Genomic DNA, 57,671 nt, shown 5'->3' on the forward strand with positions numbered 1-57,671 from the left:
TCAGTTGGTTCTGCCAATGAAAACTTTAAGCGCATTAGAAAATCTTCGATTTTAGGTTGTTTGGAATAAGTATAATCACCGGGTATAGCAGGGCGATCAGGTAAGAAGATGCTCGTAATGTTGGTAAATACTTCATTGGCGATTATTGTACGGTTATGTCTTGCGCCCCATACCGTATTATTATAATAGTTGTAATCGGTTTGTGTTAACTCTTGAGCACCTAACGATGGTTTTGCTGCAGCATAAGGCGTGATATAAATTCTATCTGCAGCTAATGTATTATTGGATAGTGCTTGAACAAATGGGACCAACCAATTGCTGCCTTTAGTCACGCCAGCTGAAACATTAGATCCTGCGACAAAACGGATAATTACCTTCGCATGAGGCCAATCTATTTTTAATTGGCTTATTTTACTATGAAGCTGATCCATGCTTTGCAAGGCGGTTAACATAAAAGTGCCGATCATGACGTTATTATAAGGGATAGGATACGTTTTATTGCCATTAAGAAAGTCGTTTTGTAAAGAGGCCATATCAAACGATAATTTTTCGTTCAATACATCACTCATATAATTGCCTGCCATAGAACAGGCATAATCAATCATATTATGGATTGTAGTGAGATGAGGCTTCCAGGCTGGCGCATTGACTTGCTCCAGCCAATTATTGGGTATTTGTGCATTGATTACTTTTACTGCCTGGATATCCTTAAGTAAATTTTCCATTTGTGATTTCCAGCTTGCATCGCCATTTTCTTTAATTTTTGCGAGATACATCAGAGCTGGACCAATATGTGATATCGCAGTCATCTCAGTGAATCCTGAATTTGGCGCAGTACGCATCAATTGTTTTAGCTCAAGCTGACGGTCACTATTATAAATATACAGTGTTGAGTTGATAAACAGGATTAATTGGCCTTCATTTTGCTGCGCCAAGCTGCTGTTTTTTTTCATTTCTGACTGAAATAAGGTTTGGGAAATATTAATTTTACCTTTGGGATATCCTGGAGTTTGATCTCCGGTGAAATCAAAATATAAATTCCAAAAAGCCTGAGGTGTGACATAAATGTTATTGGGTACGTTGCTGCCCACACTGTTGTTAGCCGAGGCTGATAAAACTTGATTATTGGTATTATTAGTATGAGCAAAAACAATAGGCTTAAAAGGCTGTGAAAATAATATTATGAGGGAGAAAATGCAGGTCATTAAGGTCTTCATGATTCAATCCTTGGTGGTTTGGGCTGTGTTCCTAGCAAATTAAAGCCACAAATTTACCGGAAAATTATATTGATAATCGTTACGGAAATCCATCGACACTCATGGGTTAGGACCTGGGAAATCGGCTTGTAGTTATTCTTTATTTCTTAATCGCTCTCGTTAGGTTCTGGCTATTCTTAACAGGCATGTACTATGAGTTTTATTCTTATGATGCTCATCCGGGCTTAATATCAGTCTGTATAAAATGTATTCATATCCAGGTTGGAGAATTGATATGAAGACAGAAAATTTACCACAGACTGGTCAAGAGGCTCAAATTGACAAAAAAATTCATTTTATATGGGTTGGTCATATTATGCCTCAAAAAAACATCCAGGTTGTCTCCGAATGGGCTGAAAAGAACCCTGGCTATGAAACGATTGTTTGGGTAGATAAAAAAATCGCTCCTTCCAAAGAACTTGAACTGTTTATTCAAGACATGAAATCCAAAGGCATCACGGTAAAAGATATTAATGATGAAGGTGTGTGCCGGGATAGTATACGTCACGAACTCGATCAGGAATCTCCTAATTATGGGATGGCGAGTGATATGTTGCGATTAAACATCTTGGCTGCAGAGGGAGGGATTTATCTGGATTCAGATATCTTATGTTCCACGCCTTTCCCTGATGAAATTCACGCGCCTTTTGGTTTTTTATTGTCTCCCTGGTCTCAGGGAGCAAATAATGCTCTTTGCAATGACATCATTTTATGTAGCAAAGGAAATCAAATAATCCAGCAATTAGCAGATGCGATCGAGCAATCTTATATTGCGAGAGATTCTTTTGAGTTCACTCATGAATATGCATCAATGAAGGAAACAAAAGGGGAGAGAGTTGCTAAAACATTAGGCGTAACTGGCCCAGGATTTTTGTTTCATCAGTTAAAAAAAATGGGAGTTTTGAATGACAAAAGTGAACTTAGTGCGGTTCATTGGGAATTACAAGATCAACGTTATTTAATCAATGGGAGTGTGGAGGCGCCAGATTATTTTTATGTACCACAGAACAATAAAAATGACGCCAGTTGGGTTCCCAGTATCAAAAGGCCGGGGATAGAAAACATGAGTTTTCAAGAAAGACTTGAAAATGCAGTCCAACTGATAGCCTTTAATATTCAAAAGACTGGTTTATTTAATTTGGATCATTATGCCAATGAACTAAAAGTGAAACAAAACAGCTGGTGTATTGCTGCAGAAACACCCTCTGAGTTAAAAACGGATTCCTATTTGTTGATTAGACCCAGGGATAAAACTGGGGAATGGGCTCTATATTATGTTGATGAGGATAAAAAATTAAATCCTGTGACATTACCAGTTATTAAAGGAGCTATTAAACTTTCAGAACTCTCAGATCCTCTCAGAAAATTTCATATAGTATTAAGTCAGGTTTCTGACCCTGTAAATCCAACAACTCATGAATTAAAGCAAATTGGAAGAGCCTTAATGGACCTTAAGCCTAAGCAAAATGAATGGCAATGCAAAAACAAATGGCCTGGTGTTGAGGAGATTGCGCAGGAGCTTTGGCAAAGAGTTACTTCAAATGAAACGTTAAGAGCACAAATTAAACAATGCTCCACTCAATTTGAATCATTAAAACCAAGGGTAGCTGAGTTAGGTTTAACAAGAGTCTCTGAAGCGGAAACAGAAGTTGAAGAGCATGAGTCTACTGTTAAAGAACAAGAAATTATCTCGCAGAAAACTGTTGTAGAGGAAGGTACTCAAGAAAAGAGTTCTTCTCAAACAGCTTCTGAAAACCCATCTGAGGAGAAGATTAAAAACGCTCATGATTTAATTGATGAAATTATTCAGGATGTGATTCAGCTAGATGGAAAATTAGGTCTATTGGGTGGAAATACACGCCAGCTGGAAAATGGGAAGGTTATTAATATACCTAATGGCGCAGCTATGATATTTGATGATTATAAAAAATATAAGCAAGGAGAGTTAACAGCTGAAGGTGCGTTAGAATCTATGATAAAAATCGCAAAACTGTCTAATAAACTTAATCGGCATACTTTTTTTAATCAAAGGCAACCAGAAACTGGGCAATTCTATAAAAAAGTGGCTGCAATTGATTTACAAACAACCATTGCAGCGGAATACGATAACAATCATGGGTTAAGAATGTACTTTTTATATAAACAGTGAATTGGTTTCAACTTAATCTGATTGCCCATAGCCAATAATTTTGCAAAATGATTATTCCTCATTTTGCAAGATATGAAGAAATTCTCTCATCCAGGGGCATTTCCTAGCCATGTTGCTCCCGTAACCAATTTACCATCAACCACAACACCATCCATCCCTGTGTCGATAAAATGTCCTCCTGCTTTTCGAACATCCGGTTTACATTTATCAGAACAGATATAAGTAAGAGAGTGGTTTGGTTGTGGGATTGGTTCTTTTCTTCCGGAAAAATAATGAGATGCTGGAGCTCCATTTTTCTCTATGGAAACAAATTAAATTTCATAGCAAATTACATGGCGAGAATTTACTAATTTTCATCAGATTGTTTATTGCATTTCTGTCTTGTCTCGGTGGAAAGAACAGGGCTGGGTTGGTCATCAGGGATGATTTTTTGGCGATTTTTTGTGGAGCAAGTCCCAATTCACCGTCTGAATTACACCCACATAAAGCAAGAATCGTCTGATTTTTCATGTTCCGCCCACAAATAACAGTATGATAGGTGCCTGCTTCAATATAATCGACAGTTGTAATATCCTCGGGAATCCTTATGGGGGTTAAGCAGAGCCGGTTCTCTTCATCGCCTGTACCCAGCTGCCCATAACCGTTGTGCCCACAGGTTGCAACCACAGGCTTGCTATTTATGTCTTTGCCCACAACGACGGTATGTTTCACTCCAGTGGCGACCATTTCTACTGATTTCATATTTTCTGGAAGTTTGACGGGAGTCAATATGTTTTTATTATCTTTATCCCCGCTTCCCAATTGGCCATCAGAGTTATAACCACAGCTTGCAACGATAGGGTATCCATTTTTATCAAGCCCAGTGGCAATGGTGTGAAAAAATCTGGTTTGGATTTTATGGAGTGTATGCATTTCAGGGGGAAGCTTTGCCAGGGTGGGAGTATCTCGGTTTTCCCAATCCCCTGTACCTAATTGACCATCGCAGTTTTTTCCAAAGCTAGCAATTTGAGGCCGGTTGTGTTGATCATAGCCTGCAATGACGGTATGCCACACCCCTGAGTTTATTTTTGTTACTGTTTTGAACGTTTCAGGCAATGGAATGGGCAACTGGCAGTCTCTATCCTCAATTGTGGTTTCCAATGGAGCCTTGCTATTTATTTTATGTAATTGAAGACTCAATTGCCCTGCTACATTGCGGGATAAGAGAAAAATAGGGTTAAAAATATAGTTCTCTTCATTATTCCCGACAGATACCAGAGAAATGTTATTGTTGCGTAATGGAAGGGGAATCAGCTGATTGTGGCTGGTTTCTTGTTTTGCATAATCCTGATTGATTTTATTTGTTACCACTATAATTTGGTTGTGATTATCACGACCTACAACAACAGTGTGTTTGAATGTTGATTGAATGGATTCAATAAAAGAGATGTTCTCTGGCAGTGAGATGGGCATTAATAGTGGGGTTATGTTATCGCTATCCACTGCACTCCTAAATAATCTTTGTTTGCCATTGAGGCGCGCAAACAGGAAGGTGGAACTGTGTCCTGTAAATACTTTCAGAATTCCCAATGTTTTTTTTCGGTTCAATTGCTCAGATTGAGTATGCTGAGTTGTGAAAAGTCGGTTCAGGCGATTGTTGACTTCAGACAGATTAACAACATCCTGTGGTTGAAGATAATTGATAAGAATGTCAAGCCAGATGTCATCTGGAATCTGGTTTGCATCAGGTTTGCCGAGAACATCAGGCATGTTTATTTTTATAAACGGCTGGTGACAGATGGTTTCATTATAACCCACGATCTTTGGAATGGAAAAGAATTATGCATCGGGCAGAATCAGCAGCTTATTGCGTTTCCTATAGCCTAAGTAGCAAATCACGAATGTGATTCTTCAATTTAAGCTCATTTTCTTTAAGCAGTAATCGGTGCTTAAACAGTTCCTGGTAATGGAAGTTTGCATCATTTTTACTTAAGAAACAGAGTTCTTCGTGAGTAATTCCAAAGTAATCCTGAATTAAGGCTGTCCAGGATGGCTTAACACCAAAAAATCCAAGATCATGTTTTGATACGATTGACATTTTTCCAATGGTTTCGAGGTTGAGATGCTTGCATATCAAATGACTTCGCAGGTCAGCTGTAAGAGTCTTGTCAGACAGGGGGTATTTTTGCAACTGGGCATCACATGATCCTTATCACGATTGTTTTTTGCAATAGTGTTTGTTTGATATAAATTGAAATGCTTTTACCAAATTTTATTTTAGATGGCTACTATTACAAGTAAGTCTGGAGAGGATAACTAATTTAATTAAACAGAGAGGAATAAAAAACCCGTATTAGCCTATGTCAATACGGGTTTTTTGCATACTGCTGCTTGATCATTATTAGATTAGCAACATGGTTTTGAATCTTTGTTAGACATTGCCAACGTATTTTAAGCCTATGTAGGGGCCAGATGCAGAGAAGTCGGTTTCCAATGAAGCCCCTAATCCAACATTCACGGCAGCAGTATTATGTAATGCATTGAAGTAATTAAACCACATGTAACCAACGTCCAGAGTCAAATCGCCTTGGGCCATTGCATAGGTATAATCTGCTCCCAGCTTCATTTCAACTTCTGGCACAATTGCATTTTTGGAACCATAAGAATATCCACAGACAGTACAGTTATCCAGGAATTTACTTGTACCAACCAAGATAGCAACAGCTGATTTTGCATAAATACCAAACCCGTTACCGAATACATAATTCATATCAAGACCGGTACGGGGACCAAATCCATTGAATTTCGAATTGAAGTTATCTAAAAAGAAGCCGTTTAAATGACGATTAACGTCTGTTTTGATGTAGGCATACTGAACACCGCCATGGAAGCGCATTTTTTTGTTCGCACTAAAATCGACAAATTGGCCCAGTTCAGCATTCACAGCATCCCAGGTAATATCGTAGGCGTGCAATTGATCAACAAACGCCCAATGATCGGTGTCGGCATCCAAATGGTACCAATTGACATTGATGTCGTTGCCTGTGTTGAAGTGATAAGAGCCTTCTAGTTTAAAGCCCCAATCCCATTCTAAATCAACGTCATGCCAATTTCTCCAGCCACCAACATCAGTAAAACCATTATAGCCCCAATCAGCATCATAAACTGGCTGCAGATAGAGCGCGGTAATACCAACATCCCATGCTGTTCTCTCGCAAGGAACAGTTACGTTGCCTGGAGTACATACTGGTCCCATCGTACCGGCAAACAAAGCACTGCTTCCTAGAGCAAGTACAGCCGCAGTTGTTTTTTTCAAACTAAACATATCCTGTTCTCCACTGATTTATTATTGTTATTCCTTTGAACATCTAGGATAAACCAATTCTAACAGAATCAATTTGATTCTTCATCAAATAATAGAGGTAATTTTATTAAATTAAGATTATCTAACTCATTGATTTAAGCATTAAATATAGGATTTGATCAGTATGTGCCGTTGTTGATTTATACTTCAACAATTAGCCTGCTTTTCCCTTGGACTTTGAAGTAACGGGTGGAGAAGCACATGATGTCAGGGAGTTTACAATGATAGACAAAAGCCATGATAGCGGAGAGATTTAAGATATCATTCGAAAAAATCATTAAATCCTGTCATTTCAGGAAAATGCTATTTTAAAAATTGGCAACATAAATATGGATTAGTGCCTTTTTAAATACAGAGATCCTGAGTCAAGTCTGTAGAGTACTGCGGACAAAGCCGCAGTAGGTCAGCTGTCGGAAAAATGTCAACAGCCTCTAGTGCTTTGTTTTTTTCTTAATGCCGCCTACTAGCCAATCCTTATTCACCTCAAGTTCATCGGCAATTTTTTGTATTGAGTTGGCATCAATAGCAATGACACCATTCAATAAGGCTTCCATTTTGAATTTAGGCAAATTAAATAGTTTGGAACAAACTTGCACGCGCTCGGTCATTAGACATGGAACACCAAGTTCATCCAGCTCATTATTCAAGCGTTCAGTTAATATTTTATTAGTCATGGTATTCTCCTTCTCGTTTTATATCAGTGTAAAACACTAAAGCTTAAGGATTGATTAACAAATTAATTTTTGTCAGATAATTAATTGAAAGCCTAATCCCTGTCTCTGAAAATAGAAAAAATTCAATGGCGAATTGTTTGATGATTTGAAATGGATGTCTGTTTGAGTAGATAAAACAGAGTCTATTATCTTTTAGGCCAAACACTGCGTCTGGTTGTTATCTATTTTCAAACAAGCTGAGAATCAGCGAATGCTGTCTTCATGAAGTATATCTGCAGCGCCATTTTTGAGAAATAACTGAAATTATTTTAGGGCATTTTTAGTTTAAAGCACTTTCTTTGAATGCGGAAAGCAAAGCTCCAATCTGGATTGTCAGTATTTTCAGATTATTTTTCTAAGTGACATTATTTACTGATGAGATGTATTGAAATTGTATGATTTAAAAGGACAGGATTGATTAACTTTGAATAAAAATATCATAGTTCCACTGCAAATTAGCTTGACTTTACTGGGTTCCTCCTTTTTCTATTCATAGACTGCCTTTGGTTTACCAAGAAATTTCTTGAAGGCCAGGACGTAAGCAACGTGCTCATGTTGGTTTTATTTTACTGCATATCCTGTTGCCTCATAAATAAATGTTACCGAAAGGGTAAAAACTCCACTCCTTAAAATATCTGCGCTTTGTCCTAAAATAACTTTAGTTTATGCAAAAGGTCTATTCTATCAATGTTAATTCAATTCATTATGCCATCTTTTGTCCTTATTGATTTTTTTAAGCTCTAATAGTTTTAATGCGATCACAAAAGATCAAATATTTACTGTTTGGTTTTATTTTTATATAATCAAAGCCCTTTATTTTCCAAAATGTGAGCTAACTAATGAAAAGACTGATTATCTGTAATGGCAATAAATTAACAGTATGTACACAAGCGATTTCTTCTGGTGATATAGTTGAGAAATATACACCCATTTTCAGTCTTACAAAAGAATCCGACAATGAGCACACATTAGAATTGTCTGGAATTGCTAGAGGATATTATATTATTCCTTCGGACTTAAGTTCTTCTCAGGAAAAAGCAGCACATCTTATTACACTTCTTACTCGTGCAGAAGAATCTCAAGTTACGGATATGCATAAAATACTTAACTCGTTTGTTTCGGGAAAAATCACGTCAAGCAGCATGTTTAATTTTGAAAATGATGGTTCATTTAAGAGAGAACCTGAAGAAGCTTATAACTTAATAAACAAAATTTGATAAGCTTTCTAATAAGCCAGGGATGGCTCTATATTTTCTGAATTATTGAGACTGATTATCTCAATTTGTAAATAATTTAAGAGTTTGTATCGTCTTTTCCTTGCTTATCATGGCTGTTTTCTTTCCAGGCACGAATTAAAGTGAGGCATGAAATTTCTTCCTTTCTGTTTGACAAACAGCAAAATACTAAATAATTTTAATTTCTTACCATTTTAAGGAATATAAAATTATGAAAGCATTGTATACAACAATTGCCAAGACCCATGGTGGACGAAACGGCCATGTAGAAACTACAGATGGGCTATTAAAACTTGATTTGGCAATGCCGAGAGAGCTAGGGGGGGAGGGTGGTGCCACTAATCCAGAGCAATTATTTGCCGCGGGATATGCTGCTTGTTTTGAGAGTGCCATTCGTCATGTTGCCAATGTGCAAAAAATTTCTTTAGAGGATGTTTCCATGACTTCCGAGGTTTCTTTATATGCTACCCCAGAGAAGGGTTTTAAACTTGGAGTTGCATTACACGCCTATATAACAGGCCTAAATCAGAATGAGGCTGAAGCATTAGTTGCAAAAGCGCATGGGGTTTGTCCTTATTCCAATGCAATAAGTGGTAATGTTGAAGTGAAATTGAGTGTTAGTATCAAGTGATAGATAACTTCCATCAATTAATAAGGATATCTTAATGTATACACTTTATTCATTTGGGACGCCCAACGGATTTAAACCCACTATTATGTTGGAAGAGTTGGCACAGTCTTACACCATAAAACTGATTGATATTACTCAGGGTGAACAATTTAATCCTGATTTTTTAAAAATTTCACCAAACAATAAGATACCGGTTTTGCATGATCAAACCAATGATTTTTACCTAATGGAAAGTGTTGCTATTTTGCAATATTTGGCTGAAAAACATAGACAGTTTTTGCCTGAAACGACAAAGGAGAAATATGCCATTATCCAATGGTGTTATTTCCAGGCAGCACACATAGGCCCTATGTTAGGGCAATTTGGTCATTTTCATCGTTATGCTCAAGAGCAAGTACCCTATGCCATGAAGCGATATGCTGATGAATCCATGCGACTTCTAAGGGTCATGGAAAAGCAACTGGCCAAAACGTCATTCATTGGCGGATCAAATTATACTATTGCCGATATGGCTATCTGGCCCTGGATTTGGTGTTTTCAATTCATATATGAACAGACTATTGATGCGAAACTGTTTCCCAGTTTAATGTCCTGGTATCAACGAGTTAGTGAAAGGCCTGCTGTTAAAGCGACTCTAGCCGCCTATGGGCGACTATGATTATTGGAACCTATCGATAAATTAATTGCTCCCAATTGCCATAATGCTGGCAATTGGGATGTTTTACCTTGTTATTGCCTCAATAAATTGTGACATTAGAAAAATTGAGATTATGCAGCTGTCAATCAAATAATCTCTATTGTCTTTCATATCTATTTAAAACTAAGTTTATTCTCTAACTCTGTTATTTTGATAAGTCTTAACAATTCCTTAACAATCTCTTAACAATTCCTTAACATTTGTCTGCCATAATGCCCTCAGTTTAAACAAAAGAATAAAATAAAGGAGGATTTATCACACTGCTTTGAATAGAACTAGGAAATGTAATCTGTATTTTCAGGGGGAGCAAATTTCTTCTGCATCATGCAGCGATTCACATTAACAGTTTCAATAAACGAGTTCGTTAATAATATAATTACTGAGGAGTCACGAGTCATGGCGTTATCAGAAATCATTATCAATGATGTAGTTCAATATCAAACTAACGCAGTCATTGGCGAATCAAATTACCATATTCTTCGCCAATATCTCCTGGAGAGAAAGCCTTTATCAAGAGTACTCAATCCAATCAATTCTCTGCTTTCTGAGCATTGTGATAAGGATAAACAAGCAATAATAAACCACTTAACTCAACTGGCCTGTGAATCTCAAAGAAATTATGATATTCAAGAGGCAATAAGTGATGAACAAGAGACAGTCAATGAAAACTCTTTAATGATTAATTACAGGAGCGAGCTGCTTACCCTGGAAAATACATTGAAGCAACTGGATACAAAATGCTTTCAACAACAACGCCAATACAATCAAGTGAGCAGGCAATTTAATGAACTTAAAGTCAATCTGACCCACATTAATCAAAGTATTGATAGAATCCGATATGAACGCCAATTGCTTGACCAACAGCTAAATCATCCTTACTCGGATGGTAATGTGTATACTAATCCTCCTACTACCACACGTATCTATCCCGATCTTTCACTACCCCAGGCTCCGCTTGCGCGAGACCGACTGCTGCAAGAAGAAAATAGATTGATTGAGGAGCGCCAGCGGCTGATGCATCTTGTCAATTCAAAAGAGGCTGAAAAAGACAAAGAAGAACAAAATTTAAATAGACTTCATAAGGAGAAAAAAGAGACTGAAGGGCGTTATAGTGAAGTAAAACATCAAATCGATATTGCTTTGCCAAATAGTGAACAACAACGCCAAATCAGAAATCAAGAGCGTCTTGCTCGAGAACAGGCCAGAGCAAGTTATGATCCGCACCTATTGCAACTATCACATAAAAATCTTGAAGCATTGAAGCATGAGATTGAAATACAGACTCGAGAACTGGATGAGCGGCGAAATCAGTTAATGAGCGAAGCGAAAGAAATGAGTTATAAAATTTATCTAACTCAATTGGAACAGGTTCTTCAGGAATCAGAAAATGGGCCTCAAATCACGTTCAATGAAAATAATGCCTTAAAGATGATTTTAGCCATGATGAAAAATATGGAGGAAATGGCGGAAAAAGAGAAAGATATAACAAGCTCAATTGAAAAAGAGCGACATAATCTTCGTTCATTGCAAAAAAGCCTTGTAGCCTACACTAGGCAACTAGAGCAGTATCTGACGGCAGATCCCCATTTGGTGAAACAAAACAAGGCTCTTACTGAAGAAAATGCGCAGTTACAGCAGTATAGTGAATCAGCTGCCAGCTGGAGAACGAAAGCATTCTATGCGTCTCTTTTCAGTATTGGGGGTAGCTTAATAAGTACCGGAATATTGAATACATTCATCATTAGTCCTGTATTTTTTGCGATTCCCGGCGCTCTTGCTACGCTTGGTGTAGTTTCCATTGTTGTCGTTGTAGTCTCTCATTGCCAGAAGTACTTTAGTGATGTGCAAATGGAAATAAATGACCAAAAGATTGAGAAAAATGAATTAGTACTAATGAAGCAATGGAAAAAGGCTAATGAATTAAGTTTGTCTACTATTCCAGGCCTGAACGCTAAAATAGAAAAATCAGAGAAAGAGCTGTATGCGCTTGAACAAAAATTACAAGATCAGCAGCACGCAATGGATCTGCTGTTGAATAAAGCGCAAAATATTACCAGCAATTATTACAGAAGCAGCAATTTCTTTGGTAACACTACTGGTAATGTGCTCTATTTACCTTCTGCCCCTCTACATGAGGACTCTCCACTTTATCCTGAGATTGAAGGTGAAAGAGTAAATTACGGCTACTAATAAACTAAAATGACTGGTCTTTAATTTGGTTTCAATTTGAAGACCAGTATCTCTGATTATTCAAATTCTGAATTGCTCTTTAGAATCTGCTTTGTAAAAATATTTTGATCATACTGGATTTAAAATGAAGTTAAGGCTGGGTGGTTTATGAGGGCTGGAGCTGATTTCAGGACTTACGAAAAATCCCAATCTCTTTGTTAAAAAAATTTTTAATTCAGTCATTTAGTTTATCTAAACTCCCTCATTAAAAACATTTTTTGCCTTGATCTTGGGATTTTTCATAAGTCCTGTTAAAGGCGGTATTTTTATTGCAGCCTCATTAATGTGCTAAAATTGTACACATGGGTAACCTGATATCATTGCTTGAATGCTAAATTACATTCCCTTATTGAAAAGGATTTCCATATGAAAACAGTCCTAATATTAATTATTTTTTTATGTTCTTTTCAAATACAGGCGGCATGCAAATGCAACTGTGACCCGACAGACAATAAGATGTGTGCCAGTCAGAATGATCTGGAGCATCCTTGCCCTTCAGTTTGTGCTTCGCCAGCACCTGGTATGGCGCCTTCGTTTACAGCATGCCCTGTATCAAGGGTTACTGATCCAGTCACAGGAGTTACCAGATGGGTCAATATGTGTAATTAATATCAAATAATCCATTATTTTCAGGAAAGAATTTTATCTTTAATTTACCTGACTGATTAGATGTTGGTTATCACTTTCAGGCTTTTAATGTGGGGTAAGACGCCTTTTTCCCATCCATTTTTAATCAAGAGTTCAGAGTGATTTTTTAAAGATAGTGCGACTTTTCCTGAAAAATGAGCTTTCTGACCAGACTCATCTGAGAACGCATCAAAAATAGCAAATGTGTTGTCATTCAGCTGTAAAGCAAACCAGAAAGCTGTTTGAGGCTCAGTTTTATCAACGATCTCGGCGGCATTGCTTAATAACGCAGCAAGTTGCTCTGATTTACCATCGTTGGCAGTGAATTCAATGTAGTTGGCAAGAGTTACTTGAACTGATCTTGCAGGTAATTTAGAGGCGAGCACTTTACTGTTTACAATATTTTTTAATACGCCATTTTCCCAACCTTCAAGAACCAATTGTTCAGAATTGTTTTTAAGAGCATTGGCAACTTGACCGGCAAAATGGGCTTCTCTTCCTTTAGAGTCATAAAATGCATCAAAGATCATCAAGGAATTATCATTACCCTTAAGGGCAAACCATACTTTTGTATCAGGTTCAGTTTGCTTTACCAGTTGACCGCCAGATTTCAAAAATTTTTCAAATTCAGAGGAATTTGGTAATTTGCTTTTCATTTTTATCATGGTTGCTGCATTTGTTTGATGATATTGATTCATAGGTGTTTCTCCTTTTGCATGTATATTGATCGATGTTAAAAACAACATTATTGTTGTAAAAGCTATAATTTTTGCTTTGACTTTATTCATATAATGTTTCCCCATAAAATTCTATCTACTAATAGATAGTTTTGAGTGTTAAAAAAAATCACTTTATTGTTTGATCAATAAAGCGCCGAACTCCTTCCAGGAAGGTTTCATCTCCATATAATCTTGCTAATAATAACCCGCCTTCAATCAAGGAAATAATTTGTTTTGCGATAGATAATGAGGATTCATTATCATAACCATTTGCTTTAAGAACTCCTTTAAGCCATTCAATGATAAGTTCAAAAAATTTTTTTGCCTGATTTTGAATTGAAACGGGTAATGATTGAAAATCAGAAGCAAACATACCTCCGAGGCACATTTTGTTTTCAGCGTTATAGGTGATTGTTAAAATGGCATCAAAGAATTTTTGAATTTTTTCCTTGGCTGATAACGACGAATTATTGCTTATGTCAGATAACACAGCAGCAATTTTATCGGCATGCCAGGATATAACTGCCACACCAAGATCTTCTTTTGAAGGAAAATGATAATGGATGCTGGCAGTTTTAATATTGATGGCTGTTGCAATATCTTTGAAACTAAAGGCGTTATATCCGTCTTTTTGGATCAATGCTTCTGCAACTGCTAATATCCGTTCTTTCGTATTACTTATATTCATAGGGACGAATTTTACCTACTCATAGATAGATTGTCAAACTTTTTATAGTTTTCTATATCAAATTAAAATAACACTTGTTTATCTAAATAGAAGTGGATGGTGGACTGCTCATTCATTAATTCATTCTGATCTTTATTGGGTTGATTTATCGGATCAATATTTTGGTACATCGGCATGTTAATTGGCCTTAAAGACTTTATGTTTTTATTGATCTCGAAAAAAACGGGAGGTAATATGTGTGCATAAGTTCACAATAGAGGTCATTATGTTTTTTAAAAGATCAAACCCTCACGTAACACCACAAGATTTACAAAAAGTGATTCAAAATTTAAATGCACAACGTGAATTAACAGAGCGTCAATTGAAAGAGGGTTCTATATCGCAAAAAACAGGGCAAGAAGAGACGCAACGTTTATCAAGCCTGATTGGAGCATATCAGAATAATCTGATGGCAGCATTAGACGATCAGCAAAAAACTAATTGCCCTAAGTAGCTAATTTTTTTGAGATATAAAAGGGCAGTCATTTTGATTAATGGCATAATCCACTCATAATCTGAATGGTCATTTACGTGTTGACAGGATTTTGAGTACGCTCTGCTATTCTATGTACCAAGAAAACAGGGATGTTATTTACTGCCCTATCAATGTATCCGAAGGCTTTCCCAGACCTTTACTTTAAATGATGTTCATGAGTCTATTTAAGGGATTGGAAATAAAATAGATTATTGAAATTTATGAATAATTAACCCAGAAAGTACTTGCTTTATTCAATATGTACAGGTATTTCTATTCAATCAAAGCCCATTCTATTGAGTAAGAGAGTATTAAATGATAAGGGACATTCTCAATACAATAGCCAGTCTTATTGAGGAAAACGCAGAGGTATTTGCCGGTGAATCTGAAAAACAACTTGTACAGAAGGTTAAAGTTGATCTTGAATCGTTTAAGCCTATTAATTTTTATGCGTTGGATGCAGAAAAACAAATAGCAGACTTGCTTTTACTAATAGAAAGCTATTACATTGAAATGAGCAGAAAATTAGATGAATTAAATCATCAATATCCAATCTCTTTAGTCAATAAAAAATTGATTAGCAAAATAGAAAATATTTTAACTGAATTAAAGAACAAACAAAACAAAATAACCCAGTTACGAGACAAAATTCCAGAAGGCATACTTGATATCAAGCGAGCATTATATATTGCAGAAAGTTCCTTTCTTAGCGAATCACAAGCTGAGGAAACAGAAATTACATCAAAGTTTAAGCTCATTAAAAAATTCATGAGTAACTTAGATAGAGAGTATCTTGATTTAATTAAAAAAGGGGGATTGTTAAACTCTATTTTACTGGATACCACAACTCTATATTGGATTAAGTTACGCGAATATTCTGTGTTACTAAAAGAGTGTTGTATTAGCTTACAAAAATCACATCAACTCACTGAAGAAGGACGATTAGCACTTCGTTGTTTTAATAGGGCTATTCAAAAAATGCCATCACAGAAACACATTATTAATGCATTAAAAATATTGAGCAAGCCAGGTAACAAGACAGAAGCGATTGAAAGAATAGGTTTTTTTTCGCCTAATGGTAGAGAAGCCTGTATCCAACTAAGTCATTGGGGGAAAAAATTTTTTTACATACCCCGAAGTGAGGAAATGTATCATTTTGATTATGATCCTAAAGAGGATTTGAATGATACTGGCGGTAATTGCTTTGGTGAATCAATGATGTTTATTCATTTTTTATCTAAGGGGGTAATTAGATGGTTGTGTCCCGAAGCGGGGTTAATTAATTTTCAGTTAGATCAGACAAGAAATTTAAAGTTTAAAAAAACAATTCTAGGTGAAGGGGAAACGGTGGTATCGGAGAGTAGCCCCCATGACTCTATACAATGGGAAGATATGGTGCATCTGCTTTTGGATAACCCTTACTTTAAACCAGACAGTCTTTGTGGTGTCATATTTTCGATGAATGATTATACAAAAGCACAAAGAGAGTTTACCGCAGGGCACATTATAGTGCTTGCCAAGCTGGATACCAAGTTAAATCCTTACAAATACATTGTCTGTGAAAAAGATTTTGGAGCATTTGGATTAGCAGACGATGAGTCCTTGGAGTATCTAATCAATAAACAAATATTACCACTCTATAGAGGTTTGAATTACTCAAAAGTTAAATTGGTTAAATATGGTAAAGCTTCAACTGATACCTATGATCTTTTAAATGAAATTAAGCCTCAGACAGGTATTCCACAAAAAGAGTCGACAGCCAGTAATTCTATAAATCCCCATTTTGATAATGCATTTTTTAAATTATCTAAGGAAACCAATAAAGAGAATGAAAGTGATCAAGCCAATGAAACTAATGCAGTCAGGTCTCGATGTAATTGAAGCAAAAGGTTAATGAGGAAATGCTAAAACCTCAGAGAATAAATAAAATGTCTTGTCAAAGCTGTTCTGTCGAGGAGCCAGTTCATTAATTCGAATTGCATGCAAGCTACATTTTTGATGTATGGCAATATAGAAATCCTTTCTTACAATACCGATTATTACAAGAACTGGCTGCATATTTATCTTTGAATGGTAATGTTTTCAATGACTACAGGCGATATTGGCTTATCTTGCGGATCAGTAGGCATCTTGCTAATTTTATCAACAACTTCTTGTCCAGAAATGACTTGACCAAAAATATTGTAGTTGCCCTGCAGTTCAGGTGTTGGCGCAACGGTAATAAAAAATTGGCTGCCATTCGTATTGGGGCCTGCATTAGCCATTGCAAGTACGCCAGGTTTGTTAAAACTGGCATTAGTATTTTCATTATCAAATGTGTAACCTGGCCCACCGGTCCCATTTCCAAGCGGGTCTCCGCCTTGAATCATAAAACCAGCAATCACACGATGAAAGGTTAAGCCATTGTAAAAAGGGCGTTTAACCATTTTGCCAGTTTTTATGTCTTTAAATTCTTTTGTTCCAGTTGCCAGCCCTACAAAATTTGCAACGGTATTGGGAGCTTCTTTTGTAAATAATTCGCAGGTTATGTTGCCCTCTGAAGTTTTAATAATTGCAGTTTCTGCATACGCCGACATGATGCCTACTGCTAACAATAAGTTGCTGAGTAAACAAATAATTTTATTCATAAGAGGCTCTCCATAGAATGGCTAAGATCAGTATAACAGTATTATGTCTTATTAAAATGGTTTTTAAATGAAACTCACAATTTCGGCTTAAGCTGAATTAGATTGGATTTGTACTATAATTAAACAATATTAAGTTATTATAGGAGAGTTTCATGAACGATTCTGAATCTGATAGCGATTCTGAATCTGAATATGAGCTCCGTACGCTACCATCAAAAATACATTTTGTTTGGGTTGGAGGCCCTATTCGAGCTCAATATTTACGCACTATTATGGATGTTGCTGCAGTAGCACTAAAAAGTGGTTTTGAGGTTAATTTATGGGTTGATAATGAAATGAATTACATTAAAACATCAACTCAAGAAGGAATAGACATACCTAATTTAAGAATAAGGAATATTCATGAATTAGAAGAAGGGATGAGAAATGATCCTTTTTACGAAGGGGACAGGTACAAAAAATTTTGGGAATATGTCAATAGAGAAAGAGTCGGTTTCAGAAATCTTGCTGCAGCTGCAGATTTTTTTCGTTTTGAAATTTTAAGGCAAGAGGGCGGTTATTACTTTGATACCGATACCGTTTTTAATTTGGATGAAAACTCATACTTTGTAGCGGATGAGGTTGCTTTTGGTATAAAAGCCCACGTAGATTTGTACACAGGATCATGGAGGGAACCACGTGGAGGAGGACCTACTACCCATTATGTCACTACTTTAGGGGATGTCAATAACGATATTATTGCTGCGATTCCTGATCATGAGGTCATGGAGGATGCAATCTTAAATGCTATGCAACGCCATGAAGAGTATGACTCATCGCCTTTGCCCCGGGAATCTCTTAAAAAAAGATTCGGTCCATACGGCAATCTGATGGATGCTAAACGCACACCTTATCAATTGGAGGGACCAATGGATTTTAGAAAACATCAAACCATTGCAGCTGGTCCCGGTGCTTTACACGAGGCATTGCGTGATTACATGAAAGGTGTTGAGGTAGAAGATTCCAACTTATTAATGACCTTAAAGGTTGGCAATCAAAGCTCGAGAGTAGCAAATGATAAGGATAAAAAACCGATCATGGGAATCGAAGTGGTTAGTAAGTGTGATAAAACATGGCTCACTAACACAAGAAAAGCTAAAAAAAGAAAAGCCAGGCAAAAAGCTTTTGATACCGATTCGTTAGCTATAGAGCCAGCACTCTCAAAGGACTCTGGGCAGACAGCAAGTAAGAGAGAGGCCAACTCTGATGAAGAAAGCGAGTATGATGGTGAGTTTACAAAAGAAACCGAATTCCAGGGCAACTTACGTAAAGAACAATTTATTAATGAATTGAAAGATTACATTATCATAAAAAAAGAAGAAGCAAGGCAGGCTTTGGAAGTGAAAGAGAATGAAGAAGGCCATGATTCTGAGGAAAAAATTCTAAGTAAGCATTTTAAAACACGTCACATAGAGATAACCAAAGGGTTCTCTGTTGAACAGAAAATTGCTGCCGTAGAGAAGCTTATTAGTTTACTGCAGGAAAAAGATGGAGCGGAACTGCTTAATGCAATTGATTATGCAGCGCTTACCAGTTCTCGCCTGGGTAAGTTAGTCGAAAGATACTATGATTTGATACTTAAAGAATATGTTTTGCCTAATGAGTACGGGGAAAAACCATACTGAATTCAAATGGATTGAATTGAATTAGTTCAAACTTATTTTGATTTTGGCATGAGAATATTTTCAATTTTCTCATGTTTTTCATAATGTTCTGGCGGATTTTCCAGTTTTTTTTGTAATTTTTCCTTGTTTTCTTCTGTTTTGCCTTTTTCAGTTCTTTTTTTTATTACCTCTCTTAACACAGGAAAAATTTGATTCTCGTCGTTTTGAATATGATCGGAAAGCCATTCCGGGGATCTGGAGTCTATCTCTCCTAATTTATCGATAAGTACATCCCAACAAGTAAAAGGATAATTAGGATTCGAAGAATCTTGGTGCCCTAGTTTTTTATAAATTCGGCCACAAATCTCACTAGTAGATATGTTTTCAAGAAAACTGCTGTCTTTCTTTTGTTTCAATATGATTAAACACCATTGAATGGCATGGGTCAGCTCACCATGGGATGATGCTCTTAGGCTGCTGTCCTTTAACATAAATCCTGACGATACTAAAAACATAAAATCTTCTTTTTTTAATGGCTTATTCCCTATTGTTTGTAACATTCCCGCTCTAAAGCCAGCCTCGGTTAGTATTTCCTGTATTAGTGTTCTTAACTGCTTTGTTGCTCCTTTTTCGCCGAGTTTGAGTCCTTTTTCCTTTAACCTCATTGTCAGTTGTTCGTTTAATTCAATAAGTTGCTCGTTTACAGCTTCGGTATCCATCAAGTAGTTTTCTATTTTTGTACATAGTTGTATAAAGGTCTCATCTTGTAATAATTCACCTTGAAGAGCTCTTTTTATTGGATTTTTTTCATCTTTAGAGAAAAACATATTACCTCCAACGCGCTAATTTTTTTAAGTATAGATTATTTTTAATAAATATTGTTTATAAATATTTATTATTGTCTACCTATTAGTTGATTTGAGTATTTATTGGCACATTGTTTAAGCACATTTACATTAATCTTGCCATTCAGTATCAACGATAGCCCAATTAGTGGGGTCAATGAATTCATTAAATGGATACCCTATGATTATTTATCATATCTTGATTATTTTGTTCAGACGAACTCTTGAAAATTAGTTGAAGTAGTTCGCTTCTTAACAGCGCATTTATAGGTTCATTTAAATCAGCTAATTGAGTAGCAGATAAACGATCGGCCATGTAAGAAATAAAAAACTGATTGGTTTTCATATCATTTAAAAGCAAAGCCAAATGATTAGAAAATTGCGATAAATTAGAATGCATTGATGGGTGGTTTCCATAAATTTGTTTTAAAGCATCAACTATAAGGTGACTAGAGTATGGTTTGATTGAATCAAGCAAATGGGCATGTATTTTTGGTGATTGTTTAAAAAAACCTCTAATGAACTGACTGATAGGTAACTTATTTCTGGTTGTAAGGGTGTAAAGTTTTTTACTGTGTAAATCTACAGGGCGATTAGTGATGGTATTTTCCATCAATTTCTCGTTGTTTATTAGCTGGAGGCATTGATCAAAGCAGTTAAATAATTGAAGAAAAATCTTTTGCATCTCGGCTGAAAAAACAGCTTGACCAGCAGCATGCAAACAATGCTCACATAAATTTTTCAAGATCGTTTTTCTCTGTTTTCTTTTATCTTTTACGGCTGCCCGCATGTCATTTTCGGGGTGTACAATGATGTCTGTAAAGAATGGTTTTTTTGAGGTTGCTATTTTTTCTCCCTTGGCTTGTAAAATCAAAAGATCTTCTTCAGGGATCATCCGCACAAGCTTTGCGAAATCAATATTTGTTTTTGTTAAAAATAGACCCAATTGAACTAAAATAAATAACAATAAAAAAAGGAGAATGAGCAAGTATGGCATTAAACCAGAATAATATTTGTAACCTGGAAGCAATCTCGAGCAATCTTGTCCGTTTGAGCGTGAAAAATCTCTGGCTCTCGAGAGTGTTTTAAAGTCTACGAAATTGATGTACTTTTGAGAGAATCTGTCAACGATTAACTTAAATGGGATTTTCTGATGGGATAGCGTATGGGCCGCTAAAATCATATGTGCAGCCCCGCCACACATTCCATACAGTACAATTTTTTTGTTTTTTTGTCTGAAATGGTTTGCGAAAGCGATCACATCCCTGGCTATCTCTTCAGTACTGTTGGCAAATTTATTGGACCGATTGGAATAATTTCTATGATTTATAAGCACTAATTCTGTGCCAAAAAGCTCCTGGAACTCATGAAAGCTGGTATTAAGATAATGATGTTCTGTTTGGAAATGTCCAATTAACGCTAAAACAACGGTATTGTTTGTTTTTTTTCTTTCCTTAACGGAAAGCCCCTCAAGTACAGTACCATCCCAGGCTGGTATTAATAATTTATGAGTAATATGCTTGTCGGTTGTTGGCTTTATGTAGTGTGGGAAAAAAAGTTCCTTGCTAAAATTTTGCGTAATTAGCTTATTGATAGCGACACCTATATTGAACGGATTAACTTTCATTAAACTGGTGACATCGTTAGATACTTGTGCTGCTGCCAATCCATCTGGCGGCCCATTTTGAGTACGCGATAATTCAGCTAGGCACGTATTCTGAGTCAGTTCAAGGATTTTTCGTTGAGAAATATCTTCACATACCTTGCTGTCAATTTTTGTAAGAATATTGGCAAAGAAAGAAAATAGCGTTTGGGGATTCTGGGTTAATAACGGATAGTTTTCATTATAATGTTGAGTTATTTCGAATAAGGTTTTTTGCAGGATCTTATAAGCAACTGTATTTTGCTTTAACAAGCTCATTTGTTTATCCAAAACCAAAATGCACGAGTAACCGAAATCAATAAAAGCTTTACATTTCATGTGTAAAGGGTGTTTGATAATTTTTTCGCGAGTGATGTTTGAACCCAACCAAAACGCCAAAACCCATTTGTAAAAGAAATTGTTATCGCTATCAGATGACAAATCCAATTGTTTGATTAAATTATTCCTGTCGTTGAAATGACTTAATGCTGGCTCGAGAATTCTGGTAGAAATTAACATAAGTTCAAAAACGTAATAAAAGAAAATTCATTTAAGTTCTATCTCGATCAAAATGGATAGATGTCATCTTTGGGTTGCTATGAAAAAATTGTGCTCAGTATTTCCTGTCGTTTTGGCCCAATAAGATCCGGCCGCAGTTTTATAAAAACTGGCATTGGCCAGATCAAGCTTAAATTAAAACAAATTATTTCTCCTGCTGTTTTTTCCCTCTCAGTAATTTGTTGTTTGCATTTGGCCTGCCTATTTAATTCAGGCTCATTTTTTATCAAAACATCGCAACAAATTCTGCGTTCTTTGATGATGTTTTACCATCTTTCTGGAGAGCAGCATTAATAAGCTTTTCGCAGTCAATTTCTTCGCATTTAATCACTGGAATTTTATTGTCAGCTCGTCGTGCCACGGTGATTTTGGCTACTTTGAGCGCTTCCAATTCAGAGGCGATTTCTTTGGCTTTTTCCATATCGGGAAGTTCCAGCCAAGTGACCAATCCTTTTTTTGCGTTGGTTTTCCAGCCAGCCAGACCAGATATTTTTTCCAGGCTTTTTATCACGGCATTTATTTGTGTGCTATCCAACACGGCTGTTGAAAACAATGTTGGTTTCTTTTGTTTTGAGAGGTCTAATTCTTTTGCTATTAGAGATAATTTATTGATACTCATTGACAGGACAAAAATGGATGCTTCAGTCTCATCAGCCATTTGCATTGCAAACAACGTCTCGGGAGAAGAAAACACCTGTTTCTGGAATGCAAGTAGATTAAACTGAGGATGTTTAGACTTGGTTTCTTGTAACAAGTCACTTAAAGCGACTCGCAATACGATCAGTTTTTTTAGTTTTTCATTTTCAAAAGCTTTTTCTTGAGCTTCGTTGACACGAGTATAAATCAGATCAATTAACGGAACTATAGAGGAATCAATTTCAGCGAATGCTTTTTGATATCGACTGTCTTTATTTTCTCTTTCCCCAGGGTGACGAAGCACTATGCTAGGATAGCCAAATGCGCGAAGGAAAGTATTAATAAGACAGGTTGCTGTTCTTCCATTAGCATTGGCAAAAGGATGCACTTCTGTAAGCTGATAAAAAGTGGTTGCCAGGAATTGAGAAACATTTTTCAAATCCCTTGAATCACAAACGTGTAATTGTGCAGCGGTTTCTCGCGCCCATCGATTCATGGCTTCAGGAATCAGAGGAGGGAACATACAAATTTTTAAAATCTTATTGACAGTAATTTTCTCACTCTCTGTCAATTGGTTGAGGTTATATGCACTCGCTAATTTATTTTGAACAAGAATTCCCTTTATCGCAGGACTGGAATAATCGATATAGGGTTGCTGTGATTCGTGGATTGTATATTTTTTATCTTTGGCGATTTTCTCTAACAGAGCAATAAAATCCAAAGCAGACTGATAATCCATATCAAATTGTTTATTTAAATATCTTGCAAGTTGTTGTGGGGATTTGCACTCATGGAGACCTGACAAATACAAAGTAAAATGAACCCCCAGTTCGGCACCCAGGTGCCATCGGAAAATAATTTCATTAGTATATTCACCTGATTTTCTATCGTAAGCCTGCATTAGAGATTTTCCGATAAAGCCATGTATGGCTTTAACCCACTCAATTAACATCTCTGGGGTAGTATGAGATAAACCTGTTTTTTTAATTTGCGTAAGAATTGTTTCTTGTGCATAAAGATAGGCATTTAACATATCTTGATGTTGGCCTGCCTCTGGAAAAAGAGCGTCTTCAAATGTTTCTGAGCCTGCCAAACGTGCAGGGCTTGACTCTGGTTCAAACCCATACACTAAAGCATGATTAAATTCAGTCAGTTTTGCTAAATCAAACATGGTTGTTTTTGTAATTAACTAAAAGGGGAGCAATCGTAGCAGAGAACGCAATAAATATCCACCGTGTTCTTTAATTGTTCTTTTATCGAGGTTTAAGTATTCGCTTATAGAAGCTTTTGCATTTTTTAGGTCTATCTCAGTAGCTATTTGTCAGTCCTTTCATAAAGACTATAAAAGTCGGTTCGCTTGTTTTTATAGAGAGATTCTATTTCCATCAGTACCGGCAATCCGCTTCATCCATTTTTCTCTCTCCGCGAATATCGGAGCTAATGGCATAAATATTTTAAAGCTTAAGAGTTTAAAATATCTTCCCGGGTGATGAACTCCGGCAAATCAGCCGCAGGTTGCTGTTCAAGAGGGGTCAATACATTGTCCACAAAATCATTGTAGAATTTTTGTATATTCCTTGTTTCAACATCTTAAGTCCTAAAATATTTTTCATTTAAGTCTGGTATATAGTGATTTGTTTCCCATGTTTTCAACTGCAGCATCAAACGGTGGTAATTTCTGCTAATTTGTTCAGGTTTGTGGGAGCTGGATTTGTTGAGTTTAAAAAGCATGAGCGTCTCCAGGTTAATATAAATGGGTAGATTTTGGGTATGATAAGAAAGTTGGATGATAACAAAAGACAGTTGTTTTTGAATATATGAAATCCGTATCTGTTTTTGGTGTTCGTCATAAATAGTTGGTTCATTTTATTGAGTTGATTCAAGAATAGAAAAAGGGATGTATTGGAGCAGGATATCAAGTTAATATTATTTTATGAGAGGTATAATTTAAAAACATGTTTTGCCAAATGAACTCTTAATACCCTAATATCTCATTAGGGTTACCCTGCAAACAATAAATGAACAGGTGCTTGTTTGAATATTAAAGAAATCCATATCGCAGAACTAACTATTCCATTAAGTCGTCCGTTTATTACAGCGGTGAGGCGTACAGAATGCGTTGATGATGTCGTGATATTAATAAAAACGGATTGCGGAAAGATTGGTTATGGTTCAGCTGCATCAACACCTGCAATAACTGGGGATAGCAAGGAATCCATTATTGATGATATTAAAAGCGCCTTAGGACCCCTTCTTATCGGACGTGATATTTCTGCATTCAATTTATTACTTCAAATGAATGATCGGGCAATAGAAGGTAACTCCTCAGCCAAGGCCGCAATTGATATCGCTTTGCATGATTTATTTGCCCAATATTGTGGCTTGCCTCTTTATAAGCAATTGGGAGGAAATTCCAATTGCATCAACTCGTGTATTACGATAAGCGTTAAAGAAGTTGAGGAGATGGTGAGTGATGCGATTGATTTAATTCAGCGAGGGCACAAAACCCTGAAAATCAAATTGGGATTAGATCCAGTCGACGACATCAATCGAATTCGAGCTATTCGTCAGGCAGTAGGCAATGACATTACTCTGCTAGCAGATGCAAATCAGGGATGGTCTTACGAAGAGGCATTAATAGCCATTACTGCGTTCAAAAAAGAGAATTTGAATGTTCTTCTGGTGGAGCAACCGGTTAGTGCTCTAAATCTGCCTGATTTAAAGACGATTACTGATCAGGTTGATTGTGCAATTATCGCTGACGAAGCGTGTTTTTCACCAGAAGATGCATTGAATATCGCAAAGATTAATGCTTGTGATGGAGTCAATATAAAGTTGATGAAATCAGGAGGCATTGAGAAAGCTCAATCTATTTACCATATTGCTCAAGCGGCCAAAATGCAAATAATGGTTGGATGTATGCTGGAGTCGCCGATTGGAGTTGCTGCAATAGCCAGTTTTGCATTAAGTAAGCCCGATATTTCTTATGCAGATCTCGATCCTATTTTTTTGATCCGCGAGAATTATATTCTTGGTGGGGCACAAAGTATCAGCAATAAAATTATCCTGGCAGACAAACCTGGATTAGGGATTGAAGGCATCACACAAGGACTGAATCTAATTGGGGTGATCCGCTAATGTCTTTCTACATTCAGCTAGCCAGTTTATTTATTATTATTCTTTATGTTTTACTTTTATTTCGTAACGTTGATCCATTAGTAGCGACAGCTGTTTGTGTTGGGCTAGGTTTTTTTTGGAATGTAAGCAGTCCCATTGACATAGGGAATGCTATGGCTGATGCCTTGGGTTCATTTATGGCTTTGGTTGGTTTTATCATCATGTTAGGTCGAGGGTTGGGCGAAGTTTTAACGCATACCCAGGTAAGTCATACTTTAGTGCACCAAATTGTTTATGGAGTTGGGGTTAATACTCAGCGACGCGCTAAAATTGGTATAGTCCTCTCATCCTTTATTATTGTTGGTTTGCTTGGAACATTAGCGGGAGGTTTAGCTATCCTGGCCCCCAGTTTGCGTCCTATTGCAGGGTCAGTAGGCTTGTCACGCCCCAGTTTGGCAGTACTCATGCAAGCTTCAGCTGAAGAGGCTTTAATTCTAGGGCCTTTTGCTCCCCCAGTTGTAACCTTGCTTGGTGTCACTGGATTAAGTTATGGGACAGTATTTCTTTACGCTTCGCTCCCAATTGCTGTAGTGACTTTAATTACCACCTGGCTTATGGCTTCACGATTACAAAAACTATGCATCAATGAGCCCTGCGAAGACGAGAACAGCACTGAGCCTTTTACTCCCAATAGACAACAAAAAAGGGCTACATTAATTTTTCTGATTTCCTTTTTGTTTTGTGTTGTCTATGGTTTATTTACTCAAGCGAAAACCTCTTATGTGATCTTTGTTATGTTATTTCTGGCGCTAATTACCGGATTATCCTGTCGACTCGGTTTGAAACAAATTTTTAACCTGTTATTTGAAGGAATGCAAAAAAGCTTGCATCTCTTCTTTTTGTTTATTTTATTTGATCCTTTTATGGCGCTAATCCATCAAGCAGGAGGATTTAATGCATTAACTGAATTATTAACACCGTTAATTAAGCTGGGAGGGAAACCAGTATTATCGATCTTAATTGGCTTTACCGGCGCTTTTGGTATGCCAGGCGCTGCAGAAGCAACCATCAAAATGCTTCACCAGCTCTTTAGCCCCTCTGTCATCCAGATGCAATTGCCTCTGATCACTTTTGCTTTGTGCATGCTCTTTGCAACTCGCGTCACAAATTATGCTTACCCTGGCGCCAATATGTTCGCGGCAATGGGTTTTTCTGGAAGTGAGAATGTCAAAGCCATGATACAAAATGGCCTTGTAGTGACTGGCGTCCAGGTTGCGTTTTTAATTGTTTATAGTTTATTCATACCCTGATGTTTGTGATCGCTTTAATCCCTTAATTCAATGAGTTTGTACCACACAGGGCTATGCTTAGGGCTTATACAGATACAGAGGCTGGTAAAGAATAGTGCTTAAAAATTTCTGCCAAAGCTTAATTAAGCAAGTCAAATTTGTATTTGTTACAACTCTATGAAAATCCGAGATATTGATTACACCAATTCTCCGGAAAATAATGGTTGAGCGGCATTCCTGACACAAAAAATATGGTTTGCACCGTTAAAAATACTGGGCTTACGACTAGAAAAGCCATGCTTAATAGTATGAACTCTCACGTTGTAACAACTTATGTCATGCCTGCTCCAAATTGCAGTCTATGGATAGCTCCTCCGGTTGAAGATTTTCCTACAGAAGCATAATTTACACTAATTAAATGAGTTCTTTTCCTGATAAGCCACTTAATAGTAAGGCATCATAAGCACCTGTAGGTTAATTTACCTTTACTAACTTGTGTATGTCTATGAGACGCATTTTGAAACTTCAAGTGGTTAAATAAAAAACAGCTTCCATACTTATTTTGTTTAGTAAAATATAGTATTAGTGTTAGTTATGGTATTTATAGGTAACCTTGTTTTAGGGTACTATCAGTTTTTCTTGGTTTTGTTCAAGGTTTGTACTTTCATCAAAACCGTGAACGCTCACTTTTTCAAGCAATGGTGTCAGATTAGGTTTGAACTACTACATTAAGCTAATCTTTTATAAATTATTATTTGTTATAACTCGTACTACTTTCATTTTTTCTAGTCACTGTATCCTCGTTTATATCATAGTCAGTATTAAGCGTTCTTTTTGCAGATGTTGAAGTTTCTTTTTGTTCAGCGTTTGGCGTTCTGAACATACTCCCGTTAAGTACAGTATTTTTATTGGTCGAAATGGATTTTTTCTGGTTATCATATGCTTTTATTAAATCACCTACCTCATAATCATACGTCGCTTTAAAATTTTTTACTGGCGATGAAAAACTAGCTGCTACTTTTGCTGCCAAATCGATTGACTCTTTGCTTTGTCCAGGTTGTATTATTACTCTCGGTTGTTCTCCAAATAGCCATTTTGAAAATATATTCGGAGTATAAACCTGTATAGTAGTTTGAGCCGATGTTTGCTGATTCGTTAACGTTATTGTTCCCTTATATCCGGTAAAAAAACTTAACCATGATTTTGGTTGATCTACAGTTGCTATAACATTACCACCTATTCCTGGAAAAATAGTATTGATGTTTACATTCGTTGAATGCAGCAAGGAGCCCAATTTTTTAAAAGTAGAATCTTTATTGAGAGTGGTTGAAGTAAGTTCATATCCTGGACTGGTTTTAACGAAATTCAATTCAAAAGGTTTAGTTTTAATCTCACTGTATAGTTCCTCTAAAAATTTGGCATCAAAATCTCCACCATTATTACCTCCTCTGAGATTTCTTTTGAGTCCATCCATTGTCATTTTATTTTTCTCAGGGATACTTGGGTTATGTAAATCAGTATTAAGCATGATAGTTTGAAATGCTAAAAGATAGGCAGCATCCGCATTGGAAACCACATCAGGATTTTGCTGGGAATAGGCACCACTAAAGCTTTGCACTAACCTGTCAATTTTTTGAGCTTCGCCTGGTAATTTAAATGTTTTCAAAAAGGTTCTTAAACCCTCAACAAACTCTGTCCATTGAAATCCATTTGACTGGTAAAAGCTTTTAATACTTGCTGGTTTTCTGCTTCTGGCCCACTCAAATAATCGCCAACCGCCTCTAAATCTAAATTTTTTCTTTGTTGATGAAAGAACGCGGCAATCTCTGCATTTGGAGAAATTTTATATTTCTCACATATTTCTTTTATTTTTTCTATCCCATTTTTAGGTTTGGCGTTAAAAGCTTCAATAATCTCTCTTTGTGCCCTTTCAATTTCTGGATGCATAAGCTGCTCCTTTTGTCTAATGAACTGATGAATTCTGCTTAAATAAAAAAATTAATCAGCATTATGTTTAAATAGCGATTGTATTTGTTTATATTATAAACCAATTGATCTATATTTTCCTTTTATGGACAGGAAATACTTGCAGATTTTAGCTCTTACTGATTATAAAAACATCCCAGTGTGCTTTATAGGTTCTATACTAGTTAATATATAATCAGATTGAAGATAAGCGGCTATGGAAGATGAGTCTAAAGTCAAAAAAGGGTTAAAAGAAGAAAAAAAGCAACTTAATCAAAAGTGGCTTGAGCAATTATTGAATAACCCACGCTGGGGTCCTTCCGTGGTTAAGTTAGCTATGGCAAGAAAAAAAGAAAATCGGAATAAACGTGGTGAGGCATTTAACTGTTTTGTGCTGAGTAGACCACAAAATGCGTTTGAGGAAGATGAATACCGAAAATTTCTGGATAAGTTAAAAAATAACATTAACGATTTTAGTGGAACGACCAGATTTCAAATCGCTCTTTTTACTGCAGATAACCACCACTGGACAGCATTTGATTTTTTTATCGTTGATGGAAAGCTTCATGTTTTTTGTTTAGATGCGGCTAATGATAGTGCAGGAGATGCCGCGCTTGATGAAATCATGAGCCGATTTCCTGATTGCGATGCTTACCGGTTAGAGCCTGATAGAGATCCAAAGGCGAAGGATTTAAAACATTTTCGTTTGATTCAAACTGATCGGGAAAATTGTTCACGAATGACCATTGAGCATATTTTGCTATTGTCAAAAAAGAAATTTTTATTTAATGAAAGTTTCGCCAACTACAAAGTGGTTAATGGGGTGAAGCTGATTAATCCTGACGCACTATTCAGGCAATCTCCAGATCTGTATCGTATGACTCAAATCGATTCTATTCTAGATAGCCTTATGATTGATTCACCAAAAGAGGCGCAGCGACTAGTCAGTAAGAAAGGTTTGAATTCAGAGCAGTACAGGGATTTGTTTGGACATACATCAGGTAAACAATCCAAATCATCAAAAAATACAACCATCGATTACAAGAGACAGAGGGTGGAGAAAAACCTTTTATCTTTTTTGGCCAAGAGTGAGCAGAAGCATCTGGAAGAAATTATTGATAACTCTGAAAAACAATGGTCTGAGTTTTTAGAAATGTCTCAGTCAGAACGCAGCCAATTTTTATTGGGTAACATCAGAGAGAAGCCTTTTAAAGAAATTGTCGGGAATATTCTAGGCAAAGGCATAAAAGACAGACTGGATCATAAAAAATACATTGAAAACGATGTGATCAAAAAAAGTTCGTTTACTCTTTTTAGAAGAATTGATAAGCATTTTGAAGTTAAGAAAATTAAAGCAGAAATTAATGAACTGGAAAAAGCCTTGAAAATAGTAAATCAATTATCTAATGACACAAGTGCTGATGAAGTATTATTGCATTTACAAAAACAAAAATTACCCCTGGAGATAAAAGCAGAATTGGTGGGGGCGCTAGATATATATACTCTATTAGACAAAGAAAAATCAGCTCTACAGTCTCATAAAATAAATTGAATTAGTTTTAGATTATATGTCTGGTCATAACCCAGACTGCGCTTTATTTGTCTGAAATAGTTTTGACTTAATCTCCAACATGCGCAATTAAATTGGAAATTAAATCAGCCTTGAAACTTACACCCCAACCGGTTAATAATCCACGCTCAAAATGATCATTCATTGGAGGATGGGGCTAATATGGGTTCCTGAAATATCATTTGGCATATAAGCCTCCCTCATTACATGCTGTACGACAATAAAAATATATATGGATTAACAGAGTGTGAGCATGAATGTGTGTTTTTATTAATAAGGGTAAAATCCGCAAAATAAATAAGGGCTTTGCTTTCTCTATCCAAACGAACTGTAGAGTCCTACATAGAAAATATTAAGAATAAAATGGATTGCAGAAATAAGGCTGAAATACTGGTAAAAGCAGTGTTAAATGGTTATCACAATCACATCTCAGAAAGACTAAATCAAGCGGCTGTTATAAAGTCACTTTAATCATTATGATGTTGAAGTTCTAGCATATAAATACGGTGATTAAACCAAGGTTGAATACGGTATTATTTTACAAACTGACCCAAATTATTTGAAAGGAAATCTTCATGCGCCAGTTATTCATTACCATGTTTATTTTTTTATTATCTCATGCAGGATATAGTGCGCCTGCCTTTGAAATTCTTCCCCTTGGAGTCTATGGGGGGTTGAAAGATGGAAATTTATCAGCTTATTTAATAAAGGCTATCAAAAGTAAAAATTATACGGCTCTTGATGGGGGCACTTTGGTGCGTGGGCTTGAAGTCGCGGTCGATAAAAAGTCACTGCGTAATAAAAAGGTTGACGATTTGCTGCAAAAACATATTCCAGCCTACCTTATTTCTCATGCCCATCTTGATCATGTTATGGGGCTTGTGATGGCGCAACCCGAATTGCGAGAAAAGCAAACCATTATGGCACGTGAAGAAACCATGCAGGTATTGCAAGACAATATTTTTAATTGGTCTGTCTGGGGGAATTTTGGAGATAGCGGAGAAATTCCTCATTTGAATTTTCAGCATTATCAAACTCTGCCATTACTCCAGTGGGCTGCTATTCCTGATACTGATCTGCACGTTAAAGCATTCCCTTTGAGCCATGGTGGAATGGCTTCAAGCGCTTTTTTAATACGTTATAAAACCGAATATGCCCTCTATTTTGGTGATACTGGCGCTGATCACATTGAAAAATCAACAAACCTGGAGAATATTTGGAAAGAAATTGCGCCACTCATAAGAAATAAACAGCTGCATGCCATCATGTTAGAGTGCTCATTTTTAAATTCACAGCCAGATGACAAATTATTTGGCCATTTAAAACCAAACTTGTTTATGTCAGAATTGCGGCACTTGGCATCGATTGTTGATCCTTTCGACTCAAGAAACTCACTACGAGGTTTACCCGTTGTTGTTACACACATCAAACCCAGATTAGCTGACTTTTCGAATACTAATGAAGATACAGAAAAACAGATTATAAACGAATTGTTCGAGGAAAATGATATTGGCGTAGAATTAATTAAACCTGAGCAAGGTATAACCTTAAGTTTATGATTGATGAAGAGTCACAACAGCCGCCAGAACCAACCTTAATAAATCATTTATGGTATTTGTGTATCAGGGGCTGTTGCGAAAAATCCGAACCAGAATAAAAAAACCTTAGCATAGAGAAGTTGCTACTCCTGCAACTTTGCATGCTATGACAGCAGCGATGTAATAGTGGATGCAGCAGAGTTCAAATTAACTGATTCAACTGAAAATTATTTTTGGCATCTTTGTATCCTGAGTTAATACGTCTTTGTATCGCTTTGCGGGAAAAATCAAAAGAAGCGGTTGCGTTTTCTTCATCTGAGCTTTCTATATAAATTATATCCTGAATATATTTATAATTAAGCAGTCGTTTATAGCCGGGAAGCTGCCTTATCAAGCTATTTTCAGGAATCACCTTTTCAATTTCCTGTATTGTTTCAATGTACTCATTAATTTTTTCGGTTAATTCGGTATTAAAACGGATTTTATTGGAAAAAATGATTTCAAACACTCTGTCAAAAACTTCAGGCATATTAGTCGGTATTTTTCCCCGGCTGGGGAAAAGATTAATCACAATAATTTGCTTTTCAACGTTTGGATCGGGATTAAGTTTATCTATAACCGGAGAGAGAGGAGTGTTGGAAAATAGGCCTCCGTCCCAATAATGAGTATTCCTAATGAGCGTCATGGGAAAACCAGGAGGCAAACTGCCACTTGCTAACACATGCAAAGGGCTGATTTCTGTGCGGTTATTACCCTGATTCTCAAAAACAGTACTTTTACCTGTTGTAACATCAGTCGCTGTCAGAATTAAATGGATTGGACTGTTATTCAGCTTATCGAAATCAATGTATTTTAATAATAATTGCTGAAGTGGTGTTGTGGTATAAAAATTGGTCCAATAAGGCATAGACCAGTAATCAGTACGCAAATGATAAAAAGCAGCATTGCCAAAGAGTGACAGATAAGGTTCGGTATTTTCAGGAAACATCTGGGCAGAAAAAACAGTCAATTCGTCCCATATTGCTTCCAGGGTCTGGACAGGATCGCCTTTCGCCCCAATCAGTGTCGCTGCATTGATAGCCCCAATAGAAACACCTGAAATTATGTTTGGCGAAAAACTGTCTGACGCATAGAGGTATTTTAATACGCCTAACTCATAAGCTCCCAGCGCCCCTCCTCCCTGGAGTACAATGGCCGTTTGCTTCATGGATGTCCTTATCATTTCACTCTGCATGAAGTATAGCAGGTAATTATAATGAAAAGGATGTGATGCGAGTCCTGGATTGTCACAAGCAAGGTATATTACTGTCCAGTTAAATTAGGTCTGACTTTGATAGGGTAGGGCGCAAAAGATGGCTCCAAACCGGTTTTAAGCATTTGTTAAGTATTTTGACTTTCCTGGAAAAAATATTATTATGAATAATTCTATTAGGGATTAAATGGCCTGTTTTTTTAAAGCGGCGATAACTCCAGACATACAAAGCCTTGCTTACACGATGTGTATTGTTGTAATGAATCGGGGTAATCAGATAAATGCTCTCTAAAGCATGATGATACCTGCATCTGAATAAGATTATTCTTATAAAACAGGAAGATTTGATGGAAGTTGAACGCATTAAAAATGAAGTAAAACTATTTTTACTCAATTCTTTTCGAATTAAGGATATTGGTTATTCGGATAATATTTTTGACACAGGTGCAATGCACTCTTTATTTTTCATTCAATTATTAGTTTTTATAGAGAAGAAATATAAAATTGATCTGGAGGTCGGTGAATTTGATCCGAACCAGTTAACCAGTATTGATGCTATCGCTCTTTTTATTTCCAGTAAACTATAATGGTAATAGGTCAGGCTCCCTATGTTGGATTTTGCACAAACGGTCAGAGCTGAGCTTTTATCTGTAATTCAATACAAATAACTGTGGTAAGGTTTGGTGGACTAACGACATGAAACAAACAAAACTTACTCTTCTTGGCGCGGGAACAATGGGTTCAGGTATCGCACAGCTTTTTGCACAATGCGGATTTCATGTCACTTTAATCGATAACATCCAATCTCAATTGGATAAAGCAAAAGCCACTATAGCTAAAAATTTACACTATCTGGCATTAACCCAAAATTTCGCTTCGACACAGTCTATTGAAACTATACTGGCATCAATTACCTTTACAACACAATTAGATGAGCTCAATCAATCGGAATATATTATAGAAAGTATCACTGAGAATTGGGAGCTAAAAAAAGCACTGTATCAGCTATTAAATGAACAATGCAGTTCCGCCTGCATTTTTGGGGTAAACACGTCTTCTATACCCATTACTAAAATCGCATCACTTGTTGATCACCCTCAACGTGTTATAGGGGTTCACTTTATGAACCCGGCACCGATGATGCCTATGGTTGAGGTGATTAAGGGATATCATACTGACGAATTGACAATAGAAAAAACCAGATCGTTACTTGAACAAGTCCATAAAAAAATGATCGTTGTTAAGGACTCCGTTGGTTTTGTGAGTAACCGTGCCATGATGATTTTTATTAACGAAGCTATTTTTATGGTACAGGAAAACATTGCATCAATCGAAGACATCGATGTTTTATTTAAACAATGCTTTGGGCATAAAATGGGGCCGCTGCATACTGCTGATTTAATTGGGTTGGATACGGTTCTTTATTCTTTAGAAACAATCTATTCAGAGCTGAACGATCCGAAGTATCGACCATGCTGGTTATTAAGAAATATGGTGGATGCAGGGCTTCTTGGACAAAAAACAAAAAAAGGATTTTATCAATATGAGTAGAATTGCAAACAGGCACTAAGGAGAGGAATTTTGCCCAACTATCAGCCTCGACAAGTGAAACAACAACGGTTCTTTAATCAATTCATAGAAAATTACCTTCACCCCTATGCAAAAAATTTTGATAAAGAACAAAATATTCCGCGGGATTTTTTTTATACCTTAGCCCAAAATGGCTTTTTGGGCGCTTGCATTCCTAAACAATTTGGCGGGCAGCAATGGGATGAATTGACCATTGGTATCATGCATGAATCCTTTGCTAAAGAACTTTGTTCTTTGGCAAATATCCTAACAGTATTGGGCATGGTGAGTAAGTCACTTTTGCAATTTGGTTCAAAAGCTCAGAAGCAAAGGTGGTTACCGCGGATTGCCTCAGGTGAAACTTTGGCTGCATTGGCTTTAACTGAATCTAATATCGGTAGCGATTTGGAGCATGTTGAAACTCAGTTGCTGGATGCAGGTGATGAATTCATTCTAAAAGGAAGTAAAAAATACATTACCTTAGGGCAAATAGCTGATTTGTTTTTGGTTTTAGCAAATTGCCAGGGCCAACTTACTGCGGTTTTAGTTGAAAAGGACACACCGGGCTTAATTATTGCACCCATGTCTAATTTTTTAGGATTACGTTCTAATATGTTGGCTGAGATCTTTTTTGATAATTGCCGAATTCCTAAAACAAATCTGTTGGGTAGTATTGGTATCGGTTTTAACTGTGTTATTCAAACTGCTTTAGATGAAGGACGTTATACAACAGCGTATGGATGTGTTGGTTTAGGACAAGCTTGCCTGGATGCGGCTCTTGGCTATACTCAAAAAAGAAAACAATTCGATCGCAGATTAGACGAACATCAGCTCATTCAAAAAATGATAACTGAAATGGTGGTGCAGGTTAAAGCCGCCCGGGAATTGTGTTTTTATGCCGGAGAACTTAGACAGCAAAAAAATCCAGCATACATAGCTGAAACATTAATTGCAAAATACGCGGCTTCAAAAATGGTCGTTTTTGTATCTAATCATGCTTTACAAATATTTGGTGCAGCTGGATTTGAAGAAACTTATCCTGTTGAGCGATATTACAGAGATGCCAAGGTAATGGAGATCATTGAGGGCACCTCACAAATGCACGAGATACTCATTTCAAAGCTTTGCAACAATAAATAGAGGATATTATTAAACAATGCGTTCCCCTGATCAGTACACGACAATTTGCTCCTTATTTGAGGAGAAGGTAAAGCAATACCCGGAAAATACAGCGGTTTATCTGGAAGATCGCCAAATTTCGTTCGATGTCTTTAATAAACAAGCCAATCAATACGCGCGGTATCTGCAAAGAAAAGGGCTGCCATTAAATGGAATTGTCGGTATTCAACTCGCGCGCTCTTTTGAAATGCTGGTGGCTATTTTTGCAGTATTAAAGGCAGGTGGTGCCTATTTACCGATAGATCCCATAGCTCCTGTTCTAAGAAATCAAACCATCCTTGAAGACAGCCAAATCAAATTTCTAATTGTCAGTGATCATTCATTATTGACGGCAACCCCGGGTTTGCAAGTGTTAAGCATTCATGCCAATGTGAGCGATGAAGATTACCATAATTTAAACCTGCCCAGGAAAAAACAGGATTTAGCGTATGTGATGTATACTTCAGGCACTACTGGCAAGCCGAAAGGAGTCTTGATTTCACATCAAGCTTTGCTTAATCGTATTTTATGGATGCAAAACACATTTCCCTTGCAAAGTCGTGATGTAGTATTTCATAAAACACACATTTGTTTTGACATCTCTGTCTGGGAGACCTTTTGGTGGTCTATCGCGGGCGCCGGAGTAGTACTTTTACCGCCAAGAAAAGAACATGACATCAAGCTGTTTATTCAAATGATTGAGCAATATCAAATCAATGTTATTCATTTTGTACCCTCCGTATTACGAATATTTTTAAGTTACATCGAACAGGATTTTTCGATAAATCGCTTAAGCTCTTTAAAGTACGTATTTTCAAGTGGAGAGGCGCTGGATGCCAAAAGTGTTAATCTATTCAACCAGTTATTTCAAGATCAAAAAACAATATTAGTCAATTTATATGGGCCCACAGAGGCCACAATAGATGTTTCCTGTTTTATTTGTGAAAAGCACAAACGTTTTGACACTGTACCCATTGGAAAGCCTATCCAAAATACTCAATTTTTTGTGTTAGACGAGCAGTTAAATTCAACCGGCTTCGAACCTGGAGAGCTTTATATTTCCGGAGTTGGATTAGCTCAGGGTTATTTAAATAATCCAGTGCTGACTCAGGCATCGTTTATAGACAATCCTTACTTGCCTGGAGAGAAAATGTATCGTACTGGAGATATAGTGCGTTGGAATGAAAATCATGAATTGTTATTTTTAGGCCGCAGGGATGATCAGGTCAAAGTACATGGCATACGTATTGAATTAGGAGAAATACAATATCATTTACTAGAACATCCCAACATCCAGGATGCCGTCGTGGTCTGTGAGAAAGCAGATGGTCTAGATCATAGAATGGTTGTATTCCTGATTGCTAATAAGAAACAAACAAAGATTGGCAGCGCAGAACTGAAATCCTTTTTAAAAAACAGGCTCCCGGATTATATGGTACCAGAGCATTATTTATGGTTAAGTGCATTTCCAATAAAAGAAAATGGAAAAATAGACAAAGAGAAACTATTGAGTTTCATTTAGCATGAGCAATGCCCGAGAAATAAAAATAATCAGGGAAAATGACTTATACTTAATTAAAAGCTGGTTGTAGAAATAATATAAACTATGTTTTATGTTATGAACCCGTTATACGTCGTCTAGTTAGTGTTTATTAAATTCTTGGTGCGGCCAAAGAAATGGAGCCATAAATTATGAGTGACAATAACTACTCAAACAAAATTGCTATTGTTGGTATGGCTGTAAAATTTCCTGGGGCTAATGATCTTGATGAGTATTGGGATTTATTGAAGTTTGGTAAAGAAGCAGTCACTAAATTTTCCGCAGAGCAATTACAGCGCTCGGGTATTTCAGAGCAATTAATCGCTAATCCCAATTACAAACCATACAGAGGGATATTAGATGACCTGGAGTCATTCGATGCTGCTCCGTTTGAAAATACCACCAAAAATTTTGAATTGTTGGGTGTGCAAGGCAAAGTGATGTCGCATTTAACTTATCGAGCTCTGAGCAACATGAGAAGTCAGGAACATCATGTAAATAACTACATAAAAAATACAGCTGTTTATATTGGTGCAAATAATCAACCCGCCTCCCATTTCCTGGGAGCCGCCTACTACCAGTCGATTGATACTCAAAAAGCGATAGAAAGGTATTATTCAAAAGTCATTGCACCATATATTTCTTATCAATTTGGATTTCAGGGTAGTTCTATTGATTTATATACAGCTTGCTCGTCTTCTCTGACAGCCGTGATCCAAAGCTGTAGAGAATTAAACAGTCATCAATGTGATATGGCAATTGCGGGTGCGTGCTTAATCGATTTACCACAGGAAGTTGGATATCTTTATGAAGAGAATGGCTTGTTTTCCTCCGACGGGCATTGCCGTTCTTTTGATGCTTCAGCATGTGGGACTTTATATTCAAACGGTGCTGGATTGGTTGTTCTAAAGCGGCTTGAAGATGCCATTGCGGATAATGATCTAATCCATGCTGTGATTATCGGATCGGCTATGAATAATGATGGTAATTCTTCAAAAGAAGGATTTATGGCACCAGGCGTTCATGGCCAATATACTTGCTTGCAGTCTGCTTGGCGAAATGCAGAGGTTGAGCCAGGTGATCTGGATTATATTGCAGCTCATGGATCCTCAACCAAACTGGGTGACGCAACTGAAATATATGCCCTGAAAAAAGCATTCAAAGACGTTAAAAAGACACACAGTTGCCCAATAAGTTCAGTAATAAGTAACCTGGGTCATACAGGCATCGTGTCCGGTATGGCTTCAATCATCAAAACAGTACTTATGCTCAAAAATAAGGCTATTGTTCCTTCAATTAATTTTGAAACTCCTAATCCAGATTTTATGTTGGAAGACTCTCCTATATACATTGCCACTGAATTTCAAGATTTCCCTACAGAAAAAAAACTCTATTTGGCTGGTGTTTCCAGCTATGGCGCAGGAGGCAGTAATACGCACTTGGTTTTGCGTAGCTATGATGAAAATTAGGGTTCTGTTGATATTTCGTTTTTATTCCTGTTAAAAGTTAACCTGCTGCGGTTTGCTTGTTAATAGCCACATACAATTTAAGCAGCAAGGAACATGTCATTTTGGGTTACGTTCGGCCTGAGGAGTGGCGAAAGCCACGTCTCGAAGGCCATCCCTTATAGGCTTGGAGACTTGCAGATGGGAATTGGGCTAAACAGATCTTGGTATCTAAATTGTTTGAGATTTCCTCATCGACAAACCACAGTAAATCAAGGGGGCGGTTAACAGTACTTTCAGCTTGGTGTTTTACTATAGAGAAAATTATTCCTGTTACCGGGATTCATCAGTGGAGTTCAATGGTATAAAACGATTCAGCTTACCCGAATACAAATATTTAATTTCAGGTACCTCAGTGATATTTATTTGGGCATCCATCAAACCCACCTTGCTTAATCGTAAGCGTATATTCTTTTGCAATTGGTTCTTGTTTATAAAACCGGTTGTTACAACCCTGATATTAGCCCCATCGATTGTTTGTTCGACCTGGTATTCCTGAATATTTTTTTCTGGTAGAAGTGCTCCTAAGAAAAGCGAATGATGTACAAAAATATTACCAGGATAATTAAAATCACATCCAGGCCGACCTTTAGGAGTTTGTATAAGCTGATGCTGGATGCCGCAATCACAGGTTTTATTTAAAAATAATATTTCATCCGAATTTTCATAGCGGATTAATGGCAAAGTGTAATTATATAAGTTAGTTATATACATTTTGGAAACCATGATTCCTTTGTCAACAGGGCGATTTTGTTCATCCAGAGGTTCAATAATGCATTGATCATCATTCAAATGCATCTCATCCACATTCGCTCGGCAATTTAGCCCAACCATCCCTTCAGTACAACCAAATACATTAAAAATGTCCACTTTAGGCCAGGTTTTTTTGATTAAAGTTAGGGTCTGCTCGAAAAGTGGTTCTCCTCCGACAAAAAGAATTTTGGGATCAATTTTTATTTGTCCTTTTTGAACTAGTTGACACACTTTATGAACATATGAAGGACCAGCAGTTAAAATATCAGGTTGAATTTGATTGAGCCGTGTAATCACTATGTTTAATGGGGTTACAGCCATAGGTAGAAAATACATATTTTCATCACGACGCCCAAAGGTTTTTGCTAAAGAGTAGGCAGCAATTGCCGTGTTTGTTACAAACAGGCTGACAATTCTTGAGTTTGTATTTAGCTTTGTGGTTACTATTTGCGTGCGTTTATAATTGTATAGTGGGTAGCGGATAAATGCCGTATGAAATGTAATCCATTCATCCCAATCATAAATAAATACACCTCGTTTCCCGCTACTTCCTCCAGTTGACACGACCTGATAGCGGGAGAATAAATATAATGTATCAATGCTATCATTTTTTTTACTCAGATGTTTTTCAACCAGGTTTAATGAAAGCTTGGGGTTAGTGACAATTGCATCCCAATTTTCCATTAAAATGGTTTTATTTATAGTAGGGAGTTCACCTAATCGTTCTCTGGTAAAGTTCTCTATGTTGATTTTTGCCAGTGTTTTTTTATACCAGGGAGACTTTGATTTTGCGTGAAGTAATATTGCTCTCAGTCTTTTATTGATAAGATCTTCGAGTATTTCTTTGGAATAATAGATGGCTTCTTGATTTTTTTGAAACTGTTTCTCGTAGTCTTGAATATGCTGCCATATCAGTTGATCTGGGGTTGATGAATTATAATTCCTCTCATAGATTCGGTTAATCAAGTGATTGATTTCTCTTATTAAGAGGTGAAAAAAAGACATATTACTCCTTTTCCCAGTGGCTATCCTGACACTATAAGTTATGAGCTATGAGCGAGCTCATGTAAAGGGGTGATATTTCCTAAAAGGGATTTTAATCAAGCGATAGCCTGGACTAATTTTTGATTGGCAGTCATCAGGAAGATTAAAATACCTAAGAAAATTATAGCTTAAAACTTGCCTGCATATTTTATTATAAAGGTAGCGCAAACATGAATTATTTTCAGCGTAAGTCAATTACTTATCGAATTGCAATGGGTTCTCGTCAAGGTTAGAAATTATTAATGTTCAAGTTGATGCCATCCGGAGATGAGTTGGATGATTCAGTAGAGATTCTTTGGGAGAATCTGGTGGATTTTCATTGCATGACGTAGGGCAGTACCTATACTATTTAATACAACTATTCTCAAAGATGATGCGGTAATTTTTGTAATATAGGTGAAACATAGGGAACCACTTATAGAATCAGGAAGAACCTACACTCTGAAAGTCTGATAGTACACCTCAGGATTGTGAGTGAGAAATTTTATGGCCTATCATCAAATTAGCTATGCTTTTTTGAATCATCAAAAATTACCTTTAGTTATTCAGCCTCAAGCTAAATTAGAAGGTAATGTTCATGTTTTAAAGCAATTTCTTGAAGAAGACAATGCCTTGTTTAAGGAGAAGCTCCTCAAATATGGCGCCATTATCTTGCGTGGGTTTCATGTTCATACGGCTGAGCAATTTTTAGAAGTGATCCAGTCAAGCAATTTGGGGCCAAATTATTCTTATGATTTTTGCCCAATTCCTCGAACACGTATTACAGATAATATTTATACCTCGATAAATATTCATCCAAGCTTTAATCTTGCTTTACATAATGAAAAATCATATGACCAGGATTTTCCCAGCCACATTTTTTTTAACTGCATTCATGCTCCGGATACAGGTGGAGCTACTGTATTGGCTGATGGAAACAAGGTATGGTTTTCCTTACCAACGTTTTTGCAAAAAAAATTGCAGTCTAAAGGGATATTATATCGAAGGCATTATTACGGTACCGGAATACAATACAAAATGATTCGTTCAATAGGTAAAAACTCTGGATGCTTGACATGGATGGAACGATTCCAAACCGATGACAAAAGTCAAGTAGAAGTGATGCTTCAGCAAATGGGGACGCAATTTCAATGGATTCAGGGAAATGGGCTAATCACCGAACAGTTGCTTCCTGCGTGCCGGAATCATCCAATCAGCGGAAAATTAGTCTGGTTTAATCAAAGTAACCATGCTAACCGTTATTATAATGGAACCAGTGATTACATAAAAAGCAAGATTACTAGTTCTTTTATTCGTTTTATCTTGTTACACAATTACTTTCATCCTTATACTGCTTTTTATGGTGATGGCGAACATTTATCGAAACAAGAAGCAGATTGTATCAACTCCGCAATACAAAAAAATACAGTATCAACGGCCTGGCAGCCAGGGGACGTGATGATAGTTGATAATTATTCCTGCTTGCATGGGAAAACACCCCATACAGGAAATCGCTTGATCCTGGTTGGATTGACAAAATATTTTGATTAAAGGGACAAGAATCAATGCCTGATGACATTTCACGAAAACGATTTAGTGTTGGAGACTTGTATTTTATTAATGAATTTGAAGTCAGTAGTTTGATTTATGAGATTTTCCATCAGAAGAGTTATTTGTCGGATTTTCTTACTTTAAGTGCCGGTGCAGTTGTTTTTGATGTCGGGGCGAATATTGGTATTTTTTCCTTATTTGCTTTAAAACAATGCCATTATGATACTGAAATATATAGCTTTGAGCCTATCCCTGCTACTTTTAAGTGTTTAAAAAAGAATTTGGCGAGGTTTAAGCATAACGTGCATGTTTACAATGCCGGGATAGGAAATGTTCCAAAAGATTGTAGTATCGATTTTACTCTCTTTGGGGAAAGCTCTGTTACTGCCACTTACAAACCAACAGATAAAATCATCTCCAATTATCAACCATTGTTAAACTATGAAACATTGTTAACGCTTTCTTCTTTTCAAAATAAACCACTTTATTATCAATTAAAATATTTACCTTTTTTGCGTAATTATCTCATTAAAAAGAACTATAAACGTCAGACCTTAGAAACCAAAGTAAGATGTCACCTGATTTCATTAGGGCGTTTTATTGAAAAAAACCGGATCACTCGCATTGATTTACTAAAAATTGATGTGGAAGGTGCAGAGCTTGATGTAATAAACAGCATCAAGCCAGAGCAGTTTTCGTTTATTAAACAATTGAGCATCGAAGTTCATGATATTGATAATCGGGTTGAAAAAATCGTCTCCTATTTACAAAAGCAAGGTTATATTACTTATGTTGACAGAAACCCAATTTTTGCAGAGTTGGGTTTTAATCATCATATGATCTATGCCAAATTGCCTGAGCCGGTAATTGTTGCACAAAGTGAAGAGTCAAATAATCCTGAGAATTATATTGAAGCGCGTCAGTATTTTTATGGACTCCTTGCAGGCGGGGTGAGAATTAAACTGCTGGAGTCTATGTTTGATCTTGACTTGTTTCGTTTATTCGATGGCAAACCTTATTTATTGGAAAATGACATTATGAAAACGCTTGAACTGAAACCTGTTCGAGCAAAAAAATGGTTACATTTACTTTGCTGTGAAAATTTTTTAAAAAAGATTTCGGTTGGTTCACAAGTAGGGTATCAATTGGCAAAAAGCCAAGTGATGTTAGGGGATGGATATTGGGGATTTAAACAATATTATGATTTTTATTGGCAGAGGATGGCAAACGAAAAATTAAGTAATATATTGCGTTTTACTGATCCAAAGTTCAATGTTTCCTGGCCACCGAAAAATGCGGAGGAAGCAAGTTTCCTTGAAACATGGATGACAAAAACAGTAACACCACTTATACAAACTTTATTGGCTTATCTTGATTTCAATCAATATCGCTCCGTGTTGGATGTTGGGGGCGGTGATGGCACTATTGCTTGTGCACTGGCTAAGGCCTATCCGCATTTAAAAATTACTGTTTACAATTTACCCGAATCAGCAAAAATAGCTCAAAAAAACATAGATGCAATGGGATTACAGAAGCGAATAAGTGTATTTGCGGGTGATTTTATTAACGATGAACAATTTCCTGCGGGATTTGATTTGATTTTATTCGTGCGTGTTTTGTGGGATTGGGATAATTCCAGAAAAAGGAAATTATTAAATATGGCGTATCATGCTTTAAAAAGGAATGGCCATGTTGCTATCTGTGAAGGTTTTAAAGAACTTTGCTATGATCTTTGTCTGACATGGGAATACAGCTATATTTTTGCAGATGGATTTGATGCGGAAGTTTTTAAAACCTCAGATGAGTACAAAATCATGCTGCAGCAAATAGGCTTTAATCCTATTCCCGTCAAAGCTATTTCTCCCTCTGATCCAGTGCCTGGAACGGTAATATTGGCAGAAAAATAATTTTCATCGATTATATGGATTGGTTTAGACTCATTTAACACAACTTGATATGCTTAAAATTTGAACTAATAAAAATACAGACATAAATTGTTAGGAGGTAGTCTGGGCAATGTGCTATTTTACCGGGACAATTTTGGCATATGAATTCATTTTTTTAGCTTAAGTGAGGGTACTTTTATAATCCTCGCTCCATTTAAGCAAGATTTCAGGTGCAAGAGGTTAATATCTGTAAATGATCTCATCCTTTATAATAGAACAAATTTAATCAATTTGTGTCATCTAGCGTAGCCTGACTTGTAAACAGGCCACTCTTGCTTTTGAGTTGTGGTTTTTACCATGATGTCATTTTGAAAGGAGATGGGTTGAAGATTTCCTGTTCTTCCTCATTTTTTTCAATGTTCTCTCCTTGAGTAGAAGGGGAAATTTTGGGTTCCATTGAAAGTGGAGTTGAAGCAACACTTTGATTTTTCTTGATTTTGTCTTTTGCTTGTATTGTAGGCGCTAAATTATTTGCTAGCCGTTGGATAAATACATCGTATAGGACTAATGTGGGCATGTTAATACGAAGAGAAAGTATATTTCCTTCCTCATCTTGATTTATTTGCATACAATCAGTGGAAAGATGATTTTCTTCTTTAAATTTATTGAATACTGTGATAATCGCTTCTATAAATTTTTTTAATTCTTCTTTTTGCTCTTCAGTTAAGGAATTAGGCTCACAAAGCAATTTAATATTAAGCTTCATTAATTCACGATCATTATCAATCAGTAATAATCCTTTGTTGATTAACTCAGCAATGATTTCTGGATTAAAACTTTTTTTGTCTAAAGACCTTGAATCAAATTCACCTATCCATTCGTCCGTAGTCTCAACTGTTTTTCGTGGTTTAGTTAGAGAGTTCTCTTTCCCAGGGCTAACTTTTTTCTCAGATGTCTTATCTGAAGTAGCACTATCACTTTCACCAGCACCACTTCCATGTCCAGAACAAAGGCGCTTAGGCGCGATTTCTTTAAAACAAACCGGACAGCGTGTTTTTGCAGCTTCCAGAGCAGCTTCTTTTTTTTCTGTTTCCTTTCTAAATAGTTGTAGAGCCAATGCTATAGAAGAGGTTTGGGGTTCGCCTGCCGTCATAGATTCAGGAAAAGACTGATGTTTTTCTTTGGATTTTTTCATGAGAATACTCCAATGCAAGTTCATAATGATTTCATCTGAATAAAGATTTACTTATCTGTTATTATACCGGGTTAAAAAAGAGCAATTGTATGTAAATTGTACGGATGGGGCGTGTGTTTGCTTCTATCTTTATATATATGTAACACTTAACTGAAACATCATTTCAGACTGAATTTGTTTGTATGTTTTTTATTTTCAAAGAGGACTTGGAAGAACAAATGAAAGATAAATCAATATTGCTTGTAGAAGATAACGTTAAGCTAGCAAATTACCTCAAAGAAAGCTTACAAGAAGCAGGTTATGATGTATCTATTGAAAAACGTGGTGATAGGGCTGTTTATCGCATTATTCGTGAGCAACCTTCCCTGGTCATATTAGATATAATGCTTCCTGGTATGAATGGAGATCAAATATGTCACACCATTAGAGAGGACTATTTAGGTAAAATACTTATGTTAACAGCAGTTAATGATATTGAAAGTGAAGTATCTTCTTTAAATTTAGGAGCAGATGACTACTTAACCAAACCTGTTGCAGACGAGGTCTTAAAAGCAAGAATAGAGGCATTGTTGCGTCGACCTAATTTAGTTAATAATCAAAATCAATTTCAATTTGGCAATTTTTCTATCAATTTTAGTACTAAGAGTGTTCATCTCTTTGATGAAGAAATTTCAATAAGTACTAGTGACTTTGAAATGCTTGCTTTGTTGGTTAAGAACCATGATAGGTTACTTAGTAGAGATAGCATTATGTATGCACTTTCTGGGCACGAATACGATGGGGTTGACAGAAGCATCGATTTAAAAATATCTCGTTTAAGAAAAGCATTGAATGATAATAATAAAAAGCCTTATCGTATAAAAACAATCCATAAAAAAGGATATGTATTTGTATCTGAAGCTTGGGAATAAATACAGACCACAGCCATCAATTTTATGTAGGACTTACCAAAAATATTAAAAAATTCTTTTGTCTCGACCTTGGGATTTTTCGTAAATCCTGTTACGAGAGCCTCACAAACTATATCGCAAATTTATACTCATATCCCTCGATAAAGTATCATTTTAAAAGGAGATTGTTTGTACAATATATATACATTTAAACTGGTTGTTTTTGATAAAATCAACCTATTATCTGAAATAATATTGTCGAGTTGAGCCATGAAAGATGCTGCAATAGAAATCTTAATATATAAGCCAGATCCAGATCACCCAGTGCCTGAAGAGCAAAGAGGAGTGGTGGTAAACCCTTATCTAAAACAACGGTTTAAGCACTTTCTTCCAATTGGCGTTTATTTAGAAGGCTCCGATTTGAGATATTATTTTTTCGAGCAGTGTGATAAAGCCCCGAAAATCTATAGTAACTGGGATGAACTCAAACGAGACTTACCTGATGAATTAAACAATATATTCGAAGAAAACCCGAAATTATTTATTATGGGGCATGGTAATGGTGGCTATTATGGCTTAGGTAATTGCCATGGGCCAAGTGAGCAGTTATATGATGCGAATTTTGATAAATTATTATCTGGCTTTAAACAAGCATTGCCCGCACATCATGGTGAAGTTTTTGTGACTTTAGAAGGCTGCAATACAGACAGTCAGCTTGATGCTGCAGCGAACAAACAGGAAAAAACATTTTTAGAAAGAGTCTCAGTGAAACATCCGGAAATCACGTTTGGTGGGACTGGGCCATGGGATACTCAAGATGCACAAACCGGCTTCCGATCTCTTTCGCCGGCATCCCCTATCACATCGATGTCGGGAAATATTTGGAAGGCTGGAAACAGTGTTATTTTTCATCATGGTGAATATCAAATTGCCGTTCGAAAATCTTTATTTGCCTCAACCCATACGGCTAAAGAATTAAAAGTTAACACCATAGAATATGCCCGTACAATTCTAGGTAAAGACGCCAGCGATGAACTGATAGCAAAGTTAGCTTTAAATCGAGATATTCTAAATATTAAAGATTTAAAGAAAATTGATGGTTTTCCAGAATTGCGATTTGAAGGCGAAGATGTTGCAAAGTTTGTTGAACAGGAAAATCAAATATTAGGTAAAGAGCAAGAAAATTATTTAACACGTGTCCGTGATATCTTAGGTCGGGCGGACCCTATAGAACAACTGACAGATAGAGATGTACTAGAGCTTCTCTTGGGTTTAAAAGAGCCTTCTGTATTTAAAGGTCATGAAGACTTGCTGGAGTCAATTCTAGCTAATAAAGCTTTGTTAAACTTGGCAATAGTAAGTTGTGGAAAAGTCCTTATTGGAGGCCCAAGTAATGATAGCGTCATTGATTTATTATTAAAACAAGGCGCTGATATTAATAGTGCTGATAAAAAAGGCATGACGGCTTTGCACTATGCGGTACAGAATTTTTACAATTATAGAAAAGAGCCACTTAATCTCATTAAAAAATTATTAGAGTGTGGGGCTAGTCTTGAAATGCAAAATAAGAAAGGACAGACTCTCATCGAAACAGCACAAGAACATAGTAAAGATAGAAGGGTAACTGCTAGTGATAAACTTCTAGCATCTTTAAACTACGGCAATTCGCCACCAACTCCCTTAGAACTAAAACAATCCATTAAACAAATATTTCAAATGAGTCAACACAAGGCAGATGAGCTCCTTTCATTACCTATTGAGAAACGTGAATATAGAAAATGCAATGAAGGCTCTCTTTATATTCCAGAAAATGTAGTGGAAAAACTGCATGGAGTCCTGCAATCTGCAAAGGGCAATTATGAACTATTATCGGAGTTTGAATCAGAGCTTGATAGAATTACCAGCGCTCTTGAAAGAGGCCTTGGAACTGGAGAGGTGATTGATGGTGAGGAAGATGAATTTATCCCTAAATGTTTTGATGATGCAAAATTCAAGTTAGCAGTGGTTATGAACGCACTGGTTGAGCTAAAGCAGGAAGTGGCTACTTCAAAAGATGCTAAAATTGAGGACGAATTTCCAAAACCAAAATCTTAATCATTAAGAATATCGTGGAAGTACTATGGTGAATCGAGCGCCTTTTAATATCGGTGATTGTGTAGCCATGACTTTTCCTGCATGGAGGTTAACAATTTTCTTAACAATAGCTAATCCTAACCCAATGTGTTTATCTCCAATTTCGGCGTCTTCGGCAATTGCATATTCAGAAAACATGTCATCCATGCCATCATTCGGTAAGCCTGGGCCATCATCGTCTACGTGAATTAAAATATGGCTATCATCCAGCGAAATGGTTAGAGAAATACAGTGTTCAGCAAATTTCATGGCATTTGTAATCAAATTAGTAATCGCATGTTTTAAAATATTTTCATCGATGTACGCACTCAAAGAATTTAACTCATTAGCATGAAATGTAATTTCGAATATCGATGAAGAATAAGGCTCTAATAACTTTTTTAGCCATACTATTATCTCTGTCTTGGACTTTTTGAATTTTAATTCGCTTGAATGCATTTTTGAGTAAATCAAAAAAGTGCTGACGATGCGATTCATGTTTGCAATATCTTCCTGGATGCTGTTCATCTGTTTATTGAGTAATACATTTTCCGGCTTTTTCCTTTTGATACTATCCGTCGCCATTTGTATGGTTGACAAAGGAGTTCTAATTTCATGCGCTACAAATCGACACATTTGTTTATGGGATTCAATCAGTTCTTTTAATCGCTCACCCATGTGGATAATATTTATATAAAGGCCATACAAAACAGAGGTACTAGCTATTTTCAGATGAAAGTCGAAGTTCCCTTGACTAAAATTTTTAGTTATCTGATATACCTTCTTCATATTTCGCACAAAAAGCAGTGAGAGAAATGTAATAAGACAAAGGGATAAGACAAAGAAAGCTAATATGAAATAATACATGACATCACTGATTCTTGTCGTAACTGGTAGATAGCTAAGCGGGCCAATTTTGAGTATTCCGCCACTAAAACCATAATAGAGAATAACAATTTGTGACGAGTTTTTATTGGTTTCAAATGCCAGACGCTTGGTTGATAACGAATTCGTTATATTACTTGGCAAGTGCTTGCTCTTGGTTTTATAAACATAAAGTGGGAAGCCATATATTTTTTCCAGCTTAGCTAGTTCCTCATTCCACGTATTTGGGGGCTTTAATAATAAATGCGCAATGATTTGTTTTAAAGCAGGGTTCATATAATGAAAAATAATTTGGCCTGGATCTGAAAAATAATAAGCTAATGCGTATGGCGTATTACCAATTTTTTTATACGCAGCATGTTGTACAATGACCAGGTTGAGAAATTGATAGGTTTCACCTGACGAGAAAATTATCTCCCCCTTATTTAATTGGTTATTCTGTGTCGGAGTAAGTTTTAGACTGTCGATTGCAATAAGATCCACAACATTATTGGTCCTTTTTTTTATTATTGCATCCCAATTTGATTTCGGGTTGTTAATTAACTCATTTTCTAAACTAATTAAAAGTCCTTGTGACATCGTTTGCCCTGCATTAATAACTATCTCTGCCTCAACTGACTTTAAATACTTAAAAAATGCCAAAACAAAAATTAAGAAAATTACAAAGAACGCAGCCAAAATTTTAATATATATATTAAATTTCATTACTATGCATCCTAAATAGATACCCTTTCACAGGGCTTTTATTTTATAGTCTTCTAATTTCCTCTAAGAATAGTGATTATTGGATCAATCCTCAAATCTATGCAATCATGAGCTCTAATTGAATCATTGATACTTCAAAATATTATTTGATAGATCCGAGAAAAACTACGCTCAAAGTGACCGAATTCTCAGGGGTCTCTTTCTATGATTTAAGGTGAACTTTTGCTACGACTGCAGAAAGCCTTGATCTGCCAGCTTATGCATTGAAACGTTTACTTAACCATAAGATGAACACTGATGTAACGGCAGGATACATTGTGCGGGATGTAGAGCGATTGAGAAAACCTATGCAACGGATCAGTGATTTTTTAGTGAGGCAGATGTCTTGTGATCTAGGCAATAATGGATAGCTTTCTGTGGAGCAACCATTGACAATTACTCTACAGTTCTACAGTTCTACAGTTCTACAGTTCTACAGTTCTACAGTTCTACAGTTCTTTAGAAGTAATTTGATGGTTAATAAATACATGCGTATAATTATGTTACTACTTCCCCTAGGACTCAGCTCCTAGGGCACAGAGCCTCTTCGGAGGCTCTTGTTTTTTTAGATATACACTATTTTTATTGAACATCATCTTTCTTTGTATCCGACTTGATAAACAAACTTATTGGTAAGGCGAATAATTTAATTTCATTATTAGAGAAAGGTAATATTTCTTTGCCAGAATAAAAAATGACACCATATTGGAATTTTGAAGGATTAAACTCTGCCAATTTTATTAATCCTTTAAAGTCATGCATGTTTACAGTTGCTGACGCTTTGATTTCAACTCCAATGATCTGATGATTATCCCTTTCCATGACGATGTCCACTTCATTTTGGTATTTATCCCGGAAATGTAATAATTCTACCTTTTCTTCTGACCAACTGTTTTGTTTGAGCAACTCCATATAAATTAAATTTTCTAATAGCCCTCCATAATGAGGGCTATTAAGTAATTGCCCTTCATTTTTTATACCTAAAAGGCTGCAGGCAAGTCCTGTATCTATTGTCTGCAGTTTGGGTATTGTAATAGCTTGTCGTTTTGCTTTATTTTTTAAATAAGCAGGGACTCTCTTGATGATAAACATCAACTCTAAAACTTCGATATATGCTTTGACCAGTTTATCATCTTCGCCTAAGTTGTTTGAAATATTTGAATATTTAAGTAGATTGCCCGAGATTCCCGCTAAATAAGGAATAAGGGCTTCAAGTTTAGAACGATAGTCACCTTTAGCATGATATAGAGTCTCGAAATCTTTAAAAAGACGACCTTCTATATAAGATTTGTACCATATTTGTTTTGCTCTTGAGCTTTTATCTTGAACCTCGGGATATCCACCTTTGAGAATAAAATTGGCTAAGTCGGCGCGGGTAAGTAGCGTTAGGTTATTTAAGTTTAAATTTTCATTACATAATAGATCGACAATATTATAATCAGTTTTGTATTGTTCTGATAATGATAGTGGATATAGTTCTAATCTCGCCATATGTCCAGGTAAAGCTTCTTGTGTTTTCCCTGATCGAAAAATATCTGCTGATCCAGTTAATAGGAATTTTCCTTTCACATTAGGTGGCAGGTTATCTGATGCTTGCTTTATGGCCGGAATTAATTCAGGTATATATTGAAACTCATCCAAAACGACCTTTTTATTATGCAAAGAATTTATAAAACCAATCGGATCGTTTTGAGCTGATTGGAGAATTGTTTGATTATCAAAGGAAATATATTCAAGGCCATTATTTCGGGCAATTATTTTTGTTAAAGTTGTTTTGCCTGCTTGCCGTGGTCCGGTTAAATAAACAATTCTGAATTCAGCTAGTAACTCAGTAATAATAGGGGTTAATTTTCTTTCAAACATCGGGATTCATATAATAGGTAACATGTTTTCAATATATCACATCTCTTAAAAAATAGCCAATAAAAACCCGAATTATCCATTATAAAAATCCGAATTATCCAATATGATAACCCGAGAAATACAAGGTGATATTCCGCATAATCCATATGGGAATCTTTATTGTTGAGCTTAAAATTAGATTAAATTTTATTTAACCCTTATTCCGCAGTAAATTTTTAATTTAGAATCCATCTAAAAATTGGTTGCCTCAAATTAATGAGCAACTGTAGCGCCCAGGCTGAAAGCTTAATATTAAATCCACATGTATATAAAATAATCAATTTACGTTGTATAATGTCAACCCTATTTAATTGCGTCGAGAAATAATTATGCAAGAACAATTTGAATTTCCCTTTGATGAATTACCCAAAGACATAAGGGAAACAGAAATTGGTCAGTATTTAAAGTTACCTGATTTTGCCCATCTTATCCAAAGCTCAAAGGCTAACCAAACTCTATTTAAACCCCTGCTGGATGAGCAAAAACTACCTACATTTCTGCACAGGGCAGTCCGACGAGAAGATGATGCGGTCCAAAAGATACTGATAAATGACCCCACTTTACTCTCTAAAAGAGGAAAAGTCACCGACTGTTCAGGTCGAACTTTCGAGAACATCAGTGCTTTTGAATACATGCTTTGGGCCTTGGATAAGCATGGTTGGACGATGCTTCTTGAGTGTATTCCTAAAACCAAGAATAACGAGGAACTCGTTAAAGAATTATTAGCACAATACAACAAGGTGAAAAATGAAGGAGTGACCTATACACTCAACGGAATAAAAATCACGGAACAGCATTTTGATTTTAAAAATACCATTATTAAAGAACTGCAAGACCAAGTGGATGCGAGTAATGTGCCCAACCCCAATTGGGATTCCATTGATAAACAATGGAGAGAAGGGGTGGGCGGCGCGCAAAAGCTTTTTCCTATGCATGTCGTTTATGAATACTGCTCGGACGAGCCGTTTAACCCTATACCGAAATTTAATTCAAAACCCAAGTCATCCAGCCAGTTTTATAATTGGATAACTAATAAGCTTGAAAGTTGGTTCTCTTCTGATTCGTTGTTGGGGGGTGAGTTTGCAATATATAAGGCTACTGCCGAGCGGGCAGGGGGGGCCGGGGCGGGCGTGCCTCGCACCGTGCGTTGGCTTGGGTGCACGTGCGATTTACTCGCCATGAAGGCGTTATGCGAAATAAGAACAAGCGATTTTATCGTACTCAAATCAACACTCGAAAATTTACTTAAGCTGACTATTAAACCGGAACACAAGAATAATAATCAAGGGTGCATAATTTTTTAATGTGCGCTGCATGAAGCTGTGTGGCATACGCTGCCCCATCAGCGTCCCAGCAGGCCTCTAAAAACCATAAAAGTACGTCTGGATACAACCAGTGTTTTGATGTTCTTACCCACCACAAACACCAACGATGCAAGTAGCTGATGATACGTCGGGGAGAAACCCCATCTTTGACCATCCACTTGACTTGCTCGCGTGCTTTGCGCAAAGTTCTTGGATGAGGAACGATGCATGTATACAAAAGAGGCTGACCATTTGGATGACACATTGCATCTACCCTCCCCCGCATTGGAAGGTATTTGCTCATTTGATGCCTGGTCACTGACTAAGTCGGTCTTTGTGTTTGTGGTGTTATCCAAAGGGTGCGTCTTTGGATAAATGAAGGCTACTATGGTTATTGGAGCACCTCAACGTATGGTGGGCTAGAACAAAAATGGCTATTAGCCAAAAGCACTAAAGCCAAAGCCCGCGAGGAGAATACTCTTAATAAAGCAATTGCAAAAAGTACAGAAGCTGCTCTGAAAAGCTTTCATCGTTTATGTCGAAAAACCTTTGATTGTGCCACCGATGCGGAGATTGCTCTTCAGGAGTAGAAATCATCTCAAGAGTTTATAGTGCTTTGTGATACAGAGATTATTGAAGAAAAGAAATATACCAAACGAGGTAGACCAAACTCTGAAGACAAGCCCCAATCCTTTTTTTATTGCTACTTCCTTGCATTGTAAGGCACAAGCCCAAGAAACCAAGGGTTTATTCATTATTGCAACGAATGATTGCTCTGAAAATCTTTCCATGCAATTTATTTTGGATGAATATAAATCTCAGCAGGCTGTAGAGCGTGGCTTTCGCTTCCTGAAAAGCCCAGACTTTCTTACCTCCTCATTTTTCTTAAAAAAACCAGAGCGCATTGAAGCATTCTTAATGGTAATGACCTGTTGCTTAATGATCTATGCCAGCGTCGAACAACTTATTAGAAAGACCTTACAAGATAATGATGCCTCCTTCCCTGATACCAAGAAAAAACCAACTAAGAGGCCAACTGCCAAGTGGGTATTTTTTTGCTTTCAGGGGATCTCACTTTTAACGATAGATAAACAGCACCAGGTAGTAACCAATATGATGGATAGGCAGGAAATCTTGCTTAATTGTATGGGTAAAATGTACTGGGAGTTTTATTTATGAAAATAAGCATGAAGGTTGTTGCAAATTTTATACAATATGTGATTTTAATAAATTCTGAAAATTACTGCGGGATCTAGGATTTAAAGCACTTTACAAAAAATTAGGTGGAATATTCGGGACAGTTGGGACAACCGCATAGTCACTCGGTTTTCTGTGTCCCAATATCAATTTTTCACTTGGGACAAATGGGACAAATTTTTCTGGCAAAATTTTTTTAGTAACAATGAATATCATTTAATAACAATCAGATCACAGGGCTTTAAAGCGCTTGACACCCTTTTAAATTGCAAGCAATACTTCTTGTATAAAGGAAAGAATAAAAATAAAGAGAGTCAAGAGAGCATTATCGATAAATTGGTTAAAGATGTACCTGAAAGAATAAGAGGATATTGTAAAGAATTACATGAAACTTGATTACTATGAACTTCTTAAAATTATTATTAACAGTAAATTAGAAAATAAAGAGATAGACATTCAGAATTTAAATGAAACAGATAAAAGGTCTTTGAATTTATTTCTGGAATATAAAAGACCCTAAATCCCGAAATCATAAACTGTCTACATTGCGTCTACATGGAATATTTGAATTTTTTGGATTTTTATCTAAATCATTGATTCTAATGGTGGCCAGAGGCAGAATCGAACTGCCGACACGAGGATTTTCAGTCCTCTGCTCTACCGACTGAGCTATCTGGCCACTCAAGGCTTGCTATTAAACTCCGAGATCGACTTTGAGTCAAGTGTTGATTAAGTTTTTTTTGAAAATAATTTTTTTTGGTAGGCTATGGCAATCTCTGCTCCTAGAAAAGCGTTGTTTTTGATAAGCTCAATATTAGCTTCCAGACTCTTGCCTGCAGTTAATTCAGCAATACGCTTTAACAGGAAGGGGGTTAATGATTTTCCGCTCATGTGTTTGGCTTCTTCATGAGCCTGTTTTATGTATGGACTGATTTCCTCATCAGATAGTTCCGCTGATACTGGAATGGGGTTTGCGACGACTATTCCGTTTTTCATGTTCAATTTCTGTTGAATTGACATGAGATTTGCTACTTCCTCGGCCGAGTTTAAGCGTTGTGGAACTGGTATTCCACTCGATCTGCTGTAAAAAGCGGGGAATTCGTCTGTGGCATAACCTATGACTGGCACCCCAAACGTTTCAAGAACTTCCAATGTTTTTGGTAAGTCGAGAATCGATTTTGCGCCAGAACAGACTACGGTAACTGGCGTATTGGATAGCTCTATAAGATCAGCTGAAATATCAAAACTCATCGTCACGTCTTGATGAACACCACCTATACCTCCGGTGACAAATAGGGGGAGCTTAGCCATATGGGCACAAAACATGGTTGCTGCTACCGTCGTGCTGGCAGTCACTTTACGAGATAATACAAAAGAAATGTCTCTGCGAGAGGCTTTTATTACTTCTTTTTGCAGCGCGAGATGCTCCATGACTTCTTGAGTTAAACCAATACGGATTTTCCCTTGGTGCATCGCTATAGTAGCCGGAATGGTACCATGTTTGCGAATAATATTTTCAACCTCAATGGCTGTAGTTAAATTATCGGGGTAGGGCATTCCATGAGAGATGATGGTCGATTCAAGGGCAACAACCGGTTTTTTGTCATTAATGGCATCCAGTACTTCTTCGTTAAATTCCAACAAGTCATGAAACATAAATTAATCCTTTATTTTATTTCTTTATAGCCAGAGGGTTTTTCTGAACCTTCGCCAAAAAAATATTTTTGCATTTCTTCTTTCAAAAACTCACGAGCCCTGGCTTCAATCAAATTCAGGCGGTATTCGTTGATTAACATGGTTTGATGGGAAAGCCACATATTCCATGCTTGCTTTGATACTTCATTAAAAATTTTCTTACCCAATTCACCAGGGAAGGGTTGTTTTTCCAAGCCTTCTGCTTCTTGCTTTAATTTGTAGCAAAATACTGTTCTGCTCATGGATATAACCTCTTTATTTTGATATAAAGTCTCATTATCCTAGAAAAAACAGTTCCAATCCACAGCATGTCTATCTTAATCAGCACGGCTTTTTATTTGAGCTTGTAAAATATGTTGTGAAAGTAACTGCTCTTGCTCGCTGGTCAAATTACAGAAAGCCACCGCTGTGCGGTAATGCGTCTCACTTTGATATTGACTATAAACTACTACGGCATCAACAATAATGGGTATCATTTTGGGTTTCGTGTACAGGATGATTTTTAGATTGGTTTTTTCTTTAATCTGTTCTGCTGTTTTAAATGCCATGCCGCCTAGGCTGATGTTGACTTTACGTAGTTGAACTTTACTCGACATTAACATTTGTCGAGATAAATAATCAATTTTGGCATTCAAAAGATTAAGGTAATGCGCCAAAGCAGGTTCTTTTACCGCCATTACCTGAGTTAGTTCGGCCAACTCATAATCAATTCCCTGAAAATATTGCGCTGCTTCCATGTACTTTTGCCCATTTTCACCTAGTAACTGATTAGTGATTTCTGTATCGGAACAAAATTCACCCGGTGCAAGAATTCGATAATCAAAATAGATATGATCATCAATACGAAAATGTTGACGCCTTTCATGTACTGGCATAGTCACTCCATTATTCCAAGTTTAAACATCTCTCTTTTCATTTGCTGCATTACAGAAAGTTTTAAAAGAAATCTATTAAACTTTTACTGTCATTCCATTTCCAATCATTTCTTCTTTCATAACAGCCTGATGTAAATCCATAGTGGTCATTGATTCTGTATCTGGTTTCTCGAAATCAAGCTGTAAGTCATTTTCAAGATTGGCTAACCCATCCGTATCTAATTCAGCCTGTGAATACACTTGCCCTCCTAGTTTGACAATTAAAGGAACTACAGGCGATTTTAGATGATTTATAATTCGCTCAGACTCGATTAATAGGGCTCTGCTTGCTTTTTGTGCGTCTTTATAATTTGTGGCAAGAGTTTCCATTTTGATGCAGTTTGTCAAAAAAGTTACAAACCGAG

46 protein-coding genes, 1 tRNA gene and 4 pseudogenes (2 of these 51 only partly in view) are annotated in these 57,671 nt (G+C 36.6%); 27 read left to right on the forward strand and 24 right to left on the reverse strand.

The window, feature by feature from the left end:
- On the reverse strand, window positions 1-1,217 hold the 5' portion of the coding sequence (locus OQI99_RS02655) for a DUF5624 domain-containing protein (protein ID WP_265731289.1). Its footprint begins 151 nt before the window's first position; only the first 1,217 of its 1,368 coding nucleotides appear in the window; it begins with the start codon at window positions 1,215-1,217; its stop codon lies off the left edge, out of view.
- A gap of 235 nt (window positions 1,218-1,452) precedes the next feature.
- Between OQI99_RS02655 and setA the strand changes: the two genes are divergently transcribed.
- A complete protein-coding gene (gene setA, locus OQI99_RS02660) occupies window positions 1,453-3,405 on the forward strand; it encodes a Dot/Icm T4SS effector SetA (RefSeq protein WP_265732341.1) in 1,953 nt (650 codons plus the stop codon).
- Between the two features lie 318 nt (window positions 3,406-3,723).
- Here the strand turns inward: setA and OQI99_RS16230 are convergent, their stop codons facing one another.
- From OQI99_RS16230 to OQI99_RS02685, 4 genes are all read right to left on the reverse strand, one after another.
- Window positions 3,724-5,154 carry a DNA helicase UvrB gene (locus tag OQI99_RS16230; protein WP_416209977.1) on the reverse strand — a complete coding sequence of 477 codons (1,431 nt, stop codon included), beginning with the start codon at window positions 5,152-5,154 and terminating at the stop codon, window positions 3,724-3,726.
- Window positions 5,155-5,260: 106 nt separating this feature from the next.
- Window positions 5,261-5,482 (reverse strand): hypothetical protein, encoded by a 222-nt coding sequence (locus OQI99_RS02675; protein ID WP_265731291.1) that lies wholly within the window; start codon window positions 5,480-5,482, stop codon window positions 5,261-5,263.
- A 333-nt stretch (window positions 5,483-5,815) separates the two neighbouring features.
- Window positions 5,816-6,709, reverse strand: coding sequence for an Lpg1974 family pore-forming outer membrane protein (locus OQI99_RS02680; protein ID WP_061514443.1), 894 nt, complete (start codon window positions 6,707-6,709; stop codon window positions 5,816-5,818).
- A gap of 470 nt (window positions 6,710-7,179) precedes the next feature.
- Window positions 7,180-7,422, reverse strand: a complete 243-nt coding sequence (locus tag OQI99_RS02685; RefSeq protein WP_265731292.1) for a hypothetical protein — start codon at window positions 7,420-7,422, stop codon at window positions 7,180-7,182.
- A gap of 878 nt (window positions 7,423-8,300) precedes the next feature.
- Here OQI99_RS02685 and OQI99_RS02690 point away from each other — a divergent pair.
- The 5 genes and pseudogenes from OQI99_RS02690 to OQI99_RS02710 all read left to right on the forward strand — a co-directional run bounded on the left by OQI99_RS02690 (window position 8,301) and on the right by OQI99_RS02710 (window position 12,862).
- Window positions 8,301-8,678, forward strand: a complete 378-nt coding sequence (locus tag OQI99_RS02690; RefSeq protein ID WP_265731293.1) for a type IV secretion protein Dot — start codon at window positions 8,301-8,303, stop codon at window positions 8,676-8,678.
- A gap of 229 nt (window positions 8,679-8,907) precedes the next feature.
- Complete coding sequence (locus OQI99_RS02695; protein ID WP_265731294.1) at window positions 8,908-9,327, forward strand: organic hydroperoxide resistance protein; 420 nt, start codon at window positions 8,908-8,910, stop codon at window positions 9,325-9,327.
- 34 nt (window positions 9,328-9,361) lie between these two features.
- Window positions 9,362-9,985, forward strand: coding sequence for a glutathione S-transferase family protein (locus tag OQI99_RS02700; RefSeq protein ID WP_265731295.1), 624 nt, complete (start codon window positions 9,362-9,364; stop codon window positions 9,983-9,985).
- A gap of 326 nt (window positions 9,986-10,311) precedes the next feature.
- A pseudogene (locus tag OQI99_RS02705) lies at window positions 10,312-12,214 on the forward strand (type IV secretion protein Dot).
- A 405-nt stretch (window positions 12,215-12,619) separates the two neighbouring features.
- The gene (locus OQI99_RS02710) at window positions 12,620-12,862 is read left to right on the forward strand and encodes a hypothetical protein (RefSeq protein ID WP_011215932.1); all 243 of its coding nucleotides are present in this window, start codon (window positions 12,620-12,622) and stop codon (window positions 12,860-12,862) included.
- Window positions 12,863-12,918: 56 nt separating this feature from the next.
- Here the strand turns inward: OQI99_RS02710 and OQI99_RS02715 are convergent, their stop codons facing one another.
- Both OQI99_RS02715 and psrA read right to left on the reverse strand, forming a co-directional pair.
- A complete protein-coding gene (locus OQI99_RS02715) occupies window positions 12,919-13,668 on the reverse strand; it encodes a hypothetical protein (protein WP_265731296.1) in 750 nt (249 codons plus the stop codon).
- A gap of 58 nt (window positions 13,669-13,726) precedes the next feature.
- Window positions 13,727-14,287 (reverse strand): autorepressor PsrA, encoded by a 561-nt coding sequence (psrA, locus tag OQI99_RS02720; protein WP_027224461.1) that lies wholly within the window; start codon window positions 14,285-14,287, stop codon window positions 13,727-13,729.
- A gap of 265 nt (window positions 14,288-14,552) precedes the next feature.
- On the opposite strand from psrA, the gene OQI99_RS02725 reads away from it, so the two are divergent.
- Window positions 14,553-14,780 (forward strand): hypothetical protein, encoded by a 228-nt coding sequence (locus tag OQI99_RS02725; RefSeq protein WP_061514449.1) that lies wholly within the window; start codon window positions 14,553-14,555, stop codon window positions 14,778-14,780.
- 336 nt (window positions 14,781-15,116) lie between these two features.
- Window positions 15,117-16,682: a type IV secretion protein Dot gene (locus OQI99_RS02730; RefSeq protein ID WP_265731297.1), complete on the forward strand. Its 1,566-nt coding sequence runs from the start codon at window positions 15,117-15,119 to the stop codon at window positions 16,680-16,682.
- Between the two features lie 179 nt (window positions 16,683-16,861).
- Here OQI99_RS02730 and lirB read toward each other — a convergent pair whose 3' ends face one another.
- Entirely contained in the window at window positions 16,862-17,428 is a 567-nt protein-coding gene (lirB, locus tag OQI99_RS02735; RefSeq protein ID WP_061514451.1) for a type IV secretion system effector LirB, read from the reverse strand.
- A gap of 152 nt (window positions 17,429-17,580) precedes the next feature.
- Between lirB and OQI99_RS02740 the strand changes: the two genes are divergently transcribed.
- Window positions 17,581-19,092: a TcdA/TcdB catalytic glycosyltransferase domain-containing protein gene (locus OQI99_RS02740; protein WP_265731298.1), complete on the forward strand. Its 1,512-nt coding sequence runs from the start codon at window positions 17,581-17,583 to the stop codon at window positions 19,090-19,092.
- A 32-nt stretch (window positions 19,093-19,124) separates the two neighbouring features.
- Here OQI99_RS02740 and lirA read toward each other — a convergent pair whose 3' ends face one another.
- The 4 genes and pseudogenes from lirA to OQI99_RS16160 form a co-directional block, all read right to left on the reverse strand.
- Complete coding sequence (gene lirA, locus OQI99_RS02745; RefSeq protein ID WP_061514453.1) at window positions 19,125-19,898, reverse strand: Dot/Icm T4SS effector LirA; 774 nt, start codon at window positions 19,896-19,898, stop codon at window positions 19,125-19,127.
- Window positions 19,899-20,082: 184 nt separating this feature from the next.
- Complete coding sequence (locus OQI99_RS02750; RefSeq protein WP_265731299.1) at window positions 20,083-22,077, reverse strand: hypothetical protein; 1,995 nt, start codon at window positions 22,075-22,077, stop codon at window positions 20,083-20,085.
- 265 nt (window positions 22,078-22,342) lie between these two features.
- Entirely contained in the window at window positions 22,343-23,923 is a 1,581-nt protein-coding gene (locus OQI99_RS02755) for a Fic family protein (protein WP_061514456.1), read from the reverse strand.
- 210 nt (window positions 23,924-24,133) lie between these two features.
- A pseudogene (locus tag OQI99_RS16160) lies at window positions 24,134-24,483 on the reverse strand (EbhA); the annotation flags it as partial.
- Window positions 24,484-24,786: 303 nt separating this feature from the next.
- On the opposite strand from OQI99_RS16160, the gene OQI99_RS02760 reads away from it, so the two are divergent.
- Window positions 24,787-25,890: a dipeptide epimerase gene (locus OQI99_RS02760; protein WP_265731300.1), complete on the forward strand. Its 1,104-nt coding sequence runs from the start codon at window positions 24,787-24,789 to the stop codon at window positions 25,888-25,890.
- A complete protein-coding gene (locus tag OQI99_RS02765; protein WP_061514458.1) occupies window positions 25,890-27,179 on the forward strand; it encodes a permease in 1,290 nt (429 codons plus the stop codon). The genes OQI99_RS02760 and OQI99_RS02765 overlap by 1 nt, the downstream gene beginning before the upstream one ends.
- Before the next feature lie 730 nt (window positions 27,180-27,909).
- Here the strand turns inward: OQI99_RS02765 and ralF are convergent.
- A pseudogene (gene ralF, locus OQI99_RS02770) lies at window positions 27,910-29,105 on the reverse strand (T4SS guanine nucleotide exchange effector RalF).
- 235 nt (window positions 29,106-29,340) lie between these two features.
- Here ralF and lem17 point away from each other — a divergent pair.
- The 3 genes from lem17 (at window position 29,341) to OQI99_RS02790 (ending at window position 32,252) form a co-directional block, all read left to right on the forward strand.
- On the forward strand, window positions 29,341-30,675 hold the full coding sequence (gene lem17, locus OQI99_RS02780; RefSeq protein ID WP_061514460.1) for a Dot/Icm T4SS effector Lem17: 1,335 nt from the start codon (window positions 29,341-29,343) through the stop codon (window positions 30,673-30,675).
- Between the two features lie 324 nt (window positions 30,676-30,999).
- A complete protein-coding gene (locus OQI99_RS02785; protein ID WP_241495249.1) occupies window positions 31,000-31,164 on the forward strand; it encodes a LuxR C-terminal-related transcriptional regulator in 165 nt (54 codons plus the stop codon).
- Between the two features lie 104 nt (window positions 31,165-31,268).
- Window positions 31,269-32,252, forward strand: a complete 984-nt coding sequence (locus OQI99_RS02790) for an MBL fold metallo-hydrolase (protein ID WP_265731302.1) — start codon at window positions 31,269-31,271, stop codon at window positions 32,250-32,252.
- 181 nt (window positions 32,253-32,433) lie between these two features.
- Here the strand turns inward: OQI99_RS02790 and OQI99_RS02795 are convergent, their stop codons facing one another.
- Window positions 32,434-33,438: a patatin-like phospholipase family protein gene (locus OQI99_RS02795; protein WP_265731303.1), complete on the reverse strand. Its 1,005-nt coding sequence runs from the start codon at window positions 33,436-33,438 to the stop codon at window positions 32,434-32,436.
- A gap of 392 nt (window positions 33,439-33,830) precedes the next feature.
- On the opposite strand from OQI99_RS02795, the gene OQI99_RS02800 reads away from it, so the two are divergent.
- The 5 genes from OQI99_RS02800 (at window position 33,831) to OQI99_RS02820 (ending at window position 39,219) form a co-directional block, all read left to right on the forward strand.
- Complete coding sequence (locus tag OQI99_RS02800) at window positions 33,831-34,070, forward strand: phosphopantetheine-binding protein (protein WP_027222118.1); 240 nt, start codon at window positions 33,831-33,833, stop codon at window positions 34,068-34,070.
- Between the two features lie 109 nt (window positions 34,071-34,179).
- Complete coding sequence (locus OQI99_RS02805; RefSeq protein ID WP_265731304.1) at window positions 34,180-35,034, forward strand: 3-hydroxyacyl-CoA dehydrogenase family protein; 855 nt, start codon at window positions 34,180-34,182, stop codon at window positions 35,032-35,034.
- A 30-nt stretch (window positions 35,035-35,064) separates the two neighbouring features.
- Window positions 35,065-36,192 carry an acyl-CoA dehydrogenase family protein gene (locus OQI99_RS02810; RefSeq protein WP_265731305.1) on the forward strand — a complete coding sequence of 376 codons (1,128 nt, stop codon included), beginning with the start codon at window positions 35,065-35,067 and terminating at the stop codon, window positions 36,190-36,192.
- Window positions 36,193-36,208: 16 nt separating this feature from the next.
- On the forward strand, window positions 36,209-37,732 hold the full coding sequence (locus OQI99_RS02815) for an amino acid adenylation domain-containing protein (protein ID WP_265731306.1): 1,524 nt from the start codon (window positions 36,209-36,211) through the stop codon (window positions 37,730-37,732).
- 170 nt (window positions 37,733-37,902) lie between these two features.
- Entirely contained in the window at window positions 37,903-39,219 is a 1,317-nt protein-coding gene (locus OQI99_RS02820; protein WP_265731307.1) for a beta-ketoacyl synthase N-terminal-like domain-containing protein, read from the forward strand.
- A gap of 309 nt (window positions 39,220-39,528) precedes the next feature.
- Here the strand turns inward: OQI99_RS02820 and OQI99_RS02825 are convergent, their stop codons facing one another.
- Window positions 39,529-41,013 (reverse strand): phenylacetate--CoA ligase family protein, encoded by a 1,485-nt coding sequence (locus tag OQI99_RS02825; protein WP_265731308.1) that lies wholly within the window; start codon window positions 41,011-41,013, stop codon window positions 39,529-39,531.
- 525 nt (window positions 41,014-41,538) lie between these two features.
- Here OQI99_RS02825 and OQI99_RS02830 point away from each other — a divergent pair.
- Together OQI99_RS02830 and OQI99_RS02835 are read left to right on the forward strand one after the other, a co-directional pair.
- Window positions 41,539-42,582, forward strand: coding sequence for a TauD/TfdA family dioxygenase (locus tag OQI99_RS02830; RefSeq protein ID WP_061514466.1), 1,044 nt, complete (start codon window positions 41,539-41,541; stop codon window positions 42,580-42,582).
- Between the two features lie 14 nt (window positions 42,583-42,596).
- Window positions 42,597-44,489, forward strand: a complete 1,893-nt coding sequence (locus tag OQI99_RS02835; RefSeq protein ID WP_265731309.1) for an FkbM family methyltransferase — start codon at window positions 42,597-42,599, stop codon at window positions 44,487-44,489.
- Between the two features lie 331 nt (window positions 44,490-44,820).
- Here the strand turns inward: OQI99_RS02835 and OQI99_RS02840 are convergent, their stop codons facing one another.
- Complete coding sequence (locus OQI99_RS02840) at window positions 44,821-45,663, reverse strand: hypothetical protein (protein ID WP_265731310.1); 843 nt, start codon at window positions 45,661-45,663, stop codon at window positions 44,821-44,823.
- 218 nt (window positions 45,664-45,881) lie between these two features.
- Between OQI99_RS02840 and OQI99_RS02845 the strand changes: the two genes are divergently transcribed.
- Both OQI99_RS02845 and OQI99_RS02850 read left to right on the forward strand, forming a co-directional pair.
- Window positions 45,882-46,574, forward strand: a complete 693-nt coding sequence (locus OQI99_RS02845) for a response regulator (RefSeq protein WP_265731311.1) — start codon at window positions 45,882-45,884, stop codon at window positions 46,572-46,574.
- Between the two features lie 249 nt (window positions 46,575-46,823).
- The gene (locus OQI99_RS02850) at window positions 46,824-48,647 is read left to right on the forward strand and encodes an ankyrin repeat domain-containing protein (RefSeq protein WP_265731312.1); all 1,824 of its coding nucleotides are present in this window, start codon (window positions 46,824-46,826) and stop codon (window positions 48,645-48,647) included.
- A 3-nt stretch (window positions 48,648-48,650) separates the two neighbouring features.
- Here OQI99_RS02850 and OQI99_RS02855 read toward each other — a convergent pair whose 3' ends face one another.
- Entirely contained in the window at window positions 48,651-50,255 is a 1,605-nt protein-coding gene (locus OQI99_RS02855) for a sensor histidine kinase (protein WP_061512450.1), read from the reverse strand.
- Between the two features lie 143 nt (window positions 50,256-50,398).
- On the opposite strand from OQI99_RS02855, the pseudogene OQI99_RS02860 reads away from it, so the two are divergent.
- Window positions 50,399-50,665: pseudogene (locus OQI99_RS02860) on the forward strand (integrase); the annotation flags it as partial.
- Between the two features lie 211 nt (window positions 50,666-50,876).
- Here the strand turns inward: OQI99_RS02860 and OQI99_RS02865 are convergent.
- A complete protein-coding gene (locus OQI99_RS02865) occupies window positions 50,877-52,157 on the reverse strand; it encodes an ATP-binding protein (protein WP_061512451.1) in 1,281 nt (426 codons plus the stop codon).
- A 368-nt stretch (window positions 52,158-52,525) separates the two neighbouring features.
- On the opposite strand from OQI99_RS02865, the gene OQI99_RS02870 reads away from it, so the two are divergent.
- Window positions 52,526-53,500, forward strand: a complete 975-nt coding sequence (locus OQI99_RS02870; RefSeq protein WP_061512452.1) for a hypothetical protein — start codon at window positions 52,526-52,528, stop codon at window positions 53,498-53,500.
- On the opposite strand, the gene OQI99_RS02875 is transcribed toward OQI99_RS02870, so the two are convergent.
- Window positions 53,454-53,804 carry a hypothetical protein gene (locus OQI99_RS02875; RefSeq protein ID WP_154694767.1) on the reverse strand — a complete coding sequence of 117 codons (351 nt, stop codon included), beginning with the start codon at window positions 53,802-53,804 and terminating at the stop codon, window positions 53,454-53,456. The two genes, OQI99_RS02870 and OQI99_RS02875, sit on opposite strands and share 47 nt — an antisense overlap.
- 55 nt (window positions 53,805-53,859) lie before the next feature.
- Here OQI99_RS02875 and OQI99_RS02880 point away from each other — a divergent pair, with 55 nt between their 5' ends.
- Both OQI99_RS02880 and OQI99_RS02885 read left to right on the forward strand, forming a co-directional pair.
- Entirely contained in the window at window positions 53,860-54,090 is a 231-nt protein-coding gene (locus OQI99_RS02880) for a hypothetical protein (RefSeq protein ID WP_061512453.1), read from the forward strand.
- Between the two features lie 43 nt (window positions 54,091-54,133).
- Window positions 54,134-54,679 carry an IS1634 family transposase gene (locus OQI99_RS02885; protein WP_195911902.1) on the forward strand — a complete coding sequence of 182 codons (546 nt, stop codon included), beginning with the start codon at window positions 54,134-54,136 and terminating at the stop codon, window positions 54,677-54,679.
- A 621-nt stretch (window positions 54,680-55,300) separates the two neighbouring features.
- On the opposite strand, the gene OQI99_RS02890 is transcribed toward OQI99_RS02885, so the two are convergent.
- The 5 genes from OQI99_RS02890 to OQI99_RS02910 all read right to left on the reverse strand — a co-directional run.
- A tRNA-Phe gene (locus OQI99_RS02890) sits at window positions 55,301-55,376 on the reverse strand.
- A gap of 50 nt (window positions 55,377-55,426) precedes the next feature.
- Complete coding sequence (locus tag OQI99_RS02895) at window positions 55,427-56,353, reverse strand: pseudouridine-5'-phosphate glycosidase (RefSeq protein ID WP_061512456.1); 927 nt, start codon at window positions 56,351-56,353, stop codon at window positions 55,427-55,429.
- Between the two features lie 11 nt (window positions 56,354-56,364).
- Complete coding sequence (locus tag OQI99_RS02900) at window positions 56,365-56,634, reverse strand: oxidative damage protection protein (RefSeq protein WP_061512457.1); 270 nt, start codon at window positions 56,632-56,634, stop codon at window positions 56,365-56,367.
- 75 nt (window positions 56,635-56,709) lie between these two features.
- Window positions 56,710-57,267 carry a PilZ domain-containing protein gene (locus tag OQI99_RS02905; RefSeq protein ID WP_061512458.1) on the reverse strand — a complete coding sequence of 186 codons (558 nt, stop codon included), beginning with the start codon at window positions 57,265-57,267 and terminating at the stop codon, window positions 56,710-56,712.
- Window positions 57,268-57,342: 75 nt separating this feature from the next.
- Window positions 57,343-57,671: the 3' portion of a hypothetical protein gene (locus OQI99_RS02910; RefSeq protein ID WP_265731313.1), read on the reverse strand. 2,305 nt of this gene lie beyond the right edge of the window; 329 of the gene's 2,634 nt are visible here — the last part of the coding sequence; the start codon falls outside the window, past its right edge; the stop codon is at window positions 57,343-57,345.

The organism is Legionella sp. PATHC039, from assembly GCF_026191275.1.
In the GTDB taxonomy this organism is placed as follows: Bacteria; Pseudomonadota; Gammaproteobacteria; order Legionellales; family Legionellaceae; genus Legionella; species Legionella pneumophila.

Excerpts from the sequence above, each read along its gene's own strand:
- OQI99_RS16230 (WP_416209977.1), bottom strand. The coding sequence starts at position 5,154 with ATGCCTGATGTTCTCGGCAAACCTGATGCAAACCAGATTCCAGATGAC.
- OQI99_RS02675 (WP_265731291.1), bottom strand. The coding sequence starts at position 5,482 with ATGTCAATCGTATCAAAACATGATCTTGGATTTTTTGGTGTTAAGCCA.
- OQI99_RS02680 (WP_061514443.1), bottom strand. The coding sequence starts at position 6,709 with ATGTTTAGTTTGAAAAAAACAACTGCGGCTGTACTTGCTCTAGGAAGC.
- OQI99_RS02685 (WP_265731292.1), bottom strand. The coding sequence starts at position 7,422 with ATGACTAATAAAATATTAACTGAACGCTTGAATAATGAGCTGGATGAA.
- OQI99_RS02690 (WP_265731293.1), top strand. The coding sequence starts at position 8,301 with ATGAAAAGACTGATTATCTGTAATGGCAATAAATTAACAGTATGTACA.
- OQI99_RS02695 (WP_265731294.1), top strand. The coding sequence starts at position 8,908 with ATGAAAGCATTGTATACAACAATTGCCAAGACCCATGGTGGACGAAAC.
- OQI99_RS02700 (WP_265731295.1), top strand. The coding sequence starts at position 9,362 with ATGTATACACTTTATTCATTTGGGACGCCCAACGGATTTAAACCCACT.
- OQI99_RS02710 (WP_011215932.1), top strand. The coding sequence starts at position 12,620 with ATGAAAACAGTCCTAATATTAATTATTTTTTTATGTTCTTTTCAAATA.
- OQI99_RS02715 (WP_265731296.1), bottom strand. The coding sequence starts at position 13,668 with ATGAATAAAGTCAAAGCAAAAATTATAGCTTTTACAACAATAATGTTG.
- psrA (WP_027224461.1), bottom strand. The coding sequence starts at position 14,287 with ATGAATATAAGTAATACGAAAGAACGGATATTAGCAGTTGCAGAAGCA.
- OQI99_RS02725 (WP_061514449.1), top strand. The coding sequence starts at position 14,553 with ATGTTTTTTAAAAGATCAAACCCTCACGTAACACCACAAGATTTACAA.
- OQI99_RS02730 (WP_265731297.1), top strand. The coding sequence starts at position 15,117 with ATGATAAGGGACATTCTCAATACAATAGCCAGTCTTATTGAGGAAAAC.
- lirB (WP_061514451.1), bottom strand. The coding sequence starts at position 17,428 with ATGAATAAAATTATTTGTTTACTCAGCAACTTATTGTTAGCAGTAGGC.
- OQI99_RS02740 (WP_265731298.1), top strand. The coding sequence starts at position 17,581 with ATGAACGATTCTGAATCTGATAGCGATTCTGAATCTGAATATGAGCTC.
- lirA (WP_061514453.1), bottom strand. The coding sequence starts at position 19,898 with ATGTTTTTCTCTAAAGATGAAAAAAATCCAATAAAAAGAGCTCTTCAA.
- OQI99_RS02750 (WP_265731299.1), bottom strand. The coding sequence starts at position 22,077 with ATGTTAATTTCTACCAGAATTCTCGAGCCAGCATTAAGTCATTTCAAC.
- OQI99_RS02755 (WP_061514456.1), bottom strand. The coding sequence starts at position 23,923 with ATGTTTGATTTAGCAAAACTGACTGAATTTAATCATGCTTTAGTGTAT.
- OQI99_RS02765 (WP_061514458.1), top strand. The coding sequence starts at position 25,890 with ATGTCTTTCTACATTCAGCTAGCCAGTTTATTTATTATTATTCTTTAT.
- lem17 (WP_061514460.1), top strand. The coding sequence starts at position 29,341 with ATGGAAGATGAGTCTAAAGTCAAAAAAGGGTTAAAAGAAGAAAAAAAG.
- OQI99_RS02790 (WP_265731302.1), top strand. The coding sequence starts at position 31,269 with ATGCGCCAGTTATTCATTACCATGTTTATTTTTTTATTATCTCATGCA.
- OQI99_RS02795 (WP_265731303.1), bottom strand. The coding sequence starts at position 33,438 with ATGAAGCAAACGGCCATTGTACTCCAGGGAGGAGGGGCGCTGGGAGCT.
- OQI99_RS02800 (WP_027222118.1), top strand. The coding sequence starts at position 33,831 with ATGGAAGTTGAACGCATTAAAAATGAAGTAAAACTATTTTTACTCAAT.
- OQI99_RS02805 (WP_265731304.1), top strand. The coding sequence starts at position 34,180 with ATGAAACAAACAAAACTTACTCTTCTTGGCGCGGGAACAATGGGTTCA.
- OQI99_RS02815 (WP_265731306.1), top strand. The coding sequence starts at position 36,209 with ATGCGTTCCCCTGATCAGTACACGACAATTTGCTCCTTATTTGAGGAG.
- OQI99_RS02820 (WP_265731307.1), top strand. The coding sequence starts at position 37,903 with ATGAGTGACAATAACTACTCAAACAAAATTGCTATTGTTGGTATGGCT.
- OQI99_RS02825 (WP_265731308.1), bottom strand. The coding sequence starts at position 41,013 with ATGTCTTTTTTTCACCTCTTAATAAGAGAAATCAATCACTTGATTAAC.
- OQI99_RS02830 (WP_061514466.1), top strand. The coding sequence starts at position 41,539 with ATGGCCTATCATCAAATTAGCTATGCTTTTTTGAATCATCAAAAATTA.
- OQI99_RS02835 (WP_265731309.1), top strand. The coding sequence starts at position 42,597 with ATGCCTGATGACATTTCACGAAAACGATTTAGTGTTGGAGACTTGTAT.
- OQI99_RS02840 (WP_265731310.1), bottom strand. The coding sequence starts at position 45,663 with ATGAAAAAATCCAAAGAAAAACATCAGTCTTTTCCTGAATCTATGACG.
- OQI99_RS02845 (WP_265731311.1), top strand. The coding sequence starts at position 45,882 with ATGAAAGATAAATCAATATTGCTTGTAGAAGATAACGTTAAGCTAGCA.
- OQI99_RS02850 (WP_265731312.1), top strand. The coding sequence starts at position 46,824 with ATGAAAGATGCTGCAATAGAAATCTTAATATATAAGCCAGATCCAGAT.
- OQI99_RS02855 (WP_061512450.1), bottom strand. The coding sequence starts at position 50,255 with ATGAAATTTAATATATATATTAAAATTTTGGCTGCGTTCTTTGTAATT.
- OQI99_RS02865 (WP_061512451.1), bottom strand. The coding sequence starts at position 52,157 with ATGTTTGAAAGAAAATTAACCCCTATTATTACTGAGTTACTAGCTGAA.
- OQI99_RS02870 (WP_061512452.1), top strand. The coding sequence starts at position 52,526 with ATGCAAGAACAATTTGAATTTCCCTTTGATGAATTACCCAAAGACATA.
- OQI99_RS02875 (WP_154694767.1), bottom strand. The coding sequence starts at position 53,804 with ATGAGCAAATACCTTCCAATGCGGGGGAGGGTAGATGCAATGTGTCAT.
- OQI99_RS02895 (WP_061512456.1), bottom strand. The coding sequence starts at position 56,353 with ATGTTTCATGACTTGTTGGAATTTAACGAAGAAGTACTGGATGCCATT.
- OQI99_RS02900 (WP_061512457.1), bottom strand. The coding sequence starts at position 56,634 with ATGAGCAGAACAGTATTTTGCTACAAATTAAAGCAAGAAGCAGAAGGC.
- OQI99_RS02905 (WP_061512458.1), bottom strand. The coding sequence starts at position 57,267 with ATGCCAGTACATGAAAGGCGTCAACATTTTCGTATTGATGATCATATC.